Genomic DNA, 57,671 nt, shown 5'->3' with positions numbered 1-57,671 from the left:
ACCTGGCAGCAGGGAGAAGGATACGTGTTTGATAAAAACTCATTTACAAAAGAAAGCTCGTTCAAATACGAAAATAGTAAAGAAGGTTGGGGAATTACTTATGATGGAAAACACCTGATCAAATCGGACGGATCAAACAAATTATTCTTTTTAGACGCAGCTACGGGTAAAGAGTTGAATGCTATTGGTGTATATGACGAGAATGGACCGGTAGATGAACTGAATGAATTGGAATATATTGACGGAAAAGTTTATGCAAATGTATACCAGAAAGATGTTATTGTAATCATCAATCCGGAGACAGGGGCAGTAGAGGAGCGTATTAACCTCGTCGGTATCTATGAGCATACTGCGGCCTATGATAATGAGCTCAACGGCATAGCTTATGACCATGCCAATAAACGCTTGTTTGTAACAGGTAAGCTGTGGAATACCTTATACGAAATTAAAGCCATTGAAAAATAGCCTATCAGGGCATAATATATGTAAATAAAAGCCATGTCCCCGGATGTGGCTTTTTATTTTGCCGCTACCCCCCTATGATACCCGACGTTGTCGAAGAAGCTTTATTTGAAGCTGCAGCGATGATCCGCTGCGCAGCGCATTCGACTGAAGGTAACCTTGCGGTAGTCATGAAGATTCCTATTGGATTCCTAACGTAGGTGACTAGAAGTGAAACTGATTCGGATATCAGTTTGAGCCTTCGAAATACAGCATAAAAAAAGGGATGAAACTTAAGAGTTTCATCCCTTTTTCTTAGATTTTATGATTAATAAATCGGAGTAAACACCCAAGTATCGTCAAAACGAGTTGATCCGTTCAGACCAGTAGTTACATAGCCGTTGCCACCTACTGCGAAACCAATAGCATCCTGACGTGCAGAACCTGCAAAGTTTCCATTGTCATTTGTCCAATAATCGCCGCCGACATTGTATTTCCATACACTGTTGATCACTGCGTTTTTGTATCCACCCACAACAAATGGAGTGCCATTGATGGCAAATGCTGCAGCGCTAGAACGCGTTAAATCATAAGTGTATGTGTCGTCAGCTCTGTTTAAGTCATTCAATTTAGTCCATTTGCTGCCATCAAATTTGTAGAAATCTTTTGGATAAGAACCATTTGAAATACCACCACCAACATAAGCTACATTACTTACAACAAAAGAGAAAGCAGATTTTCTTTTTGCAGAAAAAGGTGCATCATTGATCGCTTGCCATGTGTTTGCTGTAGGGTCGTATTTATAGAATTCATTTGTGTTGGTTGTTCCACCGTTCACGACAGTTTCACCTGTGCCCACATAGGCTGCTCCGTTCAATGTAAAAGCAACAGCATTGGATAAAGGGATCGGTAGGGGAGCAATAGGAGACCATGCACCTTTTCCATTATCAGCCGTAGGGTCAAATTTGTAGAAATCTTTTAAGTTGTTGGTCCCGTCATTTCCACCACCAATATAACCGATATTACCGATTGAAAAACCAATAGCACCGTTTCTCGCTACACCAGTAAAAGGAGCTTTCTCTGCCCACGTGTTGGATGCAGCATCGTATGCATAAGTATCTTGAACACGGAAAGGTTTACCTCCAGCATTACTTGCCAAACCTGTTGAAACATATGCTATATTGTTTATCAAAAAGCTTGCAGCAGATGAAGTTTGTGGCCCTTTAAATGCAGCTTTTTCAAACCATTCGTCTGATTTATCAGAATCGTTATCGTCGTCACTTTTTTTACAAGAAGAGAAAGTTGTAACTGTAAATACAAAAGCTAATAAAACGAGTAGCCAATTTTTCTTGTTCATAAATTATTAAAATTTAGTATAAAGGATGTTTAATTTAATTTTTGGATCATTCTCATTATCTCTTGCCAAAATTAATCTGTTTCCTGTAGAAAACAACCCCGATGTTGGTAAAGATAGATATAATGAAGTGTTTTTATATGCTGTAGTTTTAATTTTTGTCAAATATTCAATTAAATTGAAGGTATATTTCCCATTTGAACCGAAATCATCACCTCGTTGTAAAGGTACTTGTTGAGTTTCAGTCCCATAGGGTGTGGTTACCAGATTGATGGGATTTCCATTATTACTGGCCACCATTAAGATGAGGCTACTAGGCTGTGCGAAATTTGTCGCTGCAGCATTTTCCACTTCGATGACCAGTTCAGCCTTATTTATTGACACCGAAGGATTATTTACTAGTTCTAATAACGTAGGAAATTCCAACTTTGCTACAACACCCGTAGATCCCTCTAAAAATGTATAGCCATCCGTCTGCTGACTTGAAAGTTGTGGATTTGCCAGTGTCAGCGGCGCAAATTTGGTCTGTGAACGGTCTGCCTCAATCTGATTATATTGGAAGGCTTTATTGTCAATTGAAAAGTACTGTTTCCCACTGGACTTTGTCCCTTCATTGTTTAAAAAAGAATAGTGGACTTGTAAATAGACCGTGTCTTTAAAGCCAATAAGTGTGCTATTGTTATTATCAGGCACAAGTGCCAAACCTTTGAAATATTCTTGAAAGCTTGTGTTATTCTGAATTCTGTTGTCGTTGTTTTTGATCATTGTAAACAGTTCATTGCCGATCGTATTGTTAAATCTAAAATGTAAAGAGTCAATAGATTTAACACGGGGTTTGAATGAAAGTTCCGCTAAAGCAGCGTTGTCAAAAGCAAATTTTTGTTTACTAAATATCGCTGCTGAAGTGACAAATACAGGACGTTCGTCAGCAGGTTTTGTCAGGTCTATCTGTGTTTGAGTAATGTCTTCAGTCACGCGATGGACCGAAATTTTTTGAATTTGGGTCGTATCACCGTAATAGTATTTGTTTAGAGGAACAACTAAGCTTACCGAATCCAACACTGCGTCATCAGGTATACTTGCACTGTTCACGGTGCCAATTCCCAGACGTAGATAAGATGTTGACTTTACACTTCCAGAGATCGCGTTGCTATTTTTCCCTACCAGCATCGTTCCTGTTGCAGATGTCGGAATATTGTCCAATTGATAGGTAGAAACTTTGGCTGAAACCGTATCAATCGGTACTACGCCAATCGTTTCATCTCTCGAATTATCCAAAGAAAGTGAAATGTCTTTATTACAACCGACAGCAACTGCCAGCGCAAAAAGTGGAAGTAAAAATTGTATACTACGTCTCTTAAAGTTTTTGATCATATTAATTTTTGAATAGTGCAAAAGTAATCAATGCTTACTGTTAATCAGTGTTATATTTTGTTAAATATGGTTAATTACCACAGCGATTGCAAATCTAGTAATTTAAATTTGTTTTCATTATGGGTAGTAGATTTAAATTACTGATCAGCTTGATCGTTTTAATAGGTACGGGTATTACCATTGTACTGGGGATCTGGCTTTATGGAAGTTATACTAACCGCCGTGATCTTTTTCTGTCCACTGCCGAACGTTCACTCTTCAACGCTGTACAGGAAGTGTATCAGGCGGAAAATGGAAATCAGCGGCTTGACGGCCCTGACAACGAACGAAATCGCCTGCTCAACGATGTGAAAAGTGAATTGCTACCCTTCATACCCGAAGCACAACTTGATCAGGCGCTACAAAAAATACGCAGCCGTCAGCCAAGAAAAGAACATACTTTTCGTAATGATCCAGATCGGAAGATAAAGATATATGCCAAAGATCGGGATAACCAGAATGCCATTATTCCCCCCTTTTTGTTCCGTGATTTTGAGATGAACAAATCCAATCTGGACCTGATAGACAACAAATTCAGGGAATCGCTAAGCAATAAGGGCATTTCAGTACCCTACGAATTGAGCATCGTCACTATCCCGCGCGAACAGGTAAAGGATGTACGTCGTGAATACCGGGAAAAAAACTTGGCCTGGACAAGACCGATGATGGTCAATCCCCTAAAAAGTGAATTCCTCGTGATCAAATTTCAGGAAGATTGGAAATACCTGCTCTATAGCCTAAGCTGGCAACTGTTGATTTCGTTGCTGCTGATCGGGCTTTTGTTGGGTACCTTTTTTTACCTCATGAAAACCATCCTTAACCAGAATAAAATGGCCGAGCTGCGAAAAAACTTTGTGGACAATATGACTCATGAACTGAAAACCCCGGTATCGACGGTGATGGCAGCAGTTGAAGCGATACAGCTATATGGTGTGCGTGAGGATAAGGAGAAGATGGGCCGCTACCTGGATATTTCAAAAAGGGAACTTGAGCATCTTTCTGGTATGATTGAAAAAGTACTGCAGATGGACATCGATGCATCAAGAGGGATTGTCTTGCAACGGTCTGAGTTTGATCTTGTCGCGATGGTAGAAAGTGTTATTGAAGTGGCACAGCTCAATAAAACCAAAGCGGTCGAAGTAGATCTGTTTACCGATCCGAAGTCAATCCTGATCCGGGGGGATGAGTCTCATCTGAAAAATGTTATCAATAATTTATTGGAAAATGCCATTAAATATGCCGGACAACACGTAAAGGTTAAGGTGGACATCAAAGGTACTAAGGAACATGTACAGCTCCGTATTACGGATAATGGTAAAGGCATAGCGCCCGAATACCATCAGCAGATTTTCGATATGTTTTTCAGGGTGCCTGCAGGTAATTTACATGACGTGAAAGGCTTTGGTTTGGGACTTGCTTACGTCAAACAGGTTGTGAAGCGTCACGAAGGTAAGATCAGTGTTGAAAGTGAATTGGGTAAGGGAAGTACTTTTACGATCCGATTACCATATTAGCGTAAACTATGCTATCTTCGATAGGACGATAGCGTAGCAAAAAGATTATTGAACGATAGCATTATGATAGATATTTTATACGTAGAAGATGAGCCGAGCCTGGCAATGATTGTGGCGGACAGTTTGGAAGCGAATGGTTTCCGTGTCGTACATTGTAGTAACGGCGATGAGGCTTTAGCTTCTTTTAATAATGCTAGACCAGATATTATGGTGGTCGATGTAATGATGCCTGTCATGGATGGCTTTACCTTGGCCACAAGAATCCGGGAGATGGACACTTTGCTTCCCATTATCTTCTTGACAGCCAAAGTACAGACCGAAGATGTGGTACGGGGATTTCGTCTCGGGGGCGATGACTATGTCAAAAAACCTTTTAAAATTGAGGAGTTGATCGTCCGAATAGAATCGTTGTTAAAGAATAGTCCGAAGATGCTGTTTGGACAAAAACTAATGATCGGGGATTATACGCTGGACAGCCTGAAGCACCAGCTGATCTATCAGGGAGAAGCGCTAAAACTATCTTTTCGTGAAAGTGAACTCCTCCGTAAACTGTACGAACAAAAAGATAAGGTAATTCCCAGAGAAGAGATTATGCGGGCTTATTGGAGCCATGATAAGTACTTCACGGGGCGTAGCCTGGACGTGTTTATTAGCCGTATCCGAAAATATTTAAGCCAGGACCCAAGAATCAAAATTACCAATGTCCGTGGTGTCGGATATATGCTGACAGTGGATTGAAAATAGTGTTCCACGTGGAGATTTTTAATCCTTTCGCTCCCGGTTTGCCTTTCCGCCCATACCCCTTATATGATACGTAAAGCTTAAGATTGTATAACGGGTAATGGCATTGGACGCTGATACGCGTACCCAAAGGTCATTGACCTGTTGATTGATGTTTTTATTATCGTTGAAAATATCAAAAACAGTCAGATTGATCTCAGCATTTCTCCTTTTGAATAATTTCTTGCCGACAGAAACATTCCACAGCAAACTTTTGGTGCTCGGTGCGTTGAGGATGCTGCCATTGTATAGGTAATTGAAAGTCGAATTTAAGGTCCAGCTTTTCAACAATGTCAATGCAATGGAGTTGCCGATGGTGTGTTTATAAACGGAATAGTTGGATTTCTCCGTTGCGGAGTTTTTTGAATAGGATAAATTTCCGTTGTAATCCAGTCCAATGATGACATCTTTGCTGAAGGCCGTATTCACCCCGACACGTTGATTTATCCCATATGTTTTTGCATTTACCTTCTGCAGATTTAACAATGTGTAATTCTGATTGAAATATACATTGTTATTGAGGTTGATATTCAGTTTTAATGGTTCAATACGATAGCCGAAACTATTATGCCACTTCAGGTTGTATACTCCGTCAAAGTTTTCAGGTCTGATATACTGGCCTCCCGGTCCGAGTATGACATCCTCAGCGATGGCAAATGCGGAATCTGTCGTAAAGATGGTCGTTGAAATCTTATTCTGAATAAAATCTGCCGTAAAATCTGATGTAAAGCTTCTACCCGAAGCCTTGTTGACAGACCTAAACTGCATGACCAGGTTATGGTCATATTCCTGCTTCAGGTTAGGGTTGCCCGAACTGATACGCAGTGGATTTTGGTTATCAATAAAATCTTGCAGCTGTTCAATAGCCGGTGTATTGGTTTTGGCATTATAGCGTACCTCTATACGGGTTTCTTTGTTGAAATTGTACTGGAAATTTAAGTTGGGCAACAGGCTGTTAAAATGGCTCTTTGTTTTCAATATGTTCGGAAATAGTTTGTCGTTTACTTGATTTGCTGTCTGATAGTCCAGCCCAATTTGAAAACGTATGCTATCTTTTTTATTGAATAAATAAGAAAGCCCGGCGCTGTGGTATACAAAGTCATTACGGAATTCATTTGACAGGCGATTTTTTAACTCCCCTAACTGTTCGGTTTCCGCAAGGAATTCGTAGGTTTTTCGGTCAGAATACCGTGCTGTATTACGGAAAGTATAGTTTCCCTGCACACGGGCGTATTTGCTTAATCTTTCGGTATAGGCAATTTTTGTGCGAAAGCCGTTGTTGTCACCATTTGAATAATTTCGGTTGTCTACAGTATCAATACGTTGAGGCAAGCCATCCCGATAATAGGAGTTGAGGGCATAATTGGCCGCATGGCTTTTGTTTGTGCTGAAAGAACCATTGAAATTGACGCTGACTGTACGGCCGGGTTTGTTCAGTCTACGCATATAAGTCAGGTCACCGCCCCAGTTAAAGTTCTCACCGAAGCTTTTATTGTTGCGATTTGATCTATTGAGCGTGTCCTGCAAATTTAACAGTGTATTGCCGATGGAACCACCAAGCCTATCGTTGCTCTGGTAGGAGAAATTAGGCTGTATATCCAACTTTTGGATAGAATCTATTTTCCAGTTTGCGCGCAGGGAAAGGGCATGATTGTTTGTGTAGGTACTGCCGAACTGCTGCTGATTGTTGATTTGATTGGCCCTGTTGCCTGCGGTATATTCTGTTTTGCTTTGGCTGACCGTATTATTGTCCGTATAGTTGTAGGTGTAATTGGCATTGAAATCCATCCGGTCTGCCAAAAAGCGGTCGAGATAATTAAATCCGGCATTGAACCGTGTTGTAACCCCCTGTCCGGTACGGCCGCGCGTATTGCCACGGGGTGCAAAGCCATTGGGTTGGTTGACGTTATTGGTGTTGATATCTATGGAGTACTGACGCTTTGGATTCATTTTGGTGACTTGAGTATTCACCGCGTATTTATTGTCCGGACCGGCTCCGCCGCTGATCTTGCCAAAGTAGGATTTCCTTTTGTCCGGCTTGGTCACAATATTGATCACTTTCATCCGTTTGCCGTCGTCAAATCCGCTGAATTTCGCCTGCTCGGTCTTGTCATCAATGAGCTGAACTTTGGCAATGACATCGGCAGGTAAGTTTTTTAGCGCAACTTTTGGATCAGTACTGAAGAATTCACGGCCATCAATTATAATCTTGTTTACGGCTTCTCCCTGCGCCTTGACATTACCGTCTTCATCAATTTCTACACCCGGTATCTGTTTTACCAGCTCGTCGGCATCTGCAAAATCAGGAGTAACATATTTTTTGGCATCAAACTCCAGTGTATCGCCCCGTACCTGTATGCTCGTCGGCGAGATGCTGATTTCGTCCAGTATGATCTCCGAGCCGTTGAGCTTAAAATTGATGTCTACGGTTTTGCCCGTTAATTTAATTTTTCGGATGTCTGCCGAATAGCCCATTGGCTGTACCGACACGAGATAATCCCCATCGGGAAGAGCTGTGCTGATAAACTTGCCCAAAATATCTGTAGGTGTCTGTAGTTTGCTGGAATCCTTTAGTGCGATGATGGTAACGCTGGCACCTGAAATAGGTTTGGAATTGTTGTTGTCCGTGAGTTTACCGGATATATACTGCTGGGCAAGCACATTCGTCTTTAATAGCAGTAAGCTAAGCGAAAGGATAACAATGGTCCAGGTCTTGATTTTCATTGGTTGAGGATGTCTGCGTCTTTTAATGCGCTGTTATTGGTCGTAAATTTTTATTTGTCAAATTTATGCGACTATTTGATACGAATTACTATCATTTTAGTTACAATAATCCTAACTGAACGGAAAGATTAGATATATTTGCAGTAGAATTAAAAATCAACTGAACGACATAGGATATGAAAGAGAGTGTTTTGAGTAGAAAAGAGCGTATTATGAAAGAAGCGTTGTTGCTTTTTTCAGAACAAGGCTATACCAATACCTCTACCAAAATAATAGCGCAGAACGCTGGGGTTTCTGAGGCTTTGATATTCAAACATTTTGGTAATAAAGACGCGCTGTTGGTTTATTTGATTAAATCAGGCTACCGTAAAGTCCTCACGCATCACCGTGGGATGATGACTTACCGTGAACCAAAAGAGTTTCTTCGGACGATGATCAATCTGCCCAACAAATTGGTTACCGCCGAACCCCTGTTCTGGAAGTTACAGGAGCGCCTGTCGCACCATCCCTTTTCCAAACAGCAGCACGAACAGTTCATGAAACCCGTGCAACCTATTATTCATCGTGCCTTTCAAGATTTGAACTATGAAAATCCAGACCTTGAAACTCAATTTCTATTGTTGATTATCGACAAGCTGTGGAAAAAGGAAGCAATCGGTGAATTGGAAAATGTGATGGAACTGACGCTTTTTCTGGAGAAAAAGTATAATTTGATTTAGTATCCACTATTGAGTAATTGAAACCCAGCATCACATCTCACTTGGTTAGCACATTATTATTCCATTGTTGCCTGCAAAATGCGTCTTTATGCGTTTTTATATATAATTGTTGCAAAAACAATTTCATATTATCCAAAATAATAGCGTTATTAGTGATCTATTTAAGACATTATACAAACTAATTTATGTTCAAAAAATTCAGTCTGGGCCTATTGGCATTGGCCGGTGCGCTCTCCATTGCGAAAGCACAGGACAAGAAAGATTTTGTAAAATACATCAATTCCCAGCACGATTGGGTGGATGCCGTATTTAATACACTGACGCCAAAGGAGAAAGTAGCGCAGTTGTTCCTCGTGCGGGCACATACCAATCTTGGTCAGAAATATATTGATTCCGTGGCACAGGTTGTTCAGGATGAGCAACTGGGGGGGCTTGTTGTTTTTCAGGGCGGTCCCGTGCGCCACGTGGACATGTTCAATCGTTACCAATCCCTTTCTAAAGTGCCCTTGTTGGTCACATTTGATGGCGAATGGGGGCTGGGTATGCGGATGCCGGATTCTACCTTATCTTTCCCTTACCAGATGACGCTTGGTGCCGTGCAGGACAATCAATTGATCTACCGCATGGGACGTGAGGTTGCACAGGACTTTCATCGCATCGGTATGCATTTTAATTTTGCTCCGGATGTGGACATCAATAACAACCCTAAAAATCCGGTCATCGGGATTCGCTCTTTCGGCGATAATAAATATAATGTCACCCAAAAAGCAAAAGCGTATATGGACGGTATGGTGGATGGTGGTATATTGGCCTCCATCAAACACTTCCCGGGACATGGTGATACCGATGTAGATTCACACTACGACCTCCCTCAGCTCCCTTTTGATAAAAAGAGACTGGATACACTTGAAATGTATCCCTTCAAAGAGCTTATTAAAGCGGGTGCTCCGGCCGTTATGGTTGCGCATATGAATATCCCGATCCTGGATGACACACCAAATATGCCATCTTCCATTTCTAAAAAAGTCGTCACCGACCTATTGCGGAACGAACTAGGCTTTAAAGGCTTGACCGTCACTGATGCCATGGATATGAAAGGTGTCAAAAAGTTCTTTCCGAACGGTGAGGCTGATGTGCAGGCCATCATTGCCGGACATGACCTTCTTGAGGTTTCCGAAAATAGTAAACGGGCCATTGATCTTATTCTTAAAGCGATCGAAGAAGGCCGTATCTCGCAGGCGGATATTGATGCGCGCGTGAAAAGGGTGTTGGCAGCCAAACTATGGTTGGGCTTGGACAAATATCAGGCTACCCCGCAGCAGAATCTGTATGCCGATTTACACCGCGCATCTGCAGTACAGTTGATCGACGAACTGTCCAGGGCTGCCATTACGGCGCTCAACTCGACAGAGAAATTGAAATCCTTTAAAAAAGAACTGCCTACAGCAATTATCAATATCGGTATTTCTACCAATCAAACCTTCCAAGATCAACTTGCAGCTGCGCTGACCAACGAAACGCAATATTTTGTGCCGGACAGCTTGAGTAAAGATGACAAGAAACGTCTTATAAAAGAGATCAAGAAAAACAAACAATTCATTATTGCAGTACACGATACGCGACTACGTCCCCGCCCAACCATGCAGCTGAATGAAAATGTGCAGGACCTGATGAAGAAGTTTTCGAAAAAATCCATTTTGACGCTATTTACAAACGTATATGCCTTGGATGGTGTCGAAGCATCGAAGAAAGCGAAGACAATTTTATTGGCTTACCAAAATGATGCTTTTATGCAGAAGGCTGCTGCCGAAACACTGTTGGGACAGAATACCCCAAAGGGAAAGCTGCCCGTTACCATCAACAAAAAATTCAAATACGGACAGGGCAAATAGCATTGCTTTAAAATCATACTAAAATAAAAGAACCCTCCTGAATCGCTGAGCCAACAACAGCTGCGCAATTCGGGAGGGTTCCTTTTTTACTCCACTTCAGTTCAGAGCCTATCGCTCTACCTGTCCCTAAGTCTCTTCATTTGCCTCCCTGCTATCCGAAGGACGGCTCTCATTTTTCATCCGGTCTATCGCTGTGACGACATACTTATACTGTTGATGCTGTTTGATGTCGTCATCTGTGTACTGCAGTTTATCGGCATCATAGGTGATAAAAATAATTTTTCCAGGATCCTTGATATTGATGCGTTCACCTACCGCAAAGCGATAAACAACATAACCATAGGCAGATTCACCATCGCTAGCGGCATCTGGTTTCTGCCAAAAAAGCGTATTCATTTTCCCGTTACCGGATGGTTTTACCAGTAAGCCGAAAGGAGCATTTGGTGGAATGCTATCCAACCAGGGCATTGTTGGGGGAAGAGCAGGTGTACGATACAGGTCATTGCGCATAGAGTCTTGCAGTCCAACCAAATTGTCTGTGAGGGATTTGGAACTGAAATATATACTTCCCTCGACATCATGTTCTTCGCGCAGGTGACGTACCTGTCGGGGAATCTGGCTTTTGTCAGTCCACCCGATCTTATTTTCAGTTACCCTGTAAGCACCGTGCCCGACATAAAAATGCCGCCCATAGGTATGCCGTTGCCACCAGGATACCAATATTTCATAAGCCGCGGCACGATTTTTAAAAGGAAAGTAGATCTGCGGATTGATGTAGTCGATCCAGCCTTCCTGCATCCATTTTACACCGTCCGCATACAGCTCCCGGTAAGCACTTAGTCCACGGGTTTCCGAGCCCATGCTATTGTTGTCCTTATTGTCCCATACACCACATGGACTGATGCCATATTTGACATAAGGCTTTATTCTTTTGATCGCGATACCAAGGTCGCGCACAAGCATGTTCACATTATTGCGTCGCCAGTCTTCAATATTTTTAATCCCGTTATTGTATTGGGCAAAGGTCAGCTGATCCGGTACGGATGTATTGCGACTGTCCGGATAAGGATAAAAATAGTCGTCAAAATGGATGCCGTCAACATCATAATTTTTAACAACGTCCATGATGACATCAATAATATATTTGCGGACATCCGGTAGTCCCGGGTTGAAAAGCTTTTTCCCGGCATATGTAAAGAACCATTCGGGACGACGTTTGGTGATATGGTCATCAGCGAAATGTGCAGGATTCAATGTTGTCGAAGCACGGTAAGGATTGAACCAGGCATGTAATTCCATTCCTCTTTTGTGTGCTTCCTCAATTGCAAATTGTAACGGATCATAGAACGGGGTCGGGGCCTGCCCTTGTTTTCCGGTTAAATATCGGCTCCAGGGCTCCCTGCTTTTTGCATAAAAGGCGTCTGCCGCAGGCCGTACCTGCAGGATGATCGCATTTAAGCCAGCGCTTCGGTGCTGGTCCAGCAGGTCGATAAATTCCTGCTTTTGCAATGCTACATTGTTACTCGCTTTGACAGAAGGCCAGTCTATGTTACCGATGGTAGCTACCCATACACCGCGAAACTCCCGTTTAGGTAGCTGTTGGGAATATGTTCTGATCGAAAATAAACAGATAAAAAAGGCAAAAAAAGAATATAAATATGTTTTTCCCGTCATGCTATAAATTGTAGCCAACAAAGATAGGGAAGCATTTCTTACTTTTTCGCTAAAAAATGTAAGATGTTTGTTGGATACTTGTTAAAAGAATGTCAGCTTGGTTTTCAAAATGATAATAATGCAAATACAGGTAACATTGTACGGTTATTTGTGCTAATTTAGATGCGGTTTTCACAAAAGCTATGAAAAATGAGCTAACCGCAACAATTGAGATTATGAGCAAAGAACAAATATCCGTTTTTGATATGTTTAAGATTGGTATCGGACCATCCAGTTCGCATACTTTGGGGCCTTGGCGTGCCGCCCAACAATTTACCCATGTCCTGCAGGCAAAGGGTGTATTGAATGAGGTGGAGCAGGTCAAGATTTTGCTTTATGGATCTTTGGCCAAAACCGGTGCCGGCCACGGTACGGATATTGCTGTTCTGCTAGGCTTGAGTGGAGACGACCCCGTTACCTTCGATGTTGACCGTGTGACACCAAAGGTGGCCCATATCAAAAGCGTAGGCCAGCTGGAAGTGGCCGGTAAACGTACCGTTCCGTTCTCCTATCAGGAGGATCTTCTTTTCCTGTACACCGAGAGTTTGCCCTTCCATCCAAATGCCGTTACATTTCAGGCCTTTCTGTCAAGTGGTAAGGCCATTACCGAGACCTATTATTCCATAGGGGGCGGTTTTGTCGTGCAGGAAAATGATACCGAGAGTGTTCTGTCCGAAGTAGATCTTCCCTTTCCGGTAGATACCGCGCAGGAACTGCTGCACTGGACGATGAAAACAGGGCTTAAAATATCGGAACTTGTTTTGGAAAATGAATGCGCTTGGCGTGAGGAAAATGAAACAGTCGCTGGTGTACTGAATATTTATAAGACGATCTATGAATGTATCTACCGGGGCTGTCACACTGGAGGGACGCTACCGGGAGGCTTGAACGTAGAGCGCCGGGCGGCGAAACTAAATAAAAAATTGATGCAGGGCCGGAGCTATCAGGATTATGAATCATGGGTGATGGCGATTCGTGAAGGCGGACAGAATTTTCAATATATCCTGGATTGGGTGAGTTGTTTTGCCCTTGCTGTCAATGAAGAAAATGCCTCTTTCGGCCGTGTGGTTACAGCTCCTACCAATGGTGCTTCAGGTGTTATACCAGCCGTTTTGCAGTATTTTATTACCTTCCATGATGGTATGCGGGAAAATAAAATCGTTCAGTTTATTCTAACTGCTTCGGAGATCGGATCCATCTTTAAAAAGAATGCGACAATTTCGGCGGCCATGGGTGGCTGTCAAGCAGAGATTGGCGTATCCTCAGCCATGGCTGCCGGTGCTTTAACCGAGGTATTGGGTGGATCACAACGTCAGGTACTGATGGCGGCAGAAATTGCGATGGAGCACCACCTCGGATTGACCTGTGATCCGATCGGCGGGCTGGTACAGATCCCCTGTATCGAGCGGAATACCATGGGCGCGATAAAAGCCATTACTGCGGCTCAGCTGGCGCTGCAATCTAATCCTGATAAGGCCAAAGTAAGCTTGGATACCGTTGTTAAAACCATGTGGGAAACAGCTTTGGATATGAATGCTAAATACAAAGAAACGGCAGACGGGGGGCTGGCGGTAAATATTCCATTGAGTTTGCCAGAATGTTAAGGTCTTACTGCGTGTTTTTGTTTTTCGTATCTTTGACGCAGTTGAACAAAAATACGCTCATAAATTAGTATACGCGAATGAAATACTGTGCGATAGCCTCCGGTAGTAATGGAAACTGTTATTATATAGCCAAGGATGATTCGGCCATCTTGATCGATGCCGGTATCAACAGCAAGCATATTCACCTCCGGATGTATAATCTGGGTATTATTCCTACCCAGGTCAAAGCAATTTTCATCACACACGAGCATTCAGATCATATTCGCGGATTATCTGTTTTCGCCAAAAAGTACAATTTACCCGTATATATCACCAGAGGGAGCTATGACGGATCCCGCCTGCATTTACCTTCCCAGCTGGTTCATATCATCGCGCCAAATGAGGAAGTTGAAATCGGTGGACTTAAGATTTATGGAATTCCCAAATACCATGATGCAAAAGAACCCTGTAGTTTCCTTGTTTCGGATGGTGTTCATAATATTGGTGTATTGACGGATATTGGAAGACCCTGCGAAAACGTACAGCAAGTGATTCAGCATTCAGATATCCTCCTGTTGGAATCCAATTATGATGAGGATATGCTACGTACCGGGCGATATTCCTATTTTTTGAAAAATAGGATCAGCAGCGGATGGGGGCACCTCTCCAATCGCGTTGCCGTCGAACTGTTCAACCAATATAGGACAGATCGCCTCAAACATTTAATTTTAACACACCTCTCCGGTGAAAATAATACGGTCGACCTTGTTCATGCAACATTCGAGCCCCATTGTGAGCATATCAAGCTTCATGTGGCTACGCGCTATCAGGAAACAGAATTATTTGATATTGCCCATATCAACAGTGCAGAGGCCGCCCTTTCTTAACCTCCTTAATGCCGGGCATTAGACAAAACCCTGGCTACTCTTCTTCCAATATCGATTTGTATAAATGGACCTGCCATCTGTCTGTAAGGCCGAATGACAAGCGCAGGACAGGATGTATTGCTTTTTTGTGGTTTTAGTGGGGCCAGGTAGGCGATACCTCGGAGGGAAATCCAATACGATCTGCGAAAAATGTAAAATATCCTTGATATCCAAAGAATTCCTTTTATATTTGCTCTGTTTTTAATCAGTCTAAATAGTTTTAGGGCTATGGTCAGGTTGATTACGGGGTAAATACCATGTAATAGACGGCAATCTATTACATGGAAAAATCTACAGACAGCGGCAACTGTCTGTAGGTGGCCGGGGCAGTTAACTGCTTCAGTTGCTTCCGATAAAGGACAAGGAAGGACTTGAAAGATAGCGAATTTTAATGATTTTATTCGTTTGACGCTCGTTTTTGACGAGTAGAAACCTTCCTGATAAGTTGCAGAACTATACGCATCAATCAACATATTATGAAAATTTTAGTTTCGCTTTTTACATTTCTTGCAGTATTGTTTTACTGTAACAGCAGCTATGCGCACGCACTTTGGATAGAATCAGCGCCCTATGGTGCAGTTAACCAATCCCATGAGATCAAGGTCTATTATGGTGAATATGTAACCAATGAAAGAGATCCCATTGAAAAATGGTATTCGGACGTGAAGGATTTTACCCTGTTGTTGCATGCGCCCGGAAAGGCGCCTGTGCAGGTACAACTGACCAATAAAGGAGATCATTTTAGCGGTTCATTCCAACCGGCTGAACAGGGTACCTACTTTTTATCTGTCGTAAAAGCCCCCAAAGACTTGGGTGGGCAGACGAAATATGAGTTTTCGTCATTAGTACCCGTCATTGTTGGCAAATCAGGCAAATTGGACTATAGCGCGATAAAAAATCCGCTTCAGGTTGAGCTACAGAATTCAGCCAATGCAAAAAAAGGTGCCAGTCTGCAGGCGAAGATTACCAGTGAAGGAAAAGTCGTTCCCAATGCCAAAGTATCTGTTTTTTCATCCACAGGTTGGGGAAAAGAATTTGTAGCCGATAGCAATGGTGTGGTTACATTCGATGCACTATGGTCGGGAGCCTATGTGCTTGAAGCAAGTACTTTTGTTGAAAAAGCAGGTGAGCACGGCGGGAAGCCTTACGCTTCGTCCTGGCAGGGAAGCACAACATTTTTTGAAGTAAAATAAATCGTTGATACCTACAACTTGGATGGATTCATGCTAAATCCCAAATTTAAATGAATCCATCCTTTATTACATATCTACTATTGAAACACAAATGAACAAAACTTTATCTTTTTTGGCGATTCCGATGATCAGTTCAATTTTTTCGATGGCTCAGGCCCAGAGCAAATTGAAGATTGAAGGGATCCTTGTAAATGAAAAATCCGAACCTATTTCTGGCGCAACAATCAAATTATCAAATACAGGTGTGACCACGAGCACCGACAGTGAAGGACGCTTTATCTTCGATAGACTTTCTGCCAAAACTTACCGCATGGAAATCAAAGCTTTCGGCTACGGTAAACACTCCATGGAAGTAACCGTAAAAGAGGAGGAAACACACCTGGGGCCCATCATTATGAAAGGCCAATCCGAGTCTATTGATGAAGTTGCAGTATACGGAAAGTACTATGAACATTATAAGTTTGACAGTATATCCGGATCATTGCGTCTCAAAACACCGATTTTGGAACTGCCACAAAATATTCAGGTCATCTCTTCGGATCTGATGGCCGACCAACAGGTCTTTGATATTGTTGATGGTATTACTCGTAATATCAGTGGTGCTACACGTCAGGGACATTGGGACAATCAATATGCCAATATCCGCATGCGTGGATCCAAGATTCCAGCCTTCCGTAATGGTATGAATATCGAAGCTTCATGGGGGCCTACAGCCGAAGATGCAAGCATGATCGAACGGATCGAATTTGTGAAGGGACCTGCCGGATTTATGCTTTCAAACGGTGAACCAGGAGGATTTTATAATGTCGTTACCAAAAAGCCAACCGGAAACACGAAAGGTTCTGTGACACTCAATACTGGTAGTTTTAGTACCTATCGCGCAGCAGTTGACTTGGACGGTAAATTAAGGAAAGATGGTAAGTTACTTTACCGTCTTAATGTCGCTGGTCAACAGAAAGATTTTTATACAAAATATAATTATAGTGATCGTGTTGTGATTGCTCCTGTCTTGACGTATAAGATGGATTCATTGACTTCACTGACGTTTGAATATACCTATCAAGGTTCGACGTACCTGTCGAACGGTAATTATGCATTTTCGCCAAAAGGATTTGCCGATCCGGGTATTTCGAATGATTTCTTTGCTGGAGATCCTTCATTCGCGCCAAACAAAATAAAAGATCACAGTGCATATCTATATTTTGATCGAAAACTAAATTCCAAATGGAATTTCCATGGACAGCTGGCCTATTTTAATTTTAATATGGTCGCCACCAGTTCATGGGTGAGTGCGATGCGTGCCAATGGTGATATGTCTCGAACCTATAATATGGCTGATGAAGCTGGCGAAAATAAATTTGCACAATTCTCGTTTACAGGAGAAGAATATACCGGCAACGTGCGTCATCGTATATTGGCCGGTGCTGACTTTGGTACTAAAAAATTCTGGGGTGATTTTGGGGTATTAGCACAAGATACATTGGTCACAAAACCACTGAATGTATATAATCCTGTTTATGGGATCGCAGCAGCGGCAATTCCTAATCCCGACAGGTCCAAAAGTGTTAAGGTAAGAGCTGGAGGTCAAAATTATGTCAACTCCGTATCGTATTCGTCTTTGTATGTACATGATGAAATGGCATTTTTGGAAGAAAAACTACGTTTGTCTTTAGGCTTACGTTACACGATAGCCGAAACCATTGGGAAAACCGCTACAGCAGATCGGACGGATAAAGCGCTTACACCACGTGTCGGATTGAGTTATTCAATAGACAAATCAACGAGTGTTTACGGATTATTTGATCAGTCTTTTGTTCCACAGGCAGGTACTGATTGGGAAGGAAATGCGTTTAAACCTGTTAGAGGAAATGATTTGGAAGCCGGTATCAAAAAGGAATGGGCTGGCGGAAAGTGGATCTCTACTTTAAGTGCTTATCGGATTAAAAGACAAAACGCTTTAACAGATGATATTGATCATCCAATAGCGGGGACTAATAATTACTTTAAAATCGCTCTCGGTGAAACAACAAGCAAAGGAATAGAGTTTGATATCACTGGTGAAGTGCTCCCAGGATTGAGTGCAAACGCAAACTATGCATTGACTGATTCCAAAGTATCGAAAGATGGAAAACAGGAAAATATAGGCAATATTACACCGAATACAGCCAAACACACAGCCAATGCCTGGTTAACTTACCGTTTGCAACAGGGACCATTGAGAGGCTTGGGATTAACAGGTAGTGTTCAGGGGATGTTCGACCGTGCTATTGGAACAACAAAGGAAAGTAACTTTAAGAATTATATAAGAACCGATGGCGGTATTAGTTTTCAAAATGGAAAATACAGTATTTCCTTGATGGTTAATAACTTGTTAGATAACAGAAAGCTATTAACTTCCGGCTCTATTACTAAAACGAGTGAGGCATTGAAGAAGCAGGGTATAGTAGATTATTATACCTATATCGTTGAGGCAAGACGCAATTTCCGTTTAGGTATAACATACAAATTTTAACTAAGCGATTCTATATAAATCATTTATCCGATGTATAGCACACTTTTAGTAATCGTACTTATTGGAGCTTATCTCTTTTACAACAGCAGTAAAAAAGTGAAGTTTCAGCATAGACCGGAGTGGGTGAAAAAGCTTTGCGCACAGACTCAGTCTGTGCGTATCTTGAGTATCGGGTTGCTCCTTTTACCATTTGTGGTAATCCTTTATGTGCAGGGATTTGGCGCTGGATTCTTTGCTTTTTTTGCCTATGTCATGTGCATGATGAGCCTAGTGGTCTTATTGAATCCGTATCGTTATTTAACAGCCTACCATGTCCTCGGACTGTATGCTGCCAGTCTTTGTGTCGAATTTTTGATATCATAATTGATTCTTTATGCCAGCAAATAAAAAATACCTGAGTTCGCCCTTTCAACGGTTTCTGAAAATAACGGCCGGATTTATCGGCGGGTATATTGTTATGCTTTCTTTCCATGTATTGCTGACAGCCATTTTTGAGAAAAAGGATGTTGTTATGACTGCCGGAATCACGGGTTATCTCCTTTGGGCAGTATTGATGCTCCTTGCCTTTCTTTCCAAAAGCGGATGGAAAATATGGGGAATTTATCTACTCTTGGCTTCGGTTTTTTCGTTGCCTTATTTGTTAAAGATGTAATCAGTCATGAACAACAGAAATTATAACATCTATTTTAATACCCATACCATCAGTGGTATTATCATCTGTGCACTGCTGTATGTAATATTTTTTGCAGGTTCATTTGCATTTTTTAGAAATGAGATCGCAGCCTGGCAAAATAATGTGTCGTACAAAACATATCAGGAAAACCATCAAAGCTTTGACAAGCTTCTGGATTCGCTAAAAGGGGAAACCAACCTCCATGGACGTGATATCAACTTCTATATGCATCGGGAGGGGACTTCTGCCTATATTGGTTACACGGCGTCAAACGATACAGTCCTAAACAAGGAAAATTTGTCGAAGATAACACCTGAACAGAAAGCGGAAAAGAAGAAAGGCCGGAGACGTAGAGGGGGCGATGACGATTCGAAGAATTTCATGTATAATTTTGCTAATAAAACAGCAGGTGACTATACGCAGAATTATGATATGGGCGAGTTTTTATTCCGCCTGCACTTTTTGGCGCAGCTCAATCAAGTGCCTATCAGTGTGGGCATCGCGCCTTTTGGATATCTCGTTGCCGGTATTACAGCTTTTATCTTCTTGTTTGCATTGATAACAGGTTTGTTGTTGCACTGGGATAAGCTAGTTTCGAACTTTTTTGTTTTTAGACCATTTAGTAAGTGGAAGACCGTGTGGACGGATATGCACACTGCCCTAGGAGTGATTGGGTTTCCTTTCCAGTTTATTTTTGCCGTTACGGGAACATTTCTGATTGTCAACGCTGTCTTGGTTCTCCCTTTCAGCAAATTACTTTACAATGGAGAACAGCAAAAAATGTATCAGGATATCGGCGTAACTGCTCATGATAATTATCCGTATAGCTATAAACCCTCTCCGGCGGATGTGAAAATTGCGCCTTTCTTAGATCTAGCAAAGAAAAAATGGCCAGAAAGCGAGTTTAAACGTATTGTCGTAAAAAACTATGCGGATTCGAATATGCATGTTATCATGGAACTCGAACCACATTTTAACAGCAGCTTTGCAGGATCTGGTATATTGACGGTGAAGGTTACAGATAATAAAATTGTTGAAGAGAAATCACCGTTAACGGATACAAGCTATGGAGACTATGTCAGAAGTATTATCTACCGCCTGCATTATGGTGATTATGGTGGATACCCACTCAAAATGATTTACTTTATCCTGGGCGTAATGGGATGTCTGGTTATTATTTCCGGAATTCTGATCTGGTTGGTTGCCCGTGATAAAAACAATGTTATACCAAGAAAACGTAAATTCAACTTTTGGGCGGCTAACATCTTTACGGCGATTTGTCTGACGATGCTCCCGGTTACGGCAATTACATTTATTGCGATCAAGATCAGTCCCAAAGTGGACCAGGATTTTATCTATCGGGTCTATTTTTATGCTTGGTTAGTTCTTTCGCTATATTATATCGTTCGTCGAAGTATAAGAAGAACAAATCGCGAAACACTTTTGGTTGGCAGTATTCTCGCATTTATTGTTCCACTCGCCAATGGGTTGGTAACGCACAACTGGCTTTGGAAAACATTTGTTGATGGTCAACGTGATTTATTTATTGTTGATTTTCTTTGGTTGATGATTGGTATCATCGGACTACTGGCCTTTTATAAGACAAAAAAATTCTTTCAGAAAATTCAGTAATCAGAATCCGTTACGCTTATCAGATGGATAGGCAGTATGCACATTTCGTAAGATAAAATATATGCCTAAAGGCTGCTTGAACAAAGCAGCCTTTAGGCATATATAGGGTACGGTTGAAGCACTTGTAAAGTACTTTTCGCTTTGTACAATCGGCGGGGAAATGCATTGCTGGACAGGCAAGGCGCTTGTGCTGGTTTGCTGTCTCTTGTTCGATAGCTATTCGGATATTGTTCGGTGATCCTTCGGGATTCCATTGCTATTGCTTCGGGACAGCGTTGGGATTGGTCTGACTGTTCTTCGACTCTTGTTTGCCTTGTTGCCGATGAATTATCGAAGCAGCCCCGACCAAATGTCGAAGCAATCCCGAAGCAGCCCCGAAGTTGGTGCGAAGCAGGTGCGGAACGTACCCGAGTGTTGTTGGCGTTTGAACGGACTTTAGGGGACTTTAAGGGAGTTGAAGGGGCTTTATTGCGCTAAGTTATATTGGTCTTATGTGTTGTTAAAGGAGCTGTTGTTTAATTCATACGATTATTGTAGTTTTAAAGTATACCAATTTAACTTAGTAGTATGAAGAAATCTTCCGGCACGGGTAAAAAAGAACGAAAGCGAGGGGATGCTTATGATCTGAGTGAAAACAGCAAGTTAACGGGGCGCGATTTTACGTACAACAGTAATCTGGCGAGTCGTTTGTATCAGATTTTAAAACCTATGCTACGAGCCGCCTGTGAACGTACGACCTACCTCAGGTTACAGAATGCACTTTATGCGGCTGTACGCAACGACCGTGAGCACGAACTTGGAAGCTTACGGCTTGGATATGGATCAGTACTCCCCTTGAAGGGTTTCCGGTACTCCAAACGGGTCAGCTGGAGCAACTTCTTTATGAATCACCCAGTTGCACATTTTGACGAGGCTCAGCAACGAATTCGGGTTCAGCTCCCTTTGGCAGGTCTCCGTAAATTTGATTTACTTCATGAAAGGCTAGCTAAAATAGACATAAAAATATATTGTGTGGTGATTCAACTAGATGATCGCCATACTATATTTTACCATGTTAGCAAAACTTTGGAGCTAAGAAAAGAAGATCACAAAGTGGACCGTGGCATTACTTTCACATTGGAGGACTGTAAAGATGCCGTTATTTTATGTCTGGGCATAGTCAGGTGCTGGCTGACGAGCCCTGATGGGTGTGACGAATTTATGTCCAATAATAGTACCCTGATGACAGGTGAAGTTTTCGATGCATTCCTGATCCGTGAGGGTAAGGAAACCATATTTCCTGACGAAAAATCCGATAAATTGCCGCCGCCTATTTTACCGGGCGATGATGATGAGGTAGACTGGGATTAATAGCTTAGATAACGGCTTTAAAGAAACGTCCCAATCGCACCAGGTCATGGGCTGTTTTATCATTCCAGTCAACAGCATAGTTCAGCCGGATACAGTTTTTAAACTGATCATGCTGGGTAAACATTCGGCCGGGGGCAAAGCTCAATTTCTGTTTCAGCGCGTAATCATAGAGTACCGTTGAATCAATTTTTGGATCCATTTCCAGCCAGAGAACAAAGCCGCCTTCGGGTTGCGACATCTTTGTATTGTCAGGAAAATGGGTCTCGATACTGTTTCTGAAGTTGATATAATTGCTATACAGCTTCTTTCTAAAGGTATTGAGGTGATGGTCATACCTTCCGATCTGCAGAAATTTGGCCACCGCTTCCTGATAGATAGCGGGCTGCGAGATGGTCTGGACCAGTCGTTGTTTGAGAATCCTGTCTTTGTACTGTCCGGGTTCGACCCATCCGATCCGGAAACTTGGGGCCAATACCTTGGTAACAGATCCACACCACATGACCAAGCCTTCCTCATCAAAGTATTTACAGGGCTTAGGTCTGGAGGTACCAAAATAAACATTCCCATAAAGGTCATCTTCGATCAAGGGGATATGATGAAAAGCCAGGAGTTTGACAAGCTCTTTTTTATGTTCATCCGGCATCAGCGCCCCCAGGGGGTTGCTGAAATTGGAAACAAAACAGCATACATCGATTTTATGGATCACTTTTTTCAGGGCGTCCAGTTCAATGCCCGTAATGGGGTGAGTTGGGATCTCAATGGTTTTTAACCCCAGTACCTGAAAAGCCTGTATAAAGCCAAAATAGAGGGGGCTTTCCACAGCAATGGTATCTCCGGGCTTGGTGACTGCGCGTAGGCAGCTATAAATCGCATTCATGGCACCCGAAGTGATAATCAGGTCTTCGTCGCTTATTTTTCCTTCCAGTACGAGCGACCATTTGGCAATCTCTTTGCGCAAAGTCGGACTACCCTGCACTTGACCGTACTGATCGCCATAATCGTGTAGTTCATGCACCGTTTCCAGGATACATTTATTGAGTTTCTGAATGGGAAGCAAGGAGGGGCTGGGCAATCCAAGAGAGAATCGTGTAATTTCCTTATCCTCTAGGGAGTGGAATACCTTGTCGATCAATGCGGCAGGATCCTGCTTATTCTCATCAATTTTAAACGTTGAGATAGAAGGGATGGACATCCGGCGCTGTCCGGCCAGGCTGACAAAAAATCCAGATTTAGGTCGGGATTCGATCAGAGACCGGCTCTCGAGCTCCATATACGCACTCTTTGCCGTATTTAAGCTCACATTATAAAGTTTCTGCGCACTACGGACGGAGGGGAGACGGTCGCCGTAGGCCAGAGAGCCGTTTTTGATCTGGTTCTCTACGATGTTTGCAATTTTCTTATATAATTGTTGCTGCTCCATGCTTATGCTAATTTACTGTTTCCGTTTGGATTTACCCAATAGTGGAAATGACGGATTCCCCTTTTTAACGATTCTTCACTACCAAACATGGTCAATAGCTGTTGTTCAAAATAAGTCTGCGTCCTGTGCTTAAATACGTTTGACAGCTCTTCTGGAACATCGGTACCGTAGCAAATTTCAACAGTAAGATTATTGTTTTCGGAGACTGTAGCCAAGGAAAAGGCAGCTATTGACTCATTTTGAGCTAGCAGTAGAAAAGGCATGTGCAACAGGCTTTTGTTTTTCACAGTATGCTGTACCTTTTTTAGTAGGGATAGATCAGAGAGGTCGACCTCTCTGATGGAATACGGTTGAAGTGTTGTAGTCGACATGGCAATAAATCTTTTTGCTAATTTAGGAAGGGTACAGGCTGTATTTAAGGTACAGAATCATTTAGAAATTAGGGTACAGATGAAAAAGTAAAAAATATGACCGGGAGTTGGTGGTTTTTAATTTCCATTTAAGATCTTTACAAGAGTTAATAATATGTCTCAAGACCAGTAAATTATGACAACCTATGCATAACTTGTTTCCGCTATTTATTGCCATGATCACGGCCATCGTATTGCTTGAGATGCTGGCTACGAAACTTCGGGTAGCCTATCCCATTCTATTGGTTTTGGCGGGTCTGATCGTTAGCTTTATTCCAACCTTGCCCGTTGTCAAGATTGATCCGGATGTTATTTTTCTGATTTTCCTCCCGCCTTTATTGTGTGAGGCTGCTTGGTCGATTTCGTACAAGGAGATGAAAAAATGGTGGCGTATTATTGGAAGTTTTGCCTTTTTGGTGGTTTTCTTTACGGCACTTTCCGTTGCGGTGGTTGCCAATCATTATATTCCGGGTTTCACGCTCGCGATGGGTTTTCTGCTGGGCGGAATTGTTTCTCCTCCGGATGCTGTCAGTACCGGGGCCATTATGAAGTTTGTGAAAGTTCCAAAATCTACTTCTGCGATCCTTGAGGGAGAGAGTCTGCTGAATGATGCTTCTTCCTTAATTATTGTCCGTTTTGCCCTGATTGCTGTGGGGATGGGGCAGTTTGTATGGCAGGAGGCAGCAGTGTCGTTTATCTGGATGCTGGTCGGTGGAGTAGGTATCGGTGTTCTGTTGGGCTGGTTTTTTATTCAGGCGCATAAACGTTTGCCCACAGATGCGCCATCGGATATAGCGCTTACCTTGATCGAGCCCTATTTTATGTATTGGATTGCCGAGCAGTTTCACAGTTCGGGGGTATTGGCGGTCGTTGCGGGAAGTCTCCTGATGTCCAATCAGCGACTTAAATTTCTGAACAGTACCAGTCGGGTGCGGGGACTGAGCGTATGGGAGAGTTTTGTGTTTATTTTGAATGGCATTGTGTTTTTTATTATCGGTCTGGATCTTCCCGAAATTGTGGCCGGTTTGCGTGCGAACGGGACCTCACTGCGGGAGGCGATCGGTTATGGTCTGCTGGTGACAGCAGTCCTTATTCTAGCCCGTATGATCAGTGCCTATGCTGCGATGATCGCGACACTTATCTTCCGTCCAAGTGTGGCACCTAGGGCGCGGTCTCCGAGACAGCGTTTCTTTATGCCACTTCTATTGGGCTGGACAGGGATGCGGGGAGTAGTTTCCCTGGCAGCGGCGCTTTCCATTCCTTTGGTCATGAATGGTACCGTGATTCCACAGCGGCATCTGATTCTATTTATCACCTTTGTCGTCATTCTCTCTACCCTTTTGGTTCAGGGACTCACTTTACCCTATCTGATCAAGCGAACGAAGCTTTTTGATGCCGTGCTTGCTGAGACGCCCGAAGAGGTTGCCAAACAGCAGATGAAGCAAGGTTTAAAACAACATGTTTATCAGTTCCTCAGAGATAAATATGAGAAAGAAGAACATAATCGGGAGGCAATGGAAAGGATTTTGAAACATTGGGAGGAAAAGGTCAATGCTGCGGATGATTCGTGGATGAACGAACGTACGAAAGTGATTTTCATTGAGCTTTTGGATGTACAGCGCGAATACCTTGAAAAATTGAATAGTGAATCGACGATCGATGAGGATATTGTCCGTGCGCAGCTCTATCAGATTGACCTAGAGGAAGAGCGCTTGCGCATGATATAATGCCATGGTATCCCATTGATCGGGATAAATAATAATAGTTGTAGCCCTCGGGGCTTGGTACATAAGCTGAATTGCGATGAAAGTTATAATAACAGGGACCACAGGGATGGTCGGAGAAGGTGTTTTATTGGAATGTCTTCAAAATGATAAGGTAGAGGCGGTATTGAGTATATCACGTCGTACTGCTGACATACAACATCCAAAGTTAAAGGAGCTTTTGGTTAAGGATTTCACGGATCTGTCCGAAGTTGAGACGGAGATCAAGGGATATGATGCCTGTTTTTATTGCGCAGGTGTCAGTTCAGTTGGCATGAAAGAAGATAAGTACCGCTATATTACCTATGATACGACATTGGCATTTGCAAAATCGCTGTTGAAGATCAATCCCGAAATCAGCTTTATCTATGTGTCCGGAGCGAGTACAGATAGTACAGAACAGGGACGGATGATGTGGGCAAGGGTGAAGGGCAAGACGGAAAATGATCTTGCGAAATTGCCGTTTAAGAAGGAATACAATTTCCGGCCGGGTGGTATGACGACCGTCGCGGGACAGAAGCATGCCAATCCGTTTTCATTTGTTGCCAAGATTATAAAGTTCTTTGCCCCTTCAGTGGTGTTGTCGCTACATGAAATGGGGCGGGCAATGATTCATGCCGTGGAGCGGGACAATGTAAAAAATATACTGGAAATCAAGGATATCAGAGCGTTGGCTCAATAGCATAGATCGCTGCAGCGTCGTCAACCGTTATTTCCATTTCCAGTCCAGCTCCTCCTGATAGGCGATATGAAGGCGTTGGCTGAGCTCTGTCAGGAAAGCTTTAAATTCGGCGGTATCTTTGATCTGCTGTTTTGGAAAAAACAGTTGATCAGCCATTTTCAGTTTGATAAAAAAAGCGAAATCCGTTTCGGTCATATATTCAAACTGATCGTATTGATATTTGGACTCCATTTGTGTGCTTTTGATCTGAAGATAATTATCTTCAAAAGTGATGGTATGAGGGATGCCGATACGGTTTTGAAATTCTGGGCTTTTGACATATTTGCTAAAATAGCGTTTATAGTATATTCCGAGATATTTGGGAAAGAACAAAAAGGCGACCACACTGACTACGATGATCAAGATTGCCAATAGGGGCTCATAATAGAAAAACGGGATGGCCAGTATTAGCATCAGTAAAATGAATAGGATACGTGATCTTTTGCGTGCTTTAATTAATTGGGGTGATTTGGATATGCTGAACAGCAATGCATCCAGTTGATCGTGTTCGGAAAGGGTTAGTTGAAGTTCTTTCATAATGTAAATGTATTAAACTGGTGAGATAATCGGAATATTTCCGATTATCTGCAAATAATTTGACATATCTTTTTAACAGATTACTGTTTTTTCAAAGTAATCTTCCATCTCTTTGTTACATCTTTCGATAAACAGCTTTGTAAGTTCCTGTAATCTGATAATAGCGGATGGATCCCCTTTATAGTTCGCGTTATATCTAAATTCCTGTTGGGCCTTGATAATTTCTTTGAAGAGTTTAATATGGTCAGTATTATCGAGACAAAAGGTCGCGTGTGCTTCCGGAACAATTAATCGACAGAGGTTCATTAAGAAGGGGAGCCCGACGGTCTGGGGTTTGTATTGAAGAATTGTATTGATAACGCCGAGACAGGTTTGTTCTAAAACTTGTGATAGTGAATGATATCCTGCCTCAACACTAAGAGTCCAATTATCCTCAAAAGCATAGTAGATGCAATGGGCATTATTATAGCGATTGTGCCATTGCTTGCGTGCATACTCCAAGTCAAGTTGAGGAACTGCGATGCTGTCTAGTGCTAAGTTTTCTATTGTTGCATTTTGAAACCAGATATCACCGACTTTCATCAACGATAGAAAGAAAGGATGGCTTTTGGAGAGTTGTTTGATAAAGTAAGCCGTCTCTTCTTTGATTAAGGTGAGCGACACATTTTTCGGCAGCAGATCCATTGTCTTTTGTTGCAGGTTGGTGAGGTCAGTATTTAGGCTGTCATACGCGATAAAGAGATAGTAAGCATGCGTTATCTGCTCTTCTTTATTGTTTTGGAGCAAACTATTGTACTTGTGGTGATCTGAATGATAACCGAAACAGGCAACTAACGAAGGAGTACAGTATAACTCCAGAGTATTTAAAATAAGGTCTCGATAACTGCTGTTGCAATTATATTTATTGTAAATAGCAATGTTGTTTTTGAATTTTTCAATTTCCCCGTGTTCGATCTGTTTTGGAGTAAGTTGTTCCCTGATTTCTTCGAATAAAAGATTGGAATAATCGTAGATCCAGTTTAACGCGTTTATAGCAATTTGATAAGCTGTTTCTAATAAGCTTTCGTCGATCGTATAATCTTGATTGTAGCGATAACCAATATAAGCTTCGTCAATCTTTTCGAGTGCTTTTTTTTCATCTTCGCTGTAAATTAGTTTGGCCAATTTAGAATCAAAAGTTTTGAGATACCCTATTGTGCCTCTAAGCGAATGTGATTTCCTGTCATCGTTTAAGAGAAGCTTTTCTGCGGTTCTTAGAGATAGTTCGATGGCCTGATGGAGCATAAAGGCTGCGTGTGCATGGTTCTTACTATCCAGATAGAAAAAGTGGCCATCTATAAACGATCTGATTTTACTTTTCTCTTGGTCGATATATGATCTGGTTTTTTCGATAATCTCAGCTGGAGTATATTGAGGTAATAAGAGTGGAATTTCCTGCGCCGGATTTTGATAAATGCGATTTTCTGATTGATAAATAAGATAGGTACGGACCAATCCTTGGTCGAGTTTTTTTTGTACCTCATGGGTGAAATGTATTTTGACGTATAGGTCTGGGTGATTCTTGATGATTTTGTTAATCGCGCCAAGAGGATCTATGCATCGAATTGCTGTATTTGACAGTCGGTTAATCTGCAGCATTTGATATTTCTTACCATCGCAGGTATAAGTCCATTGGTAGATTTCATCAACGGCAATAGCGCGAAGAATGGCTTCGATGATTGGAGTAAGTTCGGTGTTCATAATTGATCGGTTTGGTATTGTAGTTATTTGTCTGTTATTTCTCCATTTAGATTTATGAAAGCAATTGGGAGATCGGAGAGTGTCTCTTGAAATGGAATAATATACTCTTGTTTTTTCTATCTCGTTTCTAGCTCGCTATTTTCGTTTTTAGGAATTTCTGGCGTCTCCAAGCTTTGGTTTTCATCTATTTCACTGCTATTTTCCTGTGCTTCTTTTTCGGCATATTTTTTATCAATACTGTCCTCTATGAGCTGCTGGAATTTATTTTTCTTTTCAGTGGACTGATGCGGCTCTTTATTTACAGCTTTTACATATGAAGGGACGGTAAGAGAGAGCCCTTCATTCTCATAGATATAACTTAGAGCGAATGCGAGTCGAATAAGCATTTCTCGTATCACAATGATTTGATCTCCAAAATATTCGTAGTTGCCTGAATCTGGCACGGTAAGATAGTGCATGATATCATCCATCGTTTCATACCATTTTTGTAGCGATTGATAGGAGAAAAACTTGCTGATCGTGTCCGCAGGAGCTAATTTTCCGTTGACAGTATGCTCCATGCGAAATAGGTAGTTGTGGTAATCTTCTTTTGTGGAAAAGAAATTTAACGGTGTATCCTGTATCGGAAGTTGGCATTGGTGAAAAATCACATAAGCTACTTCAATTTGTTTGATCATCTGTTTGCAATGATATCCGTTTTCAGCGAAATTGCGATCTGCCATTTCGGGAACAGTTGCAGCGTTGACAAAAAGCTGAATATGATTCATCCAGTAAATAATATTTGTTTCATAGCGGTAGAAATCCCTAATGTAGATCATCGGATTTTTTACCACATCCTTGCTTAAATAGCGAAAATGTTTCGCTTTTAGTTTCTTTTGCGTATTTTTCATGCTAGGAATGTTTTTTGGTTAAATACTGTGTTTATAATTATCAATGACAAAGCTAATTTAAACACTAATTTTCGATAAAACAAATTATATATTGATAATTATTGATTATGAGTTCTTTTTTAACGAGAATTAAGGTTATTGCTGATAGAGAGGGATTAAGTGTAACAGCGTTTGAATCGGCTATTGGAGCCAGTAGAGGCGTATTTACACGTGCCTTGGCGAATAATACAGATGTTCAGGCTAAATGGCTGATTAGTATCGTCGAAAAATATCCTGAATATTCGTCGGAGTGGTTATTGAAGGGGGAAGGGGAAATGCTTAAGCCTGTTTTAGCTAAGGAGGATGAAGAGATGTATCTAACGGCTGATCTGGAGGGAGTAACTAACGGGGAGATCATTACGTTAAGGCAACTAATTGCTTCTCAAAATATCACTATTAAATCTCAGGAGAAGACAATTATATCTTTGGAGCGATTGTTATCTTCATTTGAGCGCGAGATTGAATCGCTGCGGAACAAATAGTTTCTAACCGGACATTTGTTTTTTTCGAAGTTGGAAGGTTGATTATTATTTCCGTGGGTATAAGTTATTCAATTGCTTGGGATCAATAGAAACCACCAAGCATCGTCTTTTGTGAAGATAAACTCCGATACAAACGGAAAACTTGGTTTGTGGTTTGGTTTAAAATAATAGCGTCTTAAAAGTAGAATAATTGTGAACGTAAAAGAACGCGTATTGCTGATCGCTGAAAGAAAGGGCATCAGTAAAACTGAATTTTTTAAAGATGTGGGGCTTTCCTATGCCAATTTTAAGGGAAGTCAGAAAAATACAGCGCTGAGTTCGGATGCAATGATTGCAATATTGACCCGCCATCCGGATATTAGTCCTGCCTGGCTATTGATGGGAGAAGGTAAAATGACGCGTAGCGCGGGAACCGTTAGTCCCGAATCGCAGATTGCTGCTACAAGTTCCGAAAGTTCGTCAGTTTCCAAACAATTGGTCGCCGCACTGGAGCAGACGATCAAAGCACAGGAAAAGACCATTTCCGCTTTGGAGGGGCAGGTGGTACTGCTGAATCGGAAGTAAACCCAATTCCCCTGTAGGCAAATCTTGCTTGTTTTTTTCTATCGTTATCTTTAGAAGCTTTTTCTAAGGGGAGGCATTAAACTATTTTTCCATAGTACAGCCGCTTGATGCTTGCAATTGGAGCAGATCTGCTCTTCATTTGCGAAATAGCTGATTACAGCGATTTCCTTGGCCCTTTTTTTGCCTATTTTTGTATAGAGAAAGTACATTAGCCCGTTGGCCTTATATGCTGAGATGTTCATACCATAAGATAGGACGCTCCATTTTAATGCCTTTGGTCAATGCTCATCTGCATTGCTATTTAAAGAAATGAAGCTATATGTTTAGAAAAGTATTACTCCTGTGCTGTATCCTATACAGTTGTTTTTTGAACCGAAACATGGCGCAGTCGACGGGTGAAAGATCTGTGTATACATCCAAGTGGGGCTACCTCTACCGTGAAGCGGAAAATAAAAAGGACCGTCTGGGGGTATTTGCCACCGAGGCGGCTGTTTACCTAATCGATTCGACTCAAACCCAATATAAAGTACAGGTCAATAACGGTGATATCGGCTTTATCGACCGGCAGCCGCTGAAGAAATTCATGGACGGAAAAAAATCAGCAGATGAACCTGCGCAGTATTTTTATCGGGGTACCGAGGGTTATCAGTGCCCGCATTATTATGTACGTGTCGCCGAACTGCGTGTCCGTAAAGCACCGACCACAACAAGCCTTGCTGTTCGTCGCGCATCGCTCAATGAGCTGTTATGCATTGATTATGTTCCTTTATATACCGACGGTTGGGTGTATATCGGCGATCATTTTCATGAAAATCCTGAATATGTGCAATTGAAGTTCTTAGGCTCGGAACTGACCTACGATAAAGTGCTGAAAGATTATTTGGCGGTAAAGGGCAAGGATCAGGAAGAAGAACTGGTGCAGGTGGGAAGATTGCGCGAGCTGGCCTGGAGGAGGGAGGAAAACCTGAAACAAGCCCTGTCCTATTGGAAGGAATCTTATGCCGCTTATGGGATCGAAAATTCGAAAGTCGATATTGATTTTGAATTGTTATTGGCGAGTAAATTGGATAAGAAGCCAGATTTTGAAGCGTATGAAAGGAAAATGAAGACGCTGAACTTGCATTTTATCTGGAAAGGGATATCCCTCGTCGACGGGGAAATCAAGGATGCGCAGATGAACCAGTTGAAGATGCAACGTGTAGCGGATATACCGGATATGTCTGAATGTGGCTGGGAACCGCGTTATTTTTATAAAACCCCGAACATGATCGTGGCTTTTGAGGAGAACTACAAAAAGAAGATCGTCGGTACAGTCTATAAACTATATTTTACGGACGGTGAGATCTTAGCACTAGGGGATCAACGTATGGATGCCAACTACGATGAAAGGGATTTTATCAATCATTTTGGTGATATGATTTCTACGAATATGGTCGAAGAGCCTCATGTGTACCGTTTTCAAAATGGCGATGCAGGCCAACTGATCATCACGTTTAAAGATGGTAAACTGTTTCGTTATGACTGCATGTATTATTGTTAGCCAACCAGAACAAAATACTCAATAAAGCGATGTGCCTTAGAAGGATTTTCTGTTCTTAGGCGCATTGTAAATAAATAAGGACCTGTGTTGAGCAGGTCCTTGTTCGTTTCTATTATTTCTATTGCTAGATTACTTCCATTTCAAAAAGTCTGGCAATGTGTCCACGCAGTTTTTCCTTCACTTCTTCCATATCAACTTCTTGGCCAAGTTCACGTTTCAGTGAGGTGACGTCCTTGTCGTCGATACCACAGGGAATGATATTGCTAAAATAGTCAAGATCTGTATTGACGTTAAAGGCAAATCCATGCATGGTGACCCAGCGTGAGGCGCGCACGCCCATCGCACAGATCTTGCGGGCTGTGGGCTTATCCGGTTCAATCCAGACTCCGGTAAATCCGGGGTATCTGCCAGCCGGAACGCCATAATCGGCGCAGGTCAGGATGATCGCTTCTTCCAATGTCCTTAAATAAAGGTGGATATCGGTAAAGAAATTGTCGAGATCCAGAATCGGATATCCTACAATCTGGCCCGGTCCATGGTAGGTGATATCACCGCCACGGTTGATCTTATAAAATTTTGCTTCTTTTTCTTCAAGACCTTTCTCATCCAGGAGCAGGTATTCTTCGTGCCCGCTTTTTCCTAAGGTATAGACATGGGGGTGGGCTGTAAAAATCAGGTAATTTGGAGTCTCTATCGCTGTCGCATTCACCCGATTGTCGTGTTTGACGTCTAATACGCCCTTAAAGATAGACTCTTGTCTGTCCCAGGCTTCTTGATAGTCTACAAGTCCCCAGTCTTGGAACTGCACCACTTTATTCATTGCTTATTTTAATTTAAGAAGCGGATCGTCAGAAACGATCCGCTGTCATGTTTGTCAAATTAATACAACAGGTTGTTGTAGGGATAACGTTCATTATGCATCTTCACAATAATATCGTAAAGTTTTTGTTTGAACTCTTCAATATTAGTCTTGTTTGTTGCAGAAAGGAAGATCGCCGGATCGGAGTTTTTCGCCATCCAAGAATTGCGGAAATCATCCAATGTAATCTCGACCTCTTCACCATCATGTCCTTCTTCAACGGCTGGTTTGTACAGGTCAATCTTGTTGAATACCGTAATAACGGGCTTATCTAAAGCTTTCAGATCTTTCAATGTTTCATTTACTGCCTGAATATGGTCCTCAAAGTTGGGGTGTGAGATATCCACTACATGGATCAGCACATCTGCTTCTCTGACTTCGTCCAGTGTAGATTTGAAACACTCCACCAAGTGATGCGGTAATTTGCGGATAAAACCGACCGTATCAGACAGCAGGAACGGTAGGTTGTCGATAACGACTTTACGTACTGTCGTGTCCAATGTTGCGAAGAGTTTGTTTTCGATCAACACATCGGATTTAGAGATCATGTTCATGATCGTTGATTTGCCGACATTCGTATAGCCCACCAGAGCTACGCGGATCATTTCGCCACGGTTTTTGCGCTGGGTTTCATTTTGCTTGTCGATCGCCTTCAATCTCTCCTTGAACAGGGAAATTTTATCGAGGATAATCCGTCTATCCGTTTCGATCTGCGACTCACCGGGACCACGCATACCGATACCCCCACGTTGGCGTTCCAAGTGGGTCCAAAGTCGGGTCAGTCGTGGTAATAGGTATTGTAATTGCGCCAATTCTACCTGAGTTTTTGCCTGTGCAGTTTTTGCATGTCGGGCGAAGATATCCAGGATCAGATTGGAACGGTCCAAGATTTTGCGTTTGAGCTCTTTTTCGATATTACGCAATTGGGATGGGGATAGCTCATCGTCAAAGACAACAATGTCGATCTCTTCCGCTTCAACATAAGCTTTGATCTCTTCAAGTTTTCCGCTACCGACAAATGTTGCTCTATCGGGAAAAGCTAATTTCTGTGTAAACATTCCTTTGGTCTCACCGCCGGCAGTCTGCACAAGAAATTCGAGTTCCTCCAGGTATTCCTTCGCTTTTGCTTCCGTTACGCCCTGAGTGATCACACTCACCAAGACGGCTGTTTCGGGTTTTATTGCTGTATCGTGTATTTTAATTCTGGCCATTTTGTACTATTAAGTATATTGTAGCGTATGGAGCGCGTCCGGCTATTCATTCATAGCGACCGTCTGTCTCTTATCATACTTCCACTTTTAATTGTTGTTTTGAAAAGGTGAATTTAAGAAAATCCAATAAGTTTTTTGTGATTTTTGCTTACCAGGGCAACTCAAATAAGTAAGCGGTCAGTCGCCATCTTTTGCCTAGTAAAAGAAGGGGATATTTTCTATATCATGTTCATAATGATACAAAAATAAATAATTTTGATTTTATATACAAATGAATTGAGCGCTGTTCGCCTATAAGTTATTTATGACGGTTTGTTTACTTTATTGATCATCGGGTCTCAGGGGAATGGAACTCTAAAAGGTTGTATGTTGCTTGGACGATGGTAGAGAATACCTTTGGTAGGTTCCTTGGATCTATTGCGGGCTGGACCGCGTCAAATAGCTTATTGGATATTGATCTGAGTGGGTAATGGCATTGTCAGATGGATTGTGCCGAACAGTTATCGTTCTAATTTTGAATTTGAGCGGGTCAATGCTGCCCCGATGGTGATCAGGATATTTTGTCCCAGGCAATACCATCTGATTTCCGCGCCAAAAAGCTTCGGAGCAGGTAGTTTTTTTCGCTTTGAAGCATGGGGTCTTCTTTGAATATGGCGATCACGGTATTTCTGCAATCGGTCAATAAGGCCTGATCCGTGGCTAGGTTGGCCATCTTGAGGTCAAGTACGCCCGATTGCTGTGTGCCGGAGATATCACCCGGGCCACGCAATTCTAAGTCAACTTCGGCGATTTCAAAACCGTCATTGGTGCGCACCATGGTATCCAGCCGGAGACGGCCTTCTTTGCTGAGCTTATTGCCCGACATCAGGATACAAAAGGATTGTTCGGCCCCACGCCCCACACGTCCCCGTAATTGATGGAGTTGGGAGAGGCCAAACCGTTCGGAGTTTTCGATGACCATGACCGATGCATTGGGTACATTGACGCCAACTTCAATTACGGTTGTTGCCACCATTATCTGTGTTTCATGCTTCACAAAACGCTGCATCTCAAAATCCTTATCTTTCACGGGCATCTTGCCATGGACAATGCTGATCTTATATTGCGGAAGGGGAAATTCGCGCTGTAAATTCTCCAGCCCTGCTTCTAAATAAATCAAGTCCAGTTTTTCACTTTCTTTGATCAGTGGATAGACGAGATACACCTGTCTCCCTTTGGCGATTTCCTCACGCATAAAGCCAAACATGCGTAGGCGGGAGCTTTCAAAGAAGTGCACCGTCTTAATAGGCTTACGTCCTGCCGGGAGTTCGTCGATCACCGAGATATCAAGGTCGCCATACATGGTCATGGCCAGTGTCCGTGGAATGGGGGTGGCTGTCATGACGAGCATATGTGGTGGAATAACATTTTTACGCCAGAGTTTGGCCCGTTGCTCTACACCAAAACGGTGCTGTTCGTCAATAACGACGAAGCCAAGGTTTTTGAATTGTACTTTGTCTTCAATCAGTGCATGGGTACCGATCAGGATGTCGAGCGAGCCATCTTCGAGCGCTTGATGGATCAGCCGACGTTCTTTGGTACCGGTTGATCCCGTGAGCAGCTTGATGCTGACGAGATCATCGCCGACAAGCTGTTTGAGTCCGTGGTAATGCTGTGTGGCCAAGATCTCGGTCGGTGCCATCATACAGGCCTGAAAGCCGTTGTCGACCGCGAGCAGCATGCTCATCAGGGCAACGACCGTTTTGCCGGAACCCACGTCGCCCTGCACGAGACGGTTCATCTGCGCGCCGGTATTGGTATCGATACGGATTTCTTTAATAACACGTTTCTGCGCCCCCGTCAACGGGAATGGAAGCCGCTCATTGAAAAAAGTGTTGAACTTTTCGCCTACTTTATTGAAGCGCTGTCCCCTGAATTTCTGCGTGTTCAGTTGTTTGTTGTTGAGCAGTTTGAGCTGGATGAAAAACAGTTCTTCAAATTTGATCCTTTTGATCGCCTGATTCAATTCCTTCTGGTTGCTCGGGAAGTGAATGGAGGCTAAAGCCTGCTGGCGGGAAATTAACTGATGTTTTGCTAGTATTTCCTGGGGAATCGTTTCATCGATGCTCCGAAATACGGTCTCCAAAGCCGTCTGTTGCAAGCGTTGGATGCCCTTGGTGTCCAGATTGAATTTTTTGAGTTTCTCGGTGGAGGAATAGACGGGTTGTAAGCTCATGTTGCCCGCCTGCTTGACCTGTGGATTGTACAGGTCCATTTCGGGATGGGTAATGGACAGCTGTCCATTAAATTCGCTGGGCTTGCCATAAATGATATAGGCCGAACCTACTTTCAATGACTTTTGGAGCCAAGGAATGGACTGGAACCAGACGAGTTCCATCGAGCCGGTTTCATCCTTGAATGAGCCGACAAGGCGCTTGGTCCTTTTTTCGCCCACGAGCTGTAAGGAAACCAGCCGCCCCAAGACCTGTGCTGCCATCATATCGGGGTGCAGCTTCCGTATCTTGTGGAATTCTGTACGGTCGATATAGCGGAAGGGGTATTGGGTCAACAGATCACCAATGGTAAATACCTGTAACTCTTTTTTGAGCACATCTGCCTTTTGGGGACCTACACCTTTGAGGTATTCTATTGGGGTAATTAAACTTAATTCAGCCATTCTTCTCGAATGGCTAAAATACGAAAAATTTAATTTTTTAGGATTTATATACTTCTACAAATGGCCTACCATCCCAGCATTGAACTGATTTTTTCCGCTTTGTGCCGCGGGTCTGGCATGTTGTTTTTTACGCTCAATGGATTTAGATTCATAAAGTTTTCTGTTTTGAATCAGTTTATTCGTACTTAATCGTGGCCTTTCCTTCCTTGCAGATGACATCAAGCGGTTTTCGATAAGTAGTGCAATTGATCCTTGGAGCCATCATGGGCTGGTATATTTCCATCAGCTTATTATAATCATTGATCATGTTCTGTAAGGTCGTTTTATCAACGGAACGGTGGTAGGGGATATGATTGGTGCCACATACGGTCTGGATGTCTATTATTTTCCAATCGTTTGGATCAGTACATTCTTTTGGGTTTGCCAGCGCTATAATTTTACTGTGTTTTTCATTCGAGAGCGTTTCCAGTTCTTTTTCAGTTTTTTCTTTATAGGGATTTTCGAGATGGGATTCGGATTTACAGACGACAAATAACATGCTACATGCAAGCAAAGAGGTGAAACCTAAGATTGACAAATTTTTCATAATTGCGTGTTTGGTTTAGTCAGAGAACGGACAATTTTAAGCGAATGCTACATCGCGATTTTGAAATTTCTCTATGGTGAGATTTTTTATAACTACAGCTTATGTTGCTATGTAGAATAGGTAACATAAACAGGATCTACTGCATGTTAAATGTTTTCTGAATGATATCGCAAGAACAAAAAAGCGGCTTAACGTTGTCGTTAAGCCGCCTTAATATAGCGAAAAAATCAGTTTTAGAAATTTCCTTTTGCTACATCCCACCAAAGTCTGGTGCCGCCATTGTCAGGGCCACCTAACAGAGAAATTGCGGTTTGCACTTCGGCTGCGTTTGTATTATATTCATTCTGAGGGAACGGCAAACGACGTATCTGTATTTTGGTGTCAATCAGTCCACCGCTGTTGTTTACTACAACAGGAAATAAGCGTGGGTAGCCTGTACGACGGAATTCACTCCATGCTTCTTGTCCTTCAGGGAAGATAGCCAGCCATTTTTGTGTAATAATGCGTTCTAATTTTTCTTCGTTAGATGCACTTTCATTCCATTTGATGGTTATGGTACTTGGTGATTTGGCATTGTTTTCTGCATTGAAAGGATCCTCGTAAGCTGCTGCTTTACTTGTGTTGTCATTGAGGTAAGTGCTTAGACCCGATGTTACACCCCATTGAGTGAAAGATGTCTCTACACCTTTTTCATACAGTGATTGGGCTGTTCCGCCTGCATTGTTCCAACCTCTCAATGCTGCTTCCGCACGAAGAAAGTAAACCTCTGCGGCGGTCATCAATATAGGAGCTGTTGTTGCAACAAAAGTTGGTGTTGTACCTTCGGTATTCAAAGCCGATAGCTTTTGGTATTTATCCTTTTCGATACCTTCAGCACCTGTACGAATTCCGATGTATTTACCAGCGAAAGCTGTTGTCGTTGCATCTTTAGCCACGGGAGCCATATATTTAGAGATACGTGGGTCATTCAATCCGGTCATATAAGACGAAAGTGTCGCATTGATACGTGTATCGGCCCAGTTTTTGGAAATAAACCAAAGCGGATTGCTATAGGTTCCATCTGCTGGAACTGTGATCTTGAAGTTGTCGCTATTACTCTCCATTACACCTCCGTTTGCAGGATCCAACGCTTTTTCAGCTTGTGTTTTTGCTAATGCTGCATCAACTTTTACCAAGCGCATTGCCAAACGTAGACGCAATGAATTGGCAATTTTTAACCAATTTTTAAAACGGACCTGATTATCGGAATTAGGAAATACAAGATCGATCTGGTCAATTTTAGCAGCCATTGGACTATCCGCTTTGTACGATTTTAATGCTATTACAGCCTCATCGAGCTCTTTGAAGAAAGCTGCATATACATCGGATTGTTTGTCGTATGGTACAGTGTTGGAGGTACCTACTTTACTATAAGGAATAGGGCCATAGATATCTGTAACACGGCTGGCAGCTGCTACTTTGATGACCAATGTCGAACCCCATAATGCTGGATATGTTTCTGCAAGTCCATTGCCTTTTAACTTTTCAATGGATTTGATAACGTTAAGATATAATACCTGGAAAGGTTCGCCATTCCATCCATTAACCATCGCATAATTCAGGTTGTTCTGACCACTATTAAAAGGTGTAGGGGACATGAAAAAGCCTGAGAAAACATCTGCATTTAGGTTTTGTTGGACCTGATAAGAGTTCGGGTCTCCGGCGCCTGAAAAGTTATAGATTGACATCTGGGCATTTTTTAGAAAAAGCACAAGATCTTGTCCATCACCTTTTAGATCTTCATCGGTCAATCCAATATTGTTCTTGTTGTAATCTTCAAAATTCTTTGTGCAACTGCTCATTATTCCGCCAAGGAGTAAAATTGCAAGTGAGAATTTGGATATATGTTTGCTATTAAATTTCATTGTTGATCGTTTAGAAAGTTGCATTTAATGTAAGTCCGTAGTTACGGGTTGCAGGCATCATAAAGATATCTACACCGCTTAACGCATTTCCTGTTGACATGGTTACTTCTGGGTCGAAAGGAGCTTTTTTCGAAATGTAGAATAGGTTTCTTCCCACAGCATTTACACGCAGTTTTTTGAAGAAGCTATCTTTGATGTTGAAGTCATAACCGAAAGTCAATTCTCGTAATCTCACAACCGTTCCATCATAAATATATTGGCTGCTGACTGGACCTATACCGCCAGTTGAGGTATACCATTTCTCCGCATCCACGACAGAAACAGGGGTTCCATTTGGTGTGACACCGTTTACAGAAACACCTCCATTTGCACGGGCCGCTCCACTTGCTTCAGATACTCCGTAGCCATCCATCACAGACTGTGTAATTGACATGACATCATAATTAAACTTTCCGTCAATCAAGAAGCTTAAATTGAAATTTTTGTAATTGAAACTGTTATTCCAGCCCATTTGCCAAATTGGATTTGAATTCCCTAATTTAGTATATGCGCTTGTTTTCTGAGGGATGCCGTCTTCTGAAATAATAATTCTCCCTTGGTCATCACGAACAAAATCCTGTCCATAGATATCGCCAAAAGAGCCTCCTACTTCAAGTTTGGAAGCAAAGTTGTTTTGGTTTTCCCCGGTTAAACTAAACTCAGGAACAGCATCAGCTAGTTTTTTTATCTTGTTTTTATTGTAGGTGAAGTTGATACTTGTTGTCCATTTGAAATCATCATTTCTAATTGCATCTAATGATACCAATGCTTCAACTCCTTGGTTTTGGATGTCACCAGCATTAATAGCATATTGTTTGTTTAATGATGCCTGGCTTGCTGCGACTTTAAAGAATTGGTTTGTTGTGTTTGTTTTGTAGTAAGTTACATCAACATTCAAACGGTTGTTCCACATGCGCCATTCTGTCCCGATTTCAAAAGATTTCGTTTTTTCAGGTTTTAATGTTTTTAAGAAGGCAATATCGTTCACTGTCAATACAGCGTATGGATTCACAGTATTTGTTAATAAGCTTGTGTAAGGAGGTAAGTCATTACCCACTACCGCATACGAGCCACGGACCTTGGCCATATTGACAAATTCAGGTAAGTTTAACTTGTCGTTCAATACGATGCCCAATCCTGCAGATGGATAGAAGAAAGATTTGGTTCCTGTGAATGCTAATGTACTCGACCAGTCATTTCTAGCGGTCAGGTCTAAATAGATCCAGTTGTCATAAGCTAAGTTTGCAGATGCAAATACCGATTGCAGCTGTCTCCGGTTAGCGGATAATGTCGAAGTGACAGGTGTTGTTGTATTTTGAATAAAGAATTGATTCGGGATTTTTAATCCATCAATACCTGTATTAAAATCTACACCTTCGGTTTTCCAGTCAGTTATGCTTGTTCCGACCAATCCAGTGATCTGAAATTTATCGCTGACATTAAAGTTCATATTGGCTACGACATCACCGTATTGCTGTGTAATGGTGGTATTTGTATAATTATAGTTACCATTTGCTTTTCCTAAAGGATTTGGCGTGCTCGCATAAACTTTGCGGTCCCAAACCTCTGAAGTGCGATCGACACTTCCTCTAGCCTGAATGCTAATCCATGGGGCTACCTTATATTTTGCACTACCATTTAAAAGCAAACGGTTTCGAGTTGAGCGTGTCGGGTTCCTATTGACGATCCACCATGGATTTTGTTGTGTTGTAGGACTATCACTTAGGCTGAACCAGTTTTGTTCATTAAGGTTGCGGCTTGTATTGAACGTTTCGTAATTTTCGTAATCTGCGATATTTAGGCTTCGAGGTAATAGGTAGGTTCCAACCAATGGGTTATAATAAAAACCCGAAGTAGGCGCATTATCCAATTTTTGGGTAATGTAGTTGGCGCTTCCTTCAACGGTCAATTTATCATCGAAGAATGTAGCACTCTCCTTGAGGTTGAAATTGTGACGCATCAGGTCATTTTCTGGAAGTATACCTTTAGCGAGGGTGTTGGCATAAGAAAAGTAAGTCTGATTTTTTTCGTTACCTCCGGATAATGTCAATGAATTGGTGAAGTTGCTACCTGTGCGGAAAAATTCACCTACATTGTCGTAGTTGGCACCATTGGTTTTGTCTCCCCAGCTAAATACACTGGTATTACTGTTCTTGCCGCCTGAACCTTGACCATATTGGCTTTGGAATTTAGGCGTGGATACCGCTTGTTCTATCTGTGCACTTGATGAAAAATTAATCGTTGTGCGGCCTTGTTTACCTGATTTTGTTGTCACTAAGATAACGCCATTAGCTGCTTGGCTACCGTATAGTGCCGCTGCAGATGCTCCTTTTAATACAGAGATGTTTTCGATATCTTCTGGGTTGATCAATGAAATAGGGTCGCCACCATCACGCTGTCCGCCGAAGACGTTGTCTGGCTGGCTTGCCAATGTCTGGTTGTTGATCGGGACACCATCGACAACATAAAGTACCTGGTTGTTACCGGAAGCCGATTTATTACCACGTAAAATGACTTTCGCGGAACCACCTGGCCCTGATGAGCTGGAAGCGATATTGACCCCTGCTACCTTACCGTTCAGGTTGTTGGCTAAATTGGTACTTTTTACCTTGTTCAGTTCATCCCCGTTGACCTGTTGGGTGGAGTAAGTCAATGATTTCTGTGCACGGCTGATACCAAGAGCGGTGACAACAACACTTTCTAACTGTTGCGTCTGCTCATCCATGCTTACTGTAATTGTGGTTTCGCCCGGTCCGAGTGTAACGGTTTTATTTTCGTAACCGATGGTGCTGATATTCAGAACACGATTTTTATCGTCTACATTGATCTGGAATGCACCTTTGCTGTCTGTAGAACTAGCTGTTGATGTGCCTAGTACTTTGATCGTAGCACCCACAAGTGGAGCTTTTGATTTAGCGTCAACAACCGTCCCTTTCACTTGGCTGCTTTGCGCATGAAGTAAAGATGCCGAAAAGAGCATTGTCGGAACAATACTCAACATCCTTAGTGTAGTGTATAATTTGTTATTCATATAGTATATGTGTTATATTCAGTTTTATATACATATTTTTCATAACAGTAGATTTTTTCCACGGTAATGGGCTAATTCCATTTAGCATGTCGGTTAGGAAAAATGTATTGAATATGAATGGAAAGCAAAATCAGTGATTATTGTATGCTATTCAATACTGAAGTGATGGAGCAAAAAGGGGGTGTGATTCCCCTTAAATTGAGCACTAATTTACTACTGTTGATGAAAAATCAAAAATTTTGGTAAACAAAGTTGATACAAATGCGAAGAGGTGTTTTGTAAGTTATTGTATGTGAGATTAATGTGTTTTGTCATTTTTTGTTTCTTGCTGGAAATGTATCTTCCTTTCAAAGGAAAAGTGAATAATCTAGCTTATTACCTTTGCAGTTAATGGTGATAAGCCAGATTATTTATAAAGATTTAATTCCAGGTGTAGTTGACCTTTGGTTACAATGACTTTAATTTTTCCTGGTCTGGCGGAAATTGATACTATTGAAAAGGACGATTGCCATCAATATAATTCCATAAGCCAGATATTTGATGAAGGGAACAGGCTCCTGAAAATAGGTCGCTGCCAAGGTGAAAGCAATGATTGGATTGATGTATAGCAATACACCTGTGGTGGTAGAGGAAATACCAATCAAGGCGTACATACTCAGAAATAGTGGAATAATGGTAAATATAACTGCAATCAGTATGATTGTACCCCAAAAGACAGGATCTGTGGGAATCTCATGATGATTATAGACCAGTCTGGGAATGACAAATAACGCGCAGATGCTCAATTGGATAACCAACTGATTAAGTTTGTTAAATCCAGTAGACACGCGCTGTACAATAAGATAGAAGGCATAACAGGTGGCGATGGTCGCTGCCCATAGCACATCATGTAGTGATCCTTTAGCTAATAGGCATACACTGCCAAAGGCAATGAGGAGAGCCACCTTCTGAATTGGACGTAGCTCTTCTTTTAAGATGAAATAGGCTGCTGCCGCTGTAATCAGCGGGCAAGTTAGATAGGCCAGAGCTGCGGACTGGATACTGATGTGGTTGACGGCATAAATATAGGTGAACCAGTTGCCGAAGATCAACAGGCAAGCAAGGACAGTAAGGCTGGTCTGCCGAATTTTTCCTTTTTTTGAAAGCTCCCTGAACTTCTGAATATCCAAGCGTAACGTCTTCCGTTGGAAAAGCAGAAGATAGAGCCAAAGTGCGGCCAAGGCCGTTACGATCCTAAAATATAGAATGTCCTCGGCAGGATATTCCCGTATCCACCGAACGGGAATGGACATGAATCCCCAAATGAAGGGAGCCAAAAAAGCCGCGAAAAGATATTTTCCGCGGCTTACAGTTTCGTTGTTATTTTCCACGGATTAATCTTTCCAGGCAATTACCGAAATCTCGACATTGACATTCTTCGGTAATGTCTTCACTGCCACGCACTCACGTGCAGGTTGGGCTTCCTTGAAATATTCTGCATAAACGTCATTAACAAGGCTAAAGTTGCCCATGTCGCTTAAAAAGATGGAGGCCTTGACGACATCCTGAAATGTATAACCAGCATGTGTTAAAATGGCTTCGACATTTTTCAATACCTGATGCGCTTCATCTTTTACGCCCGATGAGATCAGCTCCATTGTTTCAGGAACAAGTGGAATCTGTCCGGAAACATAAAGGGTATTACCTGCCTTAATCGCTTGGTTGTAGGGGCCTATTGCTGCAGGAGCTTTGTCTGTATTGAAGATCTCTTTTTTTGACATGGTTGCTAGTTTAGGATGAAAAAAATATTTTATAGATCAACCCCAATAAAAAGACAATAATGGCCGTTGCATTAATGATATGCATGGCTTTAATGCTGCCATTTGTGGGGCGATCGGCATTGCGCTTTCTGAAAAAGTACATGGAACTAAGTTACGACAGTAAATTAAAAAGTTAAAATTAAAAAAGTAAAAATTTTGGGATAGCGCAAAGACAAATCCTAACTTTAGCTGGAGAAGGGTAAAGGCAAATTTTTACCAGGAAGAATTGCAGGGCGTGAAGGTCTGTATGGCGTATGAATATATGCTATGGTGACAGCGCTAGGATCTAAACGCTAAAAGCGGATAACATGTAACAATTATTTTAATGAAAAAAATGGCATTGACTGGCGGTAAGATCTATACCGGCACAGAAATTATAGAGCACAGAGCATTGCTCCTGGATGAAGGAAAAATTGTAGGCATCGTCAATGAGCAGGATCTCCCAGAAGGATATCAACTGCTTGATGTCAAAGGAACCAATATTTGCGCGGGCTTGGTCGACCTGCAATTGTATGGTGATGGTTCGGATTTGTATTCTGCCGAACTTACCTTGGACTCTTTGGAACGGATCTCCAACGGGCTGATTGATAAAGGGACGACTTCCTATATGATGACTTTGGCAACAAATACAATTGCGGTATTCAAAGAGGCTATTCGTATCGCTGAGGACTATCATCATGATGCCTTTTTAGGCCTGCATCTGGAAGGGCCCTTTCTGAATGCAAAAAAAAGGGGAGCTCATCCCGAAGAACTGATCATAGCGCCAACGAAGGAAAGGATCGAAGAGCTGTTGCAGGGAAATAATGTTGTCAGGATGATGACGATTGCACCTGAATGTTTTTCGGACGAGGTGCTGACGTATTTGCAAGGTTATCAGTTGCTGCTCAGCGCTGGGCATAGCAATGCTACTTTTGAGGAAGGAACACATGGTTACGATTCGGGAATTCCGACGAGTACCCATCTGTTCAATGCCATGTCGCCGTTACACCATCGTGAAGTAGGTTTGGTCGGTGCTATTTTTAATCACAAGAGTGCCTGCGCGAGCATTATTGTCGATGGACATCATGTCAGCTTTGAAGCTGTAAAAATCGCCAAACGACAAATGGGCGAGCGTTTATTTATGATTACGGATGCCGTGGCGGCATGCAGTAAGGGGATCTATCAGCATGTATTGAACGATGGCTATTACGCCTTGCCGGACGGAACAATTTCGGGTGCGGCAATTTCCCTGTTTGAAGGAATCAGAAACTGTGTGGAACAGGTTGGAATTCCCCTGGATGAGGCGATCCGGATGGCTACGACTTATCCGGCTAAGCTATTGCAGCGAAGGGATGTCGGGAATTTAAATGCTGGGAGCATGGCCAATGTCATCGTATTTACGGATGACCTCAGGCTGGAACATGTTATCTTTAAAGGGGAGCTACGTTATTGATCTCCGGATTGCAAGAGTTTCCAGCTAGCATGAGTTTATAAATTGGATTAGATTGCTTGGTTGTCTGATAATGAAATATATACAGCTTCTTTTCATCCGATAGAAATATCTTTTTAAAGCGGATGGGTGACTGCTAAATTTCTTTTCTATTGAAATTTAGCTTAGTTTTGGGGGTTAGTTTGAAAAAAAACATAATATTCTATAGCTTGATGAAACGTTCCTTATTATTTTTAACTACGGCACTCTTTCTTTTGTCTTCTTGTTCTTCCAAGAAAAATAAAAAGCAAGAACCTGTAAACACAAATACCAATGTTGAAATTGTAAAAAAAGATCCCCCTTCAGTTCCGAAGCGAGAGCGGATGAAAAATACGATAGAGACAAAAGAACAGCCTGCGGTTGAAAAAAAGAAGGATATCGTTGTTGATCTTCCTCTTGTGCCCCGTGAGTTTCGTGCGGCCTGGGTTGCTTCTGTAGCCAACATCAACTGGCCGAGCAAAAATAATCTCAGTACTGCCGAACAGCAGCAAGAAGCGATTGGTATCCTCGACTTTTTGAAGACTAATAATTTCAATGCAGTTATCTTTCAGGTGCGTCCTTCTGCAGATGCTTTTTATAAGAGCGATCTCGAGCCATGGTCGTATTTTTTGACGGGAACGGAGGGGCAAGCACCGTCACCCTATTATGATCCACTTGAATTTTGGGTTGAACAGGCGCACAAAAGGGGAATTGAACTTCATGTTTGGTTGAACCCTTATCGTGCTCATCATACTGCTGGTGGGGCTGTAACATCGGCTTCGATGGCGCGTAAAATGCCAGAGTCTGTTGTGAAGTTAAAACAGGGCTATTACTGGTTTGATCCATCTAAACAATCGACGCAAGAACATGCAGCACGTGTTGTGATGGATATCGTTAAGCGTTATGATATTGACGGGGTGCATTTCGACGATTATTTTTATCCCTATGCCGAATATAATGGTGGACAAGATTTTCCGGATTCGGACAGCTATAATGAGTTTAAACGTAATGGCGGTACCTTGTCACGTGGTGATTTTAGAAGAAACAGTGTAAACACGTTTATTGAGCGGATCTACAAGGATATAAAAAGGGAAAAAAACTTCGTGAAATTTGGTATTAGTCCTTTTGGAATTTGGAAGCCGGGATATCCTGCCGGAATTCAGGGATCGAGTCAATACGATATGTTATATGCAGATGCTAAATTGTGGTTGAATAAAGGCTGGATAGATTATTTTGCGCCACAGCTCTATTGGCCTATCCAACCGGCGAAGCAGAGCTATACGGCTTTATTAAAATGGTGGGAAAGTGAGAATACAATGGGGCGGCATCTCTGGCCGGGTATTAATACAGTCGGAAGACGTGGCCCTGAATATGTGCAGGAGATTGTGAATCAGGTTGCCGCAGCACGTAATATTTTGCCGGATAACCGCAATGGCGTCATCCATTGGAGTTTGGCCGGACTGATCAAAAATCCAGCAATGACGCAGGCGCTGGTGGAAGGGCCTTATCAATCTAAAGCTTTGGTTCCGCCGAGTCCATGGCTCAATGCAAACCCTTTGTTGAAGCCGACGTTGCTACTGACGCCACAAGGAAATAATATGTTCTTAAAATGGCAACATCAGCAAATTGACCAAGTTGCGAAATGGGTATTATACCTGAATTATGGCGGCGAATGGAAATATGAGATCTTGGAACCTGGAGTAACGACGAAAGATGTGCCGACGGCATTGAATAATAAAAAATTGCAGTATGTTGCGGTAAAGGCTATTGATCGGTTGAGCAATGAAAGCCCCTATATAGCTGAAAAAATTAAATAAAGAGTTTTTGTACTATTTGGAGAAGGGGTATCTGACATTTCGGATATCCCTTTGCTTTTTTTATATCTTACCGGATCATCTTATTCGTATGACATGTGCTTCTATACCGAATGACAGAACGTATTTGTCTTTTTTAGATCACAAATGTTGGTATTTGTTGAAACACAGTGATTTTGTTTTGATTTTTGGCCTGTCCAAAGTAAATTTAGGGATATGGAAGAGATTTATAAAACCGTTAGTGAATCGGTGATCCGAATTTCACAGTTGATGTTGCCGTCCAACGCTAATTTCGGCGGAAAGATTCATGGCGGATATATTTTGTCGTTGATGGATCAAATAGCCTTTGCGGTAGCGTCTAAGTTTTCGGCACATTATTGCGTCACAGCCTCTGTTGGCAAGGTTGATTTTTTGAAACCGATAGAGGTAGGAGAGCTGGTCACGTTAATTGCATCCGTTAATTACGTTGGCAATTCATCGATGGAAGTGGGAATCCGTGTGGAGGCCATGAATATTCAAACGGGTGAAACGAAGCATTGTAACTCCTCTTATTTTACCATGGTCGCTAAAGATGAAACGGGTAAACCTGCCCGTGTGCCCCGGTTGATCCTGGAGACGGAAAAGGATGTGTTTCGATTTTATCGCTGTGTGGTCAAGATGGAAGTGGACAAAGAGCGTGATCGTGCGATTCATGACCTCGAAACGGATTCAGCCGAGCAACAAGCTTATATTAAAAAACATTATGATGTGAAGATTAACTTGGCTTCTTAGGTTTCCATCTTCTGCCATTCGAAGGTGCCAAGATATTTACTGTCTGTACATTCATTGCTTCCATTGGTTTTATAGAAATATACATAGATGTGGTATGTTCCGATATGTTGGGTTTCGCTTAACTCGACAGATTGCGACTTATGCTTGAGGATGTTGCGGCTTTCATTTGCAAAGACATTGCTTATTAGCATCTCCTCAGCATTATACAAAACGATCTGGCAACTACTTGAGTCCTGCTGGTACTGTGTAGCAATACTTGTATCGTATTCCCATGAGAGTGTAAATGTACCGTTCTTCCTATCAAGGTCAAACATGAAGGATGTAATGGGATTTGGAGACCCTTTACTTATGCGAAAATCCTCATAATTGATCCTATAACCATTTGCTGTTTTTTCTGTGCCATTGTTAAGGTTATAGGACATCGCATTACTATGTGCCTTTTTATTTGGATTATAATTTTTAAATCCGATCCTTATAAAGGGGAGTATCGGTGAAATGAATTTTTGAATAATGGAAAATCGCGAACGTGCCACAATCTGCTCAGAAGTGGGTTTTTTGCTAGTTTTCTTTGGTAAACCTCTTGCGTAAGTTGTGTTCCCATTGGTAACGAAGACAACTGAACCAGCTTTACCCGAAAGCGTGCCGTTCGCTCCATTTTTAATAATTGCCATAATTTAAATTTACTGTGTTTATTTCTGCTTAAGGTACAAAATAAATACATGTTTATCAATACTATAACTTCTACAATAATACAAATCTTGCAGGGATATATAACGGAGATTACACAAGACTTAAACGGTTATAACCGTTTGAGCACCGAATAATAACCGTATTAGTACCGAATAAGCACCGTATAATTGTAGAAATTATTTAGCTCTTTATATTAAATAATAAGTGCTTTATGTATTAGTGTGGCTTTTTTGTTTGTGAAGTTTGCTGTTTCATTAGGTTTTACTTGATATATGCATTCAATATGCGATTTAAATGGGATTTAAGCGAAGTCAGATTAGATGAAAATGCTGTTTAACTCTGATTCTGCTTTAAATTTTGCTGATACATGCGTTTTTGTATTGCTTATGCGATCTGTTTTTGGGTTAATTCATGTCGAATCGTGCGTTAATATTTTTATTTTTATTTCTTTTTCAAATAATTACGCATAAACTTGCATAAATACTTCTCTTTTTATAGTATTGTAATATAATTGGTGTAGACCTCGGGTTGGAATCTCCCGTTATGATCAGTTATTAACAACTAACTAAATACCATGAATAAAAAATTACTCTTAATCTGCTCAGGAGTGATGCTATCTACCAGTTTATGGGCACAGACCAAAACAGTTACTGGTAAAGTGACGAATGCCTCAGATGGTGGATCGATGGCAAATGTTACGGTAAGCATCAAAGGTAAACCTGTCAGTACACAAACTAATCCAGATGGAAGTTTCACAATTAAAGCCGAGCCCGGAGATATTTTAATTTTTAGGGCTGTTGGTTCCAAAGAAAAACAGCAACTCGTCGGCTCGGATGCTACAATCAATATTTCTCTTGCTGGTAGCGAGGAAGCTCTTGAGGAGGTAGTTGTGACAGCGATGGGGATTAAAAAAGAGAAGAAAGCCTTAGGTTATGCTGTTCAGGATATCAAGTCTGATGAATTGATGAAGAATAAGACTGCCAATGTGGTTAACTCATTAGCGGGCAAGATAGCCGGTGTCAACGTAACGCAGGCTTCGGGCTCTGCGGGGGCTGGAGCACAAATTATCTTACGCGGGGGGACATCTTTGGAGCGGGATAATCAACCTCTGTTTGTTGTAGATGGGGTAATCTATGATAACTCTACAGTTATCGGAGGAAATAGTGCATTCGATGGGGCACAAGCTACAGCAACTTCCAATAGTAACCGTGTGATGGATATTAATCCAGAAGATATTGATAATGTCTCGGTATTGAAAGGACCTGCGGCGGCGGCATTATATGGGTCGCGGGCGGCTGCAGGAGCCATTATTATTACTACAAAAAAAGGGCAGGAAGGTCGTACTGAAATCGGTTTTTCAAGTAGATTTTCAAATAATTGGGTGAATAGGTTGCCGGAACAGCAAGGAAAATATAAACGTGGCTATTACAATAGTGCAGGCGTATTGGATGATTATACAACACAATCCTGGGGTGAAAAGTTTGGAAGTAATGATGTTGTCTATAATAATATAAAAGATTTCTTTCAGCATTCCACTGTATTTGACAATACAGTCAATTTATCGGGAGGAAATAAAAATGGTTCGTTCTATTTGTCTGGTTCCCGGTTCGATCAAAAGGGCATAGTGCCAAATACGAGCTTTGATAAAACCACGTTCCGTTTTAATGGCGACCAAAAATTTGGGAAATTGACGGTAGGTGCCAATGTCGGCTATTCGTTGGCTAATACAGATAAAACCCTGACTTCTGCCGGTCTATGGGGATCAGGCGGTACAGGTGCCATGGAGTCTCTCTACAGCTGGTCGCGAAGCGACAATATGAAAAAATACCTCAACGATGATGGGACAAAATATCGGATGTTTGAAGGGCGTCAGCCTTTGGAAGACGATATTGAGAACCCTTATTGGACAATCAACGAAAATATACTAGGAGATAATACCGAGCGTATTACCGGAAGCATCAATGCTACAATGCCTATTTTTGACTGGTGGAACCTGACCTATCGTGTGGGGATGGACAGTTACCTTACAAAAAACTCAACGATTATCGGTGAGGGAGGTGCGATCAAAAAACCATGGCAACAGGGGATGATGTCGGAAAGTGATTTTAAATACAACTATTGGTCCTCCAATATCATGTCCAATTTTAATAAAAAAGTAGGCGATTTTGATTTAGGGGCTTTAATCGGATTTTTCTCTGAACAAACAAAGACGACGACAAATCGTCGTATGGGATACCATTTTGAGGTTGATAATTTTTATAGCTTTGAAAATATTGCGGCCGCTAATAAGCAATTTTCGGTAAACAATACAAAAAAGCGTCTTTTTGGTTTGTATGGTGAGCTAAGGGCTTCATATAAAAACATGTTGTTCTTGAATGTAACCGGAAGAAATGACTGGACTTCGACACTACCTGTAGACAATAGATCTTATTTTTATCCATCTATTGGAGGTAGTTTCGTGTTTACTGAGTTGATGAAGGATAATCGTCCTGATTGGTTGGACTTTGGTAAATTACGAGCCTCATGGGCCCGCGTGGGAAAAGATGCTAACCCCTATGTGACAAACACTTATCTTTGGCGGCCAGTTGAATATTTAGGAGGAATAGTTGGAGCGGGAAATAATTGGCAGAAAGGCAATCCATTTTTAAAACCTGAAACAACAGGTTCGTTTGAAGTAGGTGCTGAATTGCGCTTCTTTAAAGGGCGATTGGGTGTGGATTATGCCTATTATACCAACAACTCCTATAACCAGATCTTATCTCCTCGTTTGGGACAGTCAACAGGTTATATTTTTATTTCACTCAATGGCGGTGATATATATAATAAGGGAATGGAATTGTCTTTGACAGGTAAGCCAATTGTTAAGAACGATTTTGTGTGGGAATCGACCTTGAATATGTCCAGAAATAAAGGAACTGTAGATAATCTGTTGGCAGGTGTAAATATTTTGTATGTGACAGATGTTCAGGTTGGTAATGCGAAAGCAGCATCTTTTAACGGCGGAAATTTTATGGCGATTTCGGGCTCAAAATGGACACGCACTCCAGATGGGAAAGTCGTTTTGGATGCCAATACAGGTATGCCGACGAGTGATAACCAAACGACTTATGATATTGGAAATCGTGAGCCTAAGTTGACCGGCGGATTTAATAATAGTTTGACCTATAAAAACTTTAACCTTTCCTTCTTATTTGATTTTCGTATAGGTGGAGATATTTACAACGGTACAGATTATGCGATGACAATTAATGGTATGAGTAAGCGCACGGAGGATCGGGATAAGTTGATATTATCTGGGGCTATCCGTAATGGTGGAACCAATGAGTCTCCAGTTTTTGAAGATAAAACGTTTACGTTTATGGCAGATCAAATGTATGATATTAAAGGTGTGCCAACGAGCGGTAGAAAAATTATCCAAGATTATTGGAGTGATTTTTATGCTCGCGAGAGTGCTAACTTTATGGTGAATACTAACTGGTTGAGATTGCGCAATATTTCAGTCGCCTATAATTTTTCGGATGGTGTTTTGAAAAATGCTGGTATTTCAAAAGTAGTTAAAGGCTTAACAGCTACATTAACAGGTACAAACCTTTGGTTATTGACAAATTATAAGGGGCTTGATCCTGAAGCGTCGGCAGCGGGATCTGGTGTGGCAGGTTCCAGTTCGGTCGGCATAGATTACAATGGTGTACCAAGTACAGCAGGTGTTATGTTTGGTTTAAATTTTAGATTTTAAGATAGAAAAGTTATGAATAGCTATAAAAAAATACTTTCGTTTCTGTTTGTTCTCACTTTGTTTTCTTCATGTAGTAAAGGTTGGTTAGATATCAATGTTGACCCCAATACACCGTCGAGTACAGTGGCTTCAGTGCAAAGTCGATTAGCTTGGATACAGCATTATTACTTATATGCGCAAGGAACGGCGGGTACACGAGCAGGATTTGTGACCCAGCAACTGACGTTTGTCAATAGCACGAATTCAAATAGTCTGGTTGCCGGGTGGAACCCCGCAGCAGGCATGTCGACAACGCCGTATCAGTTTTTCTTTGTTGGTGCAGGGGCTAATTTTAAAGACCTGGAAGATAAAGCTACTGCAGAAAGTGCTTACCATTATCTAGGTGCACTGCATGCTATTAAAGCAATGGGGTTTATGCTCATGGCGGACTGGTATGGAGAAATGCCTTATACCGAAGCCTTAAGTACCATTATTACGCCAAAATTTGATAACGGCAAGGTAATCTTTGAAGGTTGCTTGGCAGATATTGACAAAGCTATTGAATATTTTAGTATGGCTCAGCCGAATACGGCGGCTCCGTTGTCTGCAGGTGATAGTTGGAATGGAGGGGATGTTAATAAATGGTTGAAAATGTGCTATGGGCTGAAAGCACGATGGTTAAATAACCTTTCAAAAAAGAGTGCTTTATACAAACCAGATGAGATCTTGGCAGCATTAAATAAGGCTCCATTAGCAATCGGCGAAAGTACCGTAGTTTCCCATATGGACGATGCTACGGATAATATTGGCGATATTCTGTTTGCGGATCCCGTAAAAACATCCATTGTGTTCAATAATGCAGGTATGAATATGAATACTTTACTAACAAAATGGTATGTCGATCTGTTGACTAACTTTGATAATAAAGGTATTGAAGACCCACGTGCAGATAAGTTAATTCCTTGGGCGGAATTTGGTTATCCTAAGGAGCTTGTTCGGTCAAAAGGGGTTGATATGTTGTCAAAAATCCGTATGGAATCAGGGCCTATAACACCTTCTTTTAACGAGAAAGATGAGGAAATCGAAAGTAATGGACGCAAAGTGGCGCCGCATTCTTGGTACATAAATACAGCGAACACTGCGCGTTGGGGAGATACCGTTTATGTTTCAATTAAAAGCAGCTCTAAAGGATATGATAGCGATAAGTCTGATATTGCGAGATGGAAGGATTCGCCGGAAGAGGGAGGCGGGACGATCGCAGCTTCCGGAACTTTTTATTCTCGTCCAGATGCACCGACTCATTTAGTTGCTTATCCAGAAATGTGTTTTATAAAAGCGGAGGTTTTGTTCAATAAAGGAGACAAAGCTGGTGCTTTTAACGCGTATAAAGATGGAATTAGAGCACATATAGATTTAATGAATGCCAAATTAAACACTTACGGAAATGTTAATGTGAGTAAATCCCCGATGGGCCAAACTAAAATTGATAATTTCCTTAATAAAGGTATTGGCACTGCTGGAGATATCACACTGGCAAAAATTATGATGCAGAAATTTATTGCCCTATCATTCTCACAACAGAATTGGAACGATATGCGTCGTTATGATTTCAGTAATTCCGTGTATCCGGGTTGGGCTGTGCCTTACGAATATACAGTAACCGCCGCCGCTCAGACGAAAATACCAATCGGAAAACAGTTTAGAAGAGTGCGTCAGGTTTCTCACGAAATCAATTATAATTCAGATAATCTGAAAGCTTCTCATCCAAATGCGCTAAATGACGATATATGGTCATTCCCGGTTTGGTGGGATATCAAAGAATAGATTAAATTTGAAAGCCGCAACTGCGGCTTTCTTCATATAATATTTTTCGTAATGCAATACTTAATAAAATTTTTCTTTGTCGTACTTCCATTTTCGCTTTTCGCTCAATCGCCCAAAATAGTTCAAAAGCCGATCACGTGGAATCAGGAGCGGATACAGTTATCCCTGGATTATTTGAAAAATAGGCATGGTTTAAACCAGTCTGCACCGACAATACAGCCAAAAATGGTTGTTGTTCACTGGACTGCAAACAATAGTGTGAAAGCAACATTCAACACGTTCAATCCGGTGAAACTGCCGGGAAGACCAGAACTGACAAAAGCCAGTGCCCTAAATGTCTCTTCCCAATATGTCATTGACCGTGATGGAACGATCTATCAATTTTTGCCCGACACAATTTTTGCCCGACATACTATTGGACTCAACTACTGTGCGATCGGTATCGAGAATATAGGTAGCCGTCAGAACCCCTTGACGGATGCCCAATTAAAAGCAAATGAAGAACTTATTCGTTACCTCAGTAAGATGTATCCCATTGAATATGTGATCGGTCATCATGAGTACCAGCGTTTTAAAAAGACTTCCTGGTGGAAAGAAACTGATCCAAAATATATCACTGGAAAAGATGATCCGGGGGATAAGTTTATGCAGCGATTGAGAAAACATCTTGCTAACCTGAAATTAAACCCTCTGCCTTAATTTGACTTTCTCTTATAAAATCGGATTTTATAAGCTGTTTGCTTTTTTGCGCAAACAGTGAAAGCGTGTGCTTAATGTGACAGCTTTATAATATACTTTGCATTTTTGCCGTGTTATGCTGTATTGTTAAAGAGTTGTTAAATATAAATCTTGCTATTTTTTTCTGTTGTTTTATATATAGATAATTAAATAATGTATTGTATTTAATTATCTATATATGAGGTTTTTGTATCTTTAAGATTGATTTTTTTTGCTTTCCAAGTTGCGGATTTAACACTCCTTTTTTTTATTATTTGTAAGTGTTCACTTACTTTCTTTTGCGTTTTTATAAGGAATTTTGTTTTAAAAACGAAAACTTCTACTTACTTTTATCCTGATTTTCAATTATTCATGCATAAAACTGCATTTATGTATGAGCAAATAGTCTATTTATGATGAAATATACCTTACTAATGTTAACCTGTGTGGTCTCTCTTCTTTCTCTAGCCTCTTGTGGTCAAACACGAAGATCTGTTCAGGTGGGCGATAAGAATGCGATTGGCACTGTGAACGATATTGCTGGTGTTGCTGTTACTCCCGGAGCTGATCAATTATCGTCTTATTTACCGCAGCTAAAAGGTAAGAAAGTTGGTATTATGGGGAATCAAACTTCCATCGTGGGGGTGGATAAAAGACACTTAGTGGATGTTCTGCTTGAAAATAAAGTGGATCTGAAGTTTGCCTTTGCTCCAGAGCATGGTTTTCGTGGTAATGTTGAACGTGGAGAGAAATTTGGTAATGATGTGGATCAAAAAACTGGATTGCCTTTGTTTACCCTGTATGGAGGAAATAAAAAACAAGATTCAATTGTCAATTCCATTGATGTGATGATTTTTGATTTACAAGATGTCGGTGCACGTTTCTATACGTATATTACTTCCTTGCACCGTGTTATGGAGTTATGCGCAAAGCACAATAAGAAGTTGATTGTGCTGGATCGTCCCAATCCAAACGGTGATCAGGTAGATGGTCCTGTGCGGCACGACGATAAATTCAAGTCTGATGTTTCCTGGCATAAAATCGCAATGATCCATGGGTTAACGATCGGTGAACTCGCGCAGATGATCAATGGGGAAAAATGGTTGGAGAATGGGCGACAGGCTGACCTAGAGATCATAAAAGCTCAAAACTGGGATCATAAAAAGATGTACGATCTGCCTGTAATTCCATCGCCAAGCCTGCCTAATCAGCTTTCCGTGCGTCTGTATCTGTCTTTATGCTTGTTTGAAGGTACGGATATCTCGGTAGGCCGCGGTACCGACTGGCCCTTCCAGATACTGGGCTATACAAATCCAGTCTATGGTTCTTTTACGTTTACTCCGGGTGAGCGTCATGGCATGTCAAAACATGTGGAAGGAAAAGGTGCGACAAACTATGGTATAGATCTGCGTGATCTGAATCCGGACAGCCAAAAATTTACACTAAAATACCTTTTGGACTTCTATCAGAAAACACCGGACAAATCCACGTTTTTTGCGAGGCCTGAGTTTTTTGACAAGCTGGCTGGTACAGACCAGCTGCGCAAGCAGATTATTGCGGGCGAGTCTGAGATCCAGATCCGGGAATCTTGGGCTGCTGACTTAAAGGTTTACAAACAGATGCGCAAAAAGTATCTGCTGTACGCTGATTTTGAATGAGGTACGGCAAACAATGCTAACGAATAACTAACAATACTAACTAGAATCATTTATTTTTAAAACTCTATAATCAATGAGAAAATTTGTAATATTTTCTGTTGCTCTTGGATTGAGTTTTCCTTCTGAATCCTATTCTTTCGTAAAGAAAGAGGGCGCTTTGAGCAGTGCTAACTTGACGGGCGCCCTACTTCGCTCTTCATCGAAGACTTCGGTTCAAAATACGGTGCAAGGTACTGTAACGGATGGAAAAGGCCCAGTCTCAGAAGTAAGCGTTTCTGTCATTGGCGGAAGTGTGTCTACTAAAACCGATGCGCAGGGGCATTTTAAGATTACAGCTGCCGTGGGAAGCAAATTGCGTTTTTCATCCATTGGGTATGTTGCGCAAGATGTCACCGTTACTTCGAATACACTTAATGTGACATTGG

46 protein-coding genes (2 of these 46 running past the window's edge) are annotated in these 57,671 nt (G+C 41.7%); 27 read left to right on the top strand and 19 right to left on the bottom strand.

What is annotated here, in order from left to right; genetic code table 11:
* On the top strand, positions 1 to 465 hold the end of the coding sequence (locus G6053_RS28845) for a glutaminyl-peptide cyclotransferase (protein WP_165309328.1). It extends 564 nt beyond the left edge of the window; the window shows 465 of its 1,029 coding nt (coding positions 565-1,029); its start codon lies beyond the left edge, outside the window; its stop codon occupies positions 463 to 465.
* Between the two features lie 304 nt (positions 466 to 769).
* On the opposite strand, the gene G6053_RS28840 is transcribed toward G6053_RS28845, so the two are convergent.
* Positions 770 to 1,798 carry a kelch repeat-containing protein gene (locus G6053_RS28840; RefSeq protein ID WP_108634706.1) on the bottom strand — a complete coding sequence of 343 codons (1,029 nt, stop codon included), beginning with the start codon at positions 1,796 to 1,798 and terminating at the stop codon, positions 770 to 772.
* 6 nt (positions 1,799 to 1,804) lie between these two features.
* On the bottom strand, positions 1,805 to 3,169 hold the full coding sequence (locus G6053_RS28835) for a DUF4270 family protein (protein WP_165309327.1): 1,365 nt from the start codon (positions 3,167 to 3,169) through the stop codon (positions 1,805 to 1,807).
* A gap of 119 nt (positions 3,170 to 3,288) precedes the next feature.
* On the opposite strand from G6053_RS28835, the gene G6053_RS28830 reads away from it, so the two are divergent.
* Complete coding sequence (locus G6053_RS28830; RefSeq protein ID WP_165309326.1) at positions 3,289 to 4,722, top strand: HAMP domain-containing sensor histidine kinase; 1,434 nt, start codon at positions 3,289 to 3,291, stop codon at positions 4,720 to 4,722.
* Between the two features lie 63 nt (positions 4,723 to 4,785).
* Positions 4,786 to 5,460, top strand: coding sequence for a response regulator transcription factor (locus G6053_RS28825; protein WP_165309325.1), 675 nt, complete (start codon positions 4,786 to 4,788; stop codon positions 5,458 to 5,460).
* 24 nt (positions 5,461 to 5,484) lie between these two features.
* On the opposite strand, the gene G6053_RS28820 is transcribed toward G6053_RS28825, so the two are convergent.
* On the bottom strand, positions 5,485 to 8,226 hold the full coding sequence (locus G6053_RS28820; RefSeq protein WP_165309324.1) for a TonB-dependent receptor: 2,742 nt from the start codon (positions 8,224 to 8,226) through the stop codon (positions 5,485 to 5,487).
* 176 nt (positions 8,227 to 8,402) lie between these two features.
* Between G6053_RS28820 and G6053_RS28815 the strand changes: the two genes are divergently transcribed.
* Together G6053_RS28815 and G6053_RS28810 are read left to right on the top strand one after the other, a co-directional pair.
* Positions 8,403 to 8,945 carry a TetR/AcrR family transcriptional regulator gene (locus tag G6053_RS28815; RefSeq protein ID WP_108634711.1) on the top strand — a complete coding sequence of 181 codons (543 nt, stop codon included), beginning with the start codon at positions 8,403 to 8,405 and terminating at the stop codon, positions 8,943 to 8,945.
* Positions 8,946 to 9,130: 185 nt separating this feature from the next.
* Positions 9,131 to 10,837: a glycoside hydrolase family 3 N-terminal domain-containing protein gene (locus G6053_RS28810; RefSeq protein WP_108634712.1), complete on the top strand. Its 1,707-nt coding sequence runs from the start codon at positions 9,131 to 9,133 to the stop codon at positions 10,835 to 10,837.
* A 126-nt stretch (positions 10,838 to 10,963) separates the two neighbouring features.
* Here the strand turns inward: G6053_RS28810 and G6053_RS28805 are convergent, their stop codons facing one another.
* Complete coding sequence (locus G6053_RS28805; protein WP_108634713.1) at positions 10,964 to 12,511, bottom strand: family 10 glycosylhydrolase; 1,548 nt, start codon at positions 12,509 to 12,511, stop codon at positions 10,964 to 10,966.
* 215 nt (positions 12,512 to 12,726) lie between these two features.
* Here G6053_RS28805 and G6053_RS28800 point away from each other — a divergent pair, with 215 nt between their 5' ends.
* The 9 genes from G6053_RS28800 (at position 12,727) to G6053_RS28760 (ending at position 22,419) form a co-directional block, all read left to right on the top strand.
* Complete coding sequence (locus G6053_RS28800; protein ID WP_108635106.1) at positions 12,727 to 14,154, top strand: L-serine ammonia-lyase; 1,428 nt, start codon at positions 12,727 to 12,729, stop codon at positions 14,152 to 14,154.
* A 77-nt stretch (positions 14,155 to 14,231) separates the two neighbouring features.
* Entirely contained in the window at positions 14,232 to 15,020 is a 789-nt protein-coding gene (locus G6053_RS28795) for an MBL fold metallo-hydrolase (RefSeq protein WP_165309323.1), read from the top strand.
* Between the two features lie 515 nt (positions 15,021 to 15,535).
* On the top strand, positions 15,536 to 16,252 hold the full coding sequence (locus G6053_RS28790; protein WP_165309322.1) for a DUF4198 domain-containing protein: 717 nt from the start codon (positions 15,536 to 15,538) through the stop codon (positions 16,250 to 16,252).
* Positions 16,253 to 16,343: 91 nt separating this feature from the next.
* A complete protein-coding gene (locus G6053_RS28785; protein WP_165309321.1) occupies positions 16,344 to 18,764 on the top strand; it encodes a TonB-dependent siderophore receptor in 2,421 nt (806 codons plus the stop codon).
* 30 nt (positions 18,765 to 18,794) lie between these two features.
* Positions 18,795 to 19,127 (top strand): hypothetical protein, encoded by a 333-nt coding sequence (locus G6053_RS28780; protein WP_165309320.1) that lies wholly within the window; start codon positions 18,795 to 18,797, stop codon positions 19,125 to 19,127.
* A 10-nt stretch (positions 19,128 to 19,137) separates the two neighbouring features.
* A complete protein-coding gene (locus G6053_RS28775; protein ID WP_108634718.1) occupies positions 19,138 to 19,416 on the top strand; it encodes a hypothetical protein in 279 nt (92 codons plus the stop codon).
* Positions 19,417 to 19,422: 6 nt separating this feature from the next.
* Complete coding sequence (locus G6053_RS28770) at positions 19,423 to 21,069, top strand: PepSY-associated TM helix domain-containing protein (RefSeq protein WP_165309319.1); 1,647 nt, start codon at positions 19,423 to 19,425, stop codon at positions 21,067 to 21,069.
* Positions 21,070 to 21,303: 234 nt separating this feature from the next.
* Positions 21,304 to 21,546 carry a hypothetical protein gene (locus tag G6053_RS28765; RefSeq protein WP_165309318.1) on the top strand — a complete coding sequence of 81 codons (243 nt, stop codon included), beginning with the start codon at positions 21,304 to 21,306 and terminating at the stop codon, positions 21,544 to 21,546.
* 90 nt (positions 21,547 to 21,636) lie between these two features.
* On the top strand, positions 21,637 to 22,419 hold the full coding sequence (locus G6053_RS28760) for a hypothetical protein (protein ID WP_165309317.1): 783 nt from the start codon (positions 21,637 to 21,639) through the stop codon (positions 22,417 to 22,419).
* A gap of 4 nt (positions 22,420 to 22,423) precedes the next feature.
* On the opposite strand, the gene G6053_RS28755 is transcribed toward G6053_RS28760, so the two are convergent.
* Both G6053_RS28755 and G6053_RS28750 read right to left on the bottom strand, forming a co-directional pair.
* A complete protein-coding gene (locus tag G6053_RS28755; RefSeq protein WP_165309316.1) occupies positions 22,424 to 23,839 on the bottom strand; it encodes a PLP-dependent aminotransferase family protein in 1,416 nt (471 codons plus the stop codon).
* A 2-nt stretch (positions 23,840 to 23,841) separates the two neighbouring features.
* Complete coding sequence (locus tag G6053_RS28750) at positions 23,842 to 24,210, bottom strand: hypothetical protein (RefSeq protein WP_165309315.1); 369 nt, start codon at positions 24,208 to 24,210, stop codon at positions 23,842 to 23,844.
* 185 nt (positions 24,211 to 24,395) lie between these two features.
* On the opposite strand from G6053_RS28750, the gene G6053_RS28745 reads away from it, so the two are divergent.
* Both G6053_RS28745 and G6053_RS28740 read left to right on the top strand, forming a co-directional pair.
* Positions 24,396 to 25,976 (top strand): Na+/H+ antiporter, encoded by a 1,581-nt coding sequence (locus G6053_RS28745; RefSeq protein WP_165309314.1) that lies wholly within the window; start codon positions 24,396 to 24,398, stop codon positions 25,974 to 25,976.
* Positions 25,977 to 26,052: 76 nt separating this feature from the next.
* Positions 26,053 to 26,694 carry an NAD-dependent epimerase/dehydratase family protein gene (locus G6053_RS28740; RefSeq protein WP_206531835.1) on the top strand — a complete coding sequence of 214 codons (642 nt, stop codon included), beginning with the start codon at positions 26,053 to 26,055 and terminating at the stop codon, positions 26,692 to 26,694.
* 27 nt (positions 26,695 to 26,721) lie between these two features.
* Here the strand turns inward: G6053_RS28740 and G6053_RS28735 are convergent, their stop codons facing one another.
* From G6053_RS28735 to G6053_RS28725, 3 genes are all read right to left on the bottom strand, one after another.
* The gene (locus G6053_RS28735) at positions 26,722 to 27,270 is read right to left on the bottom strand and encodes a YcxB family protein (RefSeq protein ID WP_165309313.1); all 549 of its coding nucleotides are present in this window, start codon (positions 27,268 to 27,270) and stop codon (positions 26,722 to 26,724) included.
* A 72-nt stretch (positions 27,271 to 27,342) separates the two neighbouring features.
* Entirely contained in the window at positions 27,343 to 29,010 is a 1,668-nt protein-coding gene (locus G6053_RS28730; protein ID WP_165309312.1) for a HEPN domain-containing protein, read from the bottom strand.
* A 116-nt stretch (positions 29,011 to 29,126) separates the two neighbouring features.
* The gene (locus G6053_RS28725; protein ID WP_165309311.1) at positions 29,127 to 29,900 is read right to left on the bottom strand and encodes a hypothetical protein; all 774 of its coding nucleotides are present in this window, start codon (positions 29,898 to 29,900) and stop codon (positions 29,127 to 29,129) included.
* Positions 29,901 to 30,007: 107 nt separating this feature from the next.
* On the opposite strand from G6053_RS28725, the gene G6053_RS28720 reads away from it, so the two are divergent.
* From G6053_RS28720 to G6053_RS28710, 3 genes are all read left to right on the top strand, one after another.
* Entirely contained in the window at positions 30,008 to 30,421 is a 414-nt protein-coding gene (locus tag G6053_RS28720) for a hypothetical protein (protein WP_165309310.1), read from the top strand.
* A gap of 192 nt (positions 30,422 to 30,613) precedes the next feature.
* Positions 30,614 to 30,985: a hypothetical protein gene (locus tag G6053_RS28715; protein WP_165309309.1), complete on the top strand. Its 372-nt coding sequence runs from the start codon at positions 30,614 to 30,616 to the stop codon at positions 30,983 to 30,985.
* A 319-nt stretch (positions 30,986 to 31,304) separates the two neighbouring features.
* Positions 31,305 to 32,525: a hypothetical protein gene (locus G6053_RS28710; protein ID WP_146191075.1), complete on the top strand. Its 1,221-nt coding sequence runs from the start codon at positions 31,305 to 31,307 to the stop codon at positions 32,523 to 32,525.
* Between the two features lie 124 nt (positions 32,526 to 32,649).
* On the opposite strand, the gene lipB is transcribed toward G6053_RS28710, so the two are convergent.
* From lipB to G6053_RS31075, 9 genes are all read right to left on the bottom strand, one after another.
* Positions 32,650 to 33,345, bottom strand: a complete 696-nt coding sequence (gene lipB, locus G6053_RS28705; protein WP_108634732.1) for a lipoyl(octanoyl) transferase LipB — start codon at positions 33,343 to 33,345, stop codon at positions 32,650 to 32,652.
* A gap of 59 nt (positions 33,346 to 33,404) precedes the next feature.
* A complete protein-coding gene (gene hflX / locus G6053_RS28700) occupies positions 33,405 to 34,595 on the bottom strand; it encodes a GTPase HflX (RefSeq protein WP_108634733.1) in 1,191 nt (396 codons plus the stop codon).
* 550 nt (positions 34,596 to 35,145) lie between these two features.
* The gene (recG, locus tag G6053_RS28695; protein ID WP_108634734.1) at positions 35,146 to 37,251 is read right to left on the bottom strand and encodes an ATP-dependent DNA helicase RecG; all 2,106 of its coding nucleotides are present in this window, start codon (positions 37,249 to 37,251) and stop codon (positions 35,146 to 35,148) included.
* Between the two features lie 175 nt (positions 37,252 to 37,426).
* Positions 37,427 to 37,837, bottom strand: a complete 411-nt coding sequence (locus G6053_RS28690; RefSeq protein WP_108634735.1) for a hypothetical protein — start codon at positions 37,835 to 37,837, stop codon at positions 37,427 to 37,429.
* A 233-nt stretch (positions 37,838 to 38,070) separates the two neighbouring features.
* The gene (locus G6053_RS28685; RefSeq protein WP_108634736.1) at positions 38,071 to 39,741 is read right to left on the bottom strand and encodes a RagB/SusD family nutrient uptake outer membrane protein; all 1,671 of its coding nucleotides are present in this window, start codon (positions 39,739 to 39,741) and stop codon (positions 38,071 to 38,073) included.
* 10 nt (positions 39,742 to 39,751) lie between these two features.
* Positions 39,752 to 42,811 (bottom strand): SusC/RagA family TonB-linked outer membrane protein, encoded by a 3,060-nt coding sequence (locus G6053_RS28680; RefSeq protein WP_108634737.1) that lies wholly within the window; start codon positions 42,809 to 42,811, stop codon positions 39,752 to 39,754.
* Between the two features lie 458 nt (positions 42,812 to 43,269).
* A complete protein-coding gene (locus G6053_RS28675) occupies positions 43,270 to 44,181 on the bottom strand; it encodes an EamA family transporter (RefSeq protein ID WP_241254879.1) in 912 nt (303 codons plus the stop codon).
* Between the two features lie 3 nt (positions 44,182 to 44,184).
* The gene (locus tag G6053_RS28670; protein ID WP_165309308.1) at positions 44,185 to 44,571 is read right to left on the bottom strand and encodes a RidA family protein; all 387 of its coding nucleotides are present in this window, start codon (positions 44,569 to 44,571) and stop codon (positions 44,185 to 44,187) included.
* 10 nt (positions 44,572 to 44,581) lie between these two features.
* Positions 44,582 to 44,713 carry a DUF6728 family protein gene (locus G6053_RS31075; protein WP_310446321.1) on the bottom strand — a complete coding sequence of 44 codons (132 nt, stop codon included), beginning with the start codon at positions 44,711 to 44,713 and terminating at the stop codon, positions 44,582 to 44,584.
* A gap of 222 nt (positions 44,714 to 44,935) precedes the next feature.
* Here G6053_RS31075 and nagA point away from each other — a divergent pair, with 222 nt between their 5' ends.
* The 3 genes from nagA (at position 44,936) to G6053_RS28655 (ending at position 48,642) form a co-directional block, all read left to right on the top strand.
* A complete protein-coding gene (nagA, locus tag G6053_RS28665; RefSeq protein WP_241254878.1) occupies positions 44,936 to 46,042 on the top strand; it encodes an N-acetylglucosamine-6-phosphate deacetylase in 1,107 nt (368 codons plus the stop codon).
* Positions 46,043 to 46,251: 209 nt separating this feature from the next.
* Complete coding sequence (locus tag G6053_RS28660; protein ID WP_165309307.1) at positions 46,252 to 47,874, top strand: family 10 glycosylhydrolase; 1,623 nt, start codon at positions 46,252 to 46,254, stop codon at positions 47,872 to 47,874.
* A gap of 213 nt (positions 47,875 to 48,087) precedes the next feature.
* Positions 48,088 to 48,642 (top strand): acyl-CoA thioesterase, encoded by a 555-nt coding sequence (locus G6053_RS28655; RefSeq protein ID WP_165309306.1) that lies wholly within the window; start codon positions 48,088 to 48,090, stop codon positions 48,640 to 48,642.
* Here the strand turns inward: G6053_RS28655 and G6053_RS28650 are convergent.
* Positions 48,639 to 49,313: a DUF6266 family protein gene (locus G6053_RS28650; protein WP_165309305.1), complete on the bottom strand. Its 675-nt coding sequence runs from the start codon at positions 49,311 to 49,313 to the stop codon at positions 48,639 to 48,641. The two genes, G6053_RS28655 and G6053_RS28650, sit on opposite strands and share 4 nt — an antisense overlap.
* A 593-nt stretch (positions 49,314 to 49,906) precedes the next feature.
* Between G6053_RS28650 and G6053_RS28645 the strand changes: the two genes are divergently transcribed.
* The 5 genes from G6053_RS28645 to G6053_RS28625 all read left to right on the top strand — a co-directional run.
* Positions 49,907 to 53,068, top strand: a complete 3,162-nt coding sequence (locus G6053_RS28645; protein ID WP_165309304.1) for a SusC/RagA family TonB-linked outer membrane protein — start codon at positions 49,907 to 49,909, stop codon at positions 53,066 to 53,068.
* A gap of 12 nt (positions 53,069 to 53,080) precedes the next feature.
* A complete protein-coding gene (locus tag G6053_RS28640; protein ID WP_165309303.1) occupies positions 53,081 to 54,871 on the top strand; it encodes a SusD/RagB family nutrient-binding outer membrane lipoprotein in 1,791 nt (596 codons plus the stop codon).
* Between the two features lie 51 nt (positions 54,872 to 54,922).
* Entirely contained in the window at positions 54,923 to 55,570 is a 648-nt protein-coding gene (locus G6053_RS28635) for a peptidoglycan recognition family protein (RefSeq protein WP_165309302.1), read from the top strand.
* Positions 55,571 to 56,001: 431 nt separating this feature from the next.
* Positions 56,002 to 57,246, top strand: a complete 1,245-nt coding sequence (locus G6053_RS28630) for a DUF1343 domain-containing protein (RefSeq protein ID WP_165309301.1) — start codon at positions 56,002 to 56,004, stop codon at positions 57,244 to 57,246.
* A 73-nt stretch (positions 57,247 to 57,319) separates the two neighbouring features.
* Positions 57,320 to 57,671, top strand: partial view of a TonB-dependent receptor gene (locus tag G6053_RS28625; protein ID WP_165309300.1) — the 5' end (the start) only. Its footprint extends 3,104 nt past the window's final position; only the first 352 of its 3,456 coding nucleotides appear in the window; it begins with the start codon at positions 57,320 to 57,322; its stop codon lies off the right edge, out of view.

The sequence above is a fragment of the Sphingobacterium sp. DR205 genome, from assembly GCF_011064245.1.
In the GTDB taxonomy this organism is placed as follows: domain Bacteria; phylum Bacteroidota; class Bacteroidia; order Sphingobacteriales; family Sphingobacteriaceae; genus Sphingobacterium; species Sphingobacterium athyrii.
Note: the sequence above shows the minus strand (reverse complement) of the source record. Positions and strands in the feature narration are given on the sequence as shown.

What these genes read in the sequence shown, in the direction of transcription:
- G6053_RS28840 (WP_108634706.1), bottom strand. Translation starts at nt 1,798, where the DNA reads ATGAACAAGAAAAATTGGCTACTCGTTTTATTAGCTTTTGTATTTACA.
- G6053_RS28835 (WP_165309327.1), bottom strand. Translation starts at nt 3,169, where the DNA reads ATGATCAAAAACTTTAAGAGACGTAGTATACAATTTTTACTTCCACTT.
- G6053_RS28830 (WP_165309326.1), top strand. Translation starts at nt 3,289, where the DNA reads ATGGGTAGTAGATTTAAATTACTGATCAGCTTGATCGTTTTAATAGGT.
- G6053_RS28825 (WP_165309325.1), top strand. Translation starts at nt 4,786, where the DNA reads ATGATAGATATTTTATACGTAGAAGATGAGCCGAGCCTGGCAATGATT.
- G6053_RS28820 (WP_165309324.1), bottom strand. Translation starts at nt 8,226, where the DNA reads ATGAAAATCAAGACCTGGACCATTGTTATCCTTTCGCTTAGCTTACTG.
- G6053_RS28815 (WP_108634711.1), top strand. Translation starts at nt 8,403, where the DNA reads ATGAAAGAGAGTGTTTTGAGTAGAAAAGAGCGTATTATGAAAGAAGCG.
- G6053_RS28810 (WP_108634712.1), top strand. Translation starts at nt 9,131, where the DNA reads ATGTTCAAAAAATTCAGTCTGGGCCTATTGGCATTGGCCGGTGCGCTC.
- G6053_RS28805 (WP_108634713.1), bottom strand. Translation starts at nt 12,511, where the DNA reads ATGACGGGAAAAACATATTTATATTCTTTTTTTGCCTTTTTTATCTGT.
- G6053_RS28800 (WP_108635106.1), top strand. Translation starts at nt 12,727, where the DNA reads ATGAGCAAAGAACAAATATCCGTTTTTGATATGTTTAAGATTGGTATC.
- G6053_RS28795 (WP_165309323.1), top strand. Translation starts at nt 14,232, where the DNA reads ATGAAATACTGTGCGATAGCCTCCGGTAGTAATGGAAACTGTTATTAT.
- G6053_RS28790 (WP_165309322.1), top strand. Translation starts at nt 15,536, where the DNA reads ATGAAAATTTTAGTTTCGCTTTTTACATTTCTTGCAGTATTGTTTTAC.
- G6053_RS28785 (WP_165309321.1), top strand. Translation starts at nt 16,344, where the DNA reads ATGAACAAAACTTTATCTTTTTTGGCGATTCCGATGATCAGTTCAATT.
- G6053_RS28780 (WP_165309320.1), top strand. Translation starts at nt 18,795, where the DNA reads ATGTATAGCACACTTTTAGTAATCGTACTTATTGGAGCTTATCTCTTT.
- G6053_RS28775 (WP_108634718.1), top strand. Translation starts at nt 19,138, where the DNA reads ATGCCAGCAAATAAAAAATACCTGAGTTCGCCCTTTCAACGGTTTCTG.
- G6053_RS28770 (WP_165309319.1), top strand. Translation starts at nt 19,423, where the DNA reads ATGAACAACAGAAATTATAACATCTATTTTAATACCCATACCATCAGT.
- G6053_RS28760 (WP_165309317.1), top strand. Translation starts at nt 21,637, where the DNA reads ATGAAGAAATCTTCCGGCACGGGTAAAAAAGAACGAAAGCGAGGGGAT.
- G6053_RS28755 (WP_165309316.1), bottom strand. Translation starts at nt 23,839, where the DNA reads ATGGAGCAGCAACAATTATATAAGAAAATTGCAAACATCGTAGAGAAC.
- G6053_RS28750 (WP_165309315.1), bottom strand. Translation starts at nt 24,210, where the DNA reads ATGTCGACTACAACACTTCAACCGTATTCCATCAGAGAGGTCGACCTC.
- G6053_RS28745 (WP_165309314.1), top strand. Translation starts at nt 24,396, where the DNA reads ATGCATAACTTGTTTCCGCTATTTATTGCCATGATCACGGCCATCGTA.
- G6053_RS28740 (WP_206531835.1), top strand. Translation starts at nt 26,053, where the DNA reads ATGAAAGTTATAATAACAGGGACCACAGGGATGGTCGGAGAAGGTGTT.
- G6053_RS28735 (WP_165309313.1), bottom strand. Translation starts at nt 27,270, where the DNA reads ATGAAAGAACTTCAACTAACCCTTTCCGAACACGATCAACTGGATGCA.
- G6053_RS28730 (WP_165309312.1), bottom strand. Translation starts at nt 29,010, where the DNA reads ATGAACACCGAACTTACTCCAATCATCGAAGCCATTCTTCGCGCTATT.
- G6053_RS28725 (WP_165309311.1), bottom strand. Translation starts at nt 29,900, where the DNA reads ATGAAAAATACGCAAAAGAAACTAAAAGCGAAACATTTTCGCTATTTA.
- G6053_RS28720 (WP_165309310.1), top strand. Translation starts at nt 30,008, where the DNA reads ATGAGTTCTTTTTTAACGAGAATTAAGGTTATTGCTGATAGAGAGGGA.
- G6053_RS28710 (WP_146191075.1), top strand. Translation starts at nt 31,305, where the DNA reads ATGTTTAGAAAAGTATTACTCCTGTGCTGTATCCTATACAGTTGTTTT.
- lipB (WP_108634732.1), bottom strand. Translation starts at nt 33,345, where the DNA reads ATGAATAAAGTGGTGCAGTTCCAAGACTGGGGACTTGTAGACTATCAA.
- hflX (WP_108634733.1), bottom strand. Translation starts at nt 34,595, where the DNA reads ATGGCCAGAATTAAAATACACGATACAGCAATAAAACCCGAAACAGCC.
- recG (WP_108634734.1), bottom strand. Translation starts at nt 37,251, where the DNA reads ATGGCTGAATTAAGTTTAATTACCCCAATAGAATACCTCAAAGGTGTA.
- G6053_RS28690 (WP_108634735.1), bottom strand. Translation starts at nt 37,837, where the DNA reads ATGAAAAATTTGTCAATCTTAGGTTTCACCTCTTTGCTTGCATGTAGC.
- G6053_RS28685 (WP_108634736.1), bottom strand. Translation starts at nt 39,741, where the DNA reads ATGAAATTTAATAGCAAACATATATCCAAATTCTCACTTGCAATTTTA.
- G6053_RS28680 (WP_108634737.1), bottom strand. Translation starts at nt 42,811, where the DNA reads ATGAATAACAAATTATACACTACACTAAGGATGTTGAGTATTGTTCCG.
- G6053_RS28670 (WP_165309308.1), bottom strand. Translation starts at nt 44,571, where the DNA reads ATGTCAAAAAAAGAGATCTTCAATACAGACAAAGCTCCTGCAGCAATA.
- G6053_RS31075 (WP_310446321.1), bottom strand. Translation starts at nt 44,713, where the DNA reads ATGTACTTTTTCAGAAAGCGCAATGCCGATCGCCCCACAAATGGCAGC.
- nagA (WP_241254878.1), top strand. Translation starts at nt 44,936, where the DNA reads ATGAAAAAAATGGCATTGACTGGCGGTAAGATCTATACCGGCACAGAA.
- G6053_RS28660 (WP_165309307.1), top strand. Translation starts at nt 46,252, where the DNA reads ATGAAACGTTCCTTATTATTTTTAACTACGGCACTCTTTCTTTTGTCT.
- G6053_RS28655 (WP_165309306.1), top strand. Translation starts at nt 48,088, where the DNA reads ATGGAAGAGATTTATAAAACCGTTAGTGAATCGGTGATCCGAATTTCA.
- G6053_RS28650 (WP_165309305.1), bottom strand. Translation starts at nt 49,313, where the DNA reads ATGGCAATTATTAAAAATGGAGCGAACGGCACGCTTTCGGGTAAAGCT.
- G6053_RS28645 (WP_165309304.1), top strand. Translation starts at nt 49,907, where the DNA reads ATGAATAAAAAATTACTCTTAATCTGCTCAGGAGTGATGCTATCTACC.
- G6053_RS28640 (WP_165309303.1), top strand. Translation starts at nt 53,081, where the DNA reads ATGAATAGCTATAAAAAAATACTTTCGTTTCTGTTTGTTCTCACTTTG.
- G6053_RS28635 (WP_165309302.1), top strand. Translation starts at nt 54,923, where the DNA reads ATGCAATACTTAATAAAATTTTTCTTTGTCGTACTTCCATTTTCGCTT.
- G6053_RS28630 (WP_165309301.1), top strand. Translation starts at nt 56,002, where the DNA reads ATGATGAAATATACCTTACTAATGTTAACCTGTGTGGTCTCTCTTCTT.